Origin of the sequence: Psychrobacter phenylpyruvicus DSM 7000 = NBRC 102152, from assembly GCF_000685805.1 — a bacterium.
In the GTDB taxonomy this organism is placed as follows: Bacteria; Pseudomonadota; Gammaproteobacteria; order Pseudomonadales; family Moraxellaceae; genus Psychrobacter; species Psychrobacter phenylpyruvicus.
The window spans coordinates 115,343-173,013 of record NZ_JMKP01000001.1 but is presented as its reverse complement, the minus strand read 5'-3'; the positions used below and the strand labels follow the sequence as shown (position 1 = coordinate 173,013).

General features: G+C 43.5%; 43 protein-coding genes (2 of these 43 running past the window's edge). 20 read left to right on the top strand and 23 right to left on the bottom strand.

Translation table 11 applies throughout. The features are described from left to right. Window positions 1-876 carry the 5' portion of an apolipoprotein N-acyltransferase gene (gene lnt / locus G561_RS0100740; RefSeq protein WP_028857832.1) on the bottom strand. Its footprint begins 699 nt before the window's first position, so 876 of the gene's 1,575 nt are visible here — the first part of the coding sequence; it begins with the start codon at window positions 874-876; its stop codon lies beyond the left edge, outside the window. A 296-nt stretch (window positions 877-1,172) separates the two neighbouring features. On the opposite strand from lnt, the gene recG reads away from it, so the two are divergent. Both recG and G561_RS0100730 read left to right on the top strand, forming a co-directional pair. Beyond that, window positions 1,173-3,407, top strand: a complete 2,235-nt coding sequence (gene recG, locus G561_RS0100735) for an ATP-dependent DNA helicase RecG (protein WP_028857831.1) — start codon at window positions 1,173-1,175, stop codon at window positions 3,405-3,407. A gap of 82 nt (window positions 3,408-3,489) precedes the next feature. Next, window positions 3,490-5,223, top strand: coding sequence for a flavin-containing monooxygenase (locus G561_RS0100730; protein WP_028857830.1), 1,734 nt, complete (start codon window positions 3,490-3,492; stop codon window positions 5,221-5,223). A 109-nt stretch (window positions 5,224-5,332) separates the two neighbouring features. Here the strand turns inward: G561_RS0100730 and G561_RS15505 are convergent, their stop codons facing one another. Together G561_RS15505 and G561_RS0100720 are read right to left on the bottom strand one after the other, a co-directional pair. Beyond that, window positions 5,333-5,500, bottom strand: a complete 168-nt coding sequence (locus tag G561_RS15505) for a hypothetical protein (protein WP_167667687.1) — start codon at window positions 5,498-5,500, stop codon at window positions 5,333-5,335. A 524-nt stretch (window positions 5,501-6,024) separates the two neighbouring features. After that, window positions 6,025-6,963, bottom strand: coding sequence for a DJ-1/PfpI family protein (locus G561_RS0100720; protein ID WP_051584278.1), 939 nt, complete (start codon window positions 6,961-6,963; stop codon window positions 6,025-6,027). Between the two features lie 387 nt (window positions 6,964-7,350). Here G561_RS0100720 and G561_RS0100715 point away from each other — a divergent pair, with 387 nt between their 5' ends. Both G561_RS0100715 and G561_RS13685 read left to right on the top strand, forming a co-directional pair. Beyond that, a complete protein-coding gene (locus G561_RS0100715; RefSeq protein ID WP_028857828.1) occupies window positions 7,351-8,967 on the top strand; it encodes an alkaline phosphatase in 1,617 nt (538 codons plus the stop codon). A gap of 124 nt (window positions 8,968-9,091) precedes the next feature. Next, window positions 9,092-10,765: an alkaline phosphatase family protein gene (locus G561_RS13685; RefSeq protein ID WP_037031426.1), complete on the top strand. Its 1,674-nt coding sequence runs from the start codon at window positions 9,092-9,094 to the stop codon at window positions 10,763-10,765. Between the two features lie 193 nt (window positions 10,766-10,958). Here G561_RS13685 and G561_RS0100705 read toward each other — a convergent pair whose 3' ends face one another. After that, window positions 10,959-11,492 carry a DUF2058 domain-containing protein gene (locus G561_RS0100705; RefSeq protein ID WP_028857827.1) on the bottom strand — a complete coding sequence of 178 codons (534 nt, stop codon included), beginning with the start codon at window positions 11,490-11,492 and terminating at the stop codon, window positions 10,959-10,961. A 142-nt stretch (window positions 11,493-11,634) separates the two neighbouring features. After that, window positions 11,635-12,720: a PTS sugar transporter subunit IIC gene (locus G561_RS0100700; RefSeq protein ID WP_028857826.1), complete on the bottom strand. Its 1,086-nt coding sequence runs from the start codon at window positions 12,718-12,720 to the stop codon at window positions 11,635-11,637. An 82-nt stretch (window positions 12,721-12,802) separates the two neighbouring features. Here G561_RS0100700 and G561_RS0100695 point away from each other — a divergent pair, with 82 nt between their 5' ends. Then, window positions 12,803-13,393, top strand: coding sequence for an O-acetyl-ADP-ribose deacetylase (locus G561_RS0100695; RefSeq protein ID WP_081794328.1), 591 nt, complete (start codon window positions 12,803-12,805; stop codon window positions 13,391-13,393). 3 nt (window positions 13,394-13,396) lie between these two features. On the opposite strand, the gene G561_RS0100690 is transcribed toward G561_RS0100695, so the two are convergent. After that, a complete protein-coding gene (locus tag G561_RS0100690; RefSeq protein WP_028857824.1) occupies window positions 13,397-14,125 on the bottom strand; it encodes a glycosyltransferase in 729 nt (242 codons plus the stop codon). Between the two features lie 133 nt (window positions 14,126-14,258). Further along, window positions 14,259-15,683, bottom strand: a complete 1,425-nt coding sequence (locus tag G561_RS0100685) for an FAD-binding oxidoreductase (RefSeq protein WP_051584277.1) — start codon at window positions 15,681-15,683, stop codon at window positions 14,259-14,261. 466 nt (window positions 15,684-16,149) lie between these two features. Between G561_RS0100685 and G561_RS0100680 the strand changes: the two genes are divergently transcribed. Together G561_RS0100680 and G561_RS0100675 are read left to right on the top strand one after the other, a co-directional pair. Next, the gene (locus G561_RS0100680; RefSeq protein WP_028857822.1) at window positions 16,150-17,298 is read left to right on the top strand and encodes an OmpW/AlkL family protein; all 1,149 of its coding nucleotides are present in this window, start codon (window positions 16,150-16,152) and stop codon (window positions 17,296-17,298) included. A gap of 144 nt (window positions 17,299-17,442) precedes the next feature. Beyond that, window positions 17,443-18,168, top strand: a complete 726-nt coding sequence (locus tag G561_RS0100675) for an MOSC domain-containing protein (RefSeq protein WP_051584276.1) — start codon at window positions 17,443-17,445, stop codon at window positions 18,166-18,168. Window positions 18,169-18,421: 253 nt separating this feature from the next. On the opposite strand, the gene G561_RS0100670 is transcribed toward G561_RS0100675, so the two are convergent. After that, the gene (locus G561_RS0100670) at window positions 18,422-18,898 is read right to left on the bottom strand and encodes a hypothetical protein (RefSeq protein WP_028857820.1); all 477 of its coding nucleotides are present in this window, start codon (window positions 18,896-18,898) and stop codon (window positions 18,422-18,424) included. 548 nt (window positions 18,899-19,446) lie between these two features. Here G561_RS0100670 and G561_RS0100665 point away from each other — a divergent pair. From G561_RS0100665 to G561_RS0100635, 7 genes are all read left to right on the top strand, one after another. Next, a complete protein-coding gene (locus G561_RS0100665; protein ID WP_028857819.1) occupies window positions 19,447-20,808 on the top strand; it encodes an efflux RND transporter periplasmic adaptor subunit in 1,362 nt (453 codons plus the stop codon). A gap of 182 nt (window positions 20,809-20,990) precedes the next feature. Next, a complete protein-coding gene (locus G561_RS0100660; RefSeq protein WP_028857818.1) occupies window positions 20,991-24,077 on the top strand; it encodes an efflux RND transporter permease subunit in 3,087 nt (1,028 codons plus the stop codon). A 54-nt stretch (window positions 24,078-24,131) separates the two neighbouring features. Then, complete coding sequence (locus G561_RS0100655; protein ID WP_028857817.1) at window positions 24,132-25,853, top strand: formate--tetrahydrofolate ligase; 1,722 nt, start codon at window positions 24,132-24,134, stop codon at window positions 25,851-25,853. Between the two features lie 905 nt (window positions 25,854-26,758). Next, window positions 26,759-28,225 carry a cytochrome c gene (locus G561_RS0100650; RefSeq protein ID WP_028857816.1) on the top strand — a complete coding sequence of 489 codons (1,467 nt, stop codon included), beginning with the start codon at window positions 26,759-26,761 and terminating at the stop codon, window positions 28,223-28,225. 235 nt (window positions 28,226-28,460) lie between these two features. Continuing rightward, the gene (locus G561_RS0100645) at window positions 28,461-30,059 is read left to right on the top strand and encodes a flavin monoamine oxidase family protein (RefSeq protein WP_028857815.1); all 1,599 of its coding nucleotides are present in this window, start codon (window positions 28,461-28,463) and stop codon (window positions 30,057-30,059) included. Window positions 30,060-30,104: 45 nt separating this feature from the next. Further along, the gene (locus tag G561_RS0100640; protein ID WP_028857814.1) at window positions 30,105-30,752 is read left to right on the top strand and encodes a cytochrome c; all 648 of its coding nucleotides are present in this window, start codon (window positions 30,105-30,107) and stop codon (window positions 30,750-30,752) included. 292 nt (window positions 30,753-31,044) lie between these two features. Continuing rightward, window positions 31,045-31,614, top strand: coding sequence for a hypothetical protein (locus tag G561_RS0100635; protein WP_028857813.1), 570 nt, complete (start codon window positions 31,045-31,047; stop codon window positions 31,612-31,614). A 2-nt stretch (window positions 31,615-31,616) separates the two neighbouring features. Here the strand turns inward: G561_RS0100635 and G561_RS0100630 are convergent, their stop codons facing one another. After that, window positions 31,617-33,200, bottom strand: a complete 1,584-nt coding sequence (locus G561_RS0100630; RefSeq protein ID WP_028857812.1) for a YifB family Mg chelatase-like AAA ATPase — start codon at window positions 33,198-33,200, stop codon at window positions 31,617-31,619. 298 nt (window positions 33,201-33,498) lie between these two features. Here G561_RS0100630 and G561_RS0100625 point away from each other — a divergent pair, with 298 nt between their 5' ends. Together G561_RS0100625 and hemN are read left to right on the top strand one after the other, a co-directional pair. Next, window positions 33,499-34,413: a DMT family transporter gene (locus G561_RS0100625; RefSeq protein ID WP_028857811.1), complete on the top strand. Its 915-nt coding sequence runs from the start codon at window positions 33,499-33,501 to the stop codon at window positions 34,411-34,413. 265 nt (window positions 34,414-34,678) lie between these two features. After that, window positions 34,679-36,247 carry an oxygen-independent coproporphyrinogen III oxidase gene (gene hemN, locus G561_RS0100620; protein WP_028857810.1) on the top strand — a complete coding sequence of 523 codons (1,569 nt, stop codon included), beginning with the start codon at window positions 34,679-34,681 and terminating at the stop codon, window positions 36,245-36,247. A gap of 79 nt (window positions 36,248-36,326) precedes the next feature. On the opposite strand, the gene G561_RS0100615 is transcribed toward hemN, so the two are convergent. From G561_RS0100615 to G561_RS0100580, 8 genes are all read right to left on the bottom strand, one after another. Continuing rightward, on the bottom strand, window positions 36,327-37,988 hold the full coding sequence (locus G561_RS0100615) for an alpha-keto acid decarboxylase family protein (RefSeq protein WP_028857809.1): 1,662 nt from the start codon (window positions 37,986-37,988) through the stop codon (window positions 36,327-36,329). A 185-nt stretch (window positions 37,989-38,173) separates the two neighbouring features. Next, window positions 38,174-39,571 carry an esterase-like activity of phytase family protein gene (locus G561_RS0100610; protein ID WP_051584275.1) on the bottom strand — a complete coding sequence of 466 codons (1,398 nt, stop codon included), beginning with the start codon at window positions 39,569-39,571 and terminating at the stop codon, window positions 38,174-38,176. Window positions 39,572-39,836: 265 nt separating this feature from the next. Next, the gene (locus tag G561_RS0100605; protein WP_028857807.1) at window positions 39,837-40,697 is read right to left on the bottom strand and encodes an SPFH domain-containing protein; all 861 of its coding nucleotides are present in this window, start codon (window positions 40,695-40,697) and stop codon (window positions 39,837-39,839) included. Between the two features lie 94 nt (window positions 40,698-40,791). Then, a complete protein-coding gene (locus tag G561_RS0100600; RefSeq protein WP_028857806.1) occupies window positions 40,792-41,268 on the bottom strand; it encodes an NfeD family protein in 477 nt (158 codons plus the stop codon). 178 nt (window positions 41,269-41,446) lie between these two features. Continuing rightward, entirely contained in the window at window positions 41,447-42,034 is a 588-nt protein-coding gene (locus G561_RS0100595; RefSeq protein ID WP_028857805.1) for a porin family protein, read from the bottom strand. 289 nt (window positions 42,035-42,323) lie between these two features. Further along, window positions 42,324-42,875, bottom strand: a complete 552-nt coding sequence (locus G561_RS0100590) for an outer membrane beta-barrel protein (protein ID WP_028857804.1) — start codon at window positions 42,873-42,875, stop codon at window positions 42,324-42,326. Between the two features lie 342 nt (window positions 42,876-43,217). Then, complete coding sequence (locus G561_RS0100585; RefSeq protein WP_028857803.1) at window positions 43,218-43,793, bottom strand: porin family protein; 576 nt, start codon at window positions 43,791-43,793, stop codon at window positions 43,218-43,220. Window positions 43,794-44,089: 296 nt separating this feature from the next. Continuing rightward, the gene (locus G561_RS0100580) at window positions 44,090-44,650 is read right to left on the bottom strand and encodes a porin family protein (RefSeq protein ID WP_028857802.1); all 561 of its coding nucleotides are present in this window, start codon (window positions 44,648-44,650) and stop codon (window positions 44,090-44,092) included. 368 nt (window positions 44,651-45,018) lie between these two features. Between G561_RS0100580 and G561_RS0100575 the strand changes: the two genes are divergently transcribed. Next, window positions 45,019-46,239, top strand: coding sequence for an 8-amino-7-oxononanoate synthase (locus G561_RS0100575; RefSeq protein ID WP_028857801.1), 1,221 nt, complete (start codon window positions 45,019-45,021; stop codon window positions 46,237-46,239). Window positions 46,240-46,356: 117 nt separating this feature from the next. On the opposite strand, the gene dnaK is transcribed toward G561_RS0100575, so the two are convergent. Further along, window positions 46,357-48,288, bottom strand: a complete 1,932-nt coding sequence (gene dnaK / locus G561_RS0100570; RefSeq protein WP_028857800.1) for a molecular chaperone DnaK — start codon at window positions 48,286-48,288, stop codon at window positions 46,357-46,359. Window positions 48,289-48,542: 254 nt separating this feature from the next. Beyond that, window positions 48,543-49,169 carry a nucleotide exchange factor GrpE gene (grpE, locus tag G561_RS0100565; RefSeq protein ID WP_028857799.1) on the bottom strand — a complete coding sequence of 209 codons (627 nt, stop codon included), beginning with the start codon at window positions 49,167-49,169 and terminating at the stop codon, window positions 48,543-48,545. A 427-nt stretch (window positions 49,170-49,596) separates the two neighbouring features. Here grpE and G561_RS0100560 point away from each other — a divergent pair, with 427 nt between their 5' ends. Continuing rightward, window positions 49,597-50,886 (top strand): RND family efflux transporter, encoded by a 1,290-nt coding sequence (locus G561_RS0100560; RefSeq protein ID WP_028857798.1) that lies wholly within the window; start codon window positions 49,597-49,599, stop codon window positions 50,884-50,886. 72 nt (window positions 50,887-50,958) lie between these two features. After that, complete coding sequence (locus G561_RS0100555; RefSeq protein WP_028857797.1) at window positions 50,959-51,432, top strand: hypothetical protein; 474 nt, start codon at window positions 50,959-50,961, stop codon at window positions 51,430-51,432. 113 nt (window positions 51,433-51,545) lie between these two features. Here G561_RS0100555 and G561_RS0100550 read toward each other — a convergent pair whose 3' ends face one another. The 3 genes from G561_RS0100550 to dprA all read right to left on the bottom strand — a co-directional run bounded on the left by G561_RS0100550 (window position 51,546) and on the right by dprA (window position 54,590). Then, window positions 51,546-52,490: a TIGR01777 family oxidoreductase gene (locus tag G561_RS0100550; protein WP_028857796.1), complete on the bottom strand. Its 945-nt coding sequence runs from the start codon at window positions 52,488-52,490 to the stop codon at window positions 51,546-51,548. Between the two features lie 100 nt (window positions 52,491-52,590). Continuing rightward, entirely contained in the window at window positions 52,591-53,265 is a 675-nt protein-coding gene (locus G561_RS0100545) for an L-threonylcarbamoyladenylate synthase (RefSeq protein WP_028857795.1), read from the bottom strand. Between the two features lie 77 nt (window positions 53,266-53,342). Next, window positions 53,343-54,590 carry a DNA-processing protein DprA gene (dprA, locus tag G561_RS0100540; protein ID WP_051584274.1) on the bottom strand — a complete coding sequence of 416 codons (1,248 nt, stop codon included), beginning with the start codon at window positions 54,588-54,590 and terminating at the stop codon, window positions 53,343-53,345. A gap of 411 nt (window positions 54,591-55,001) precedes the next feature. Here dprA and G561_RS0100535 point away from each other — a divergent pair, with 411 nt between their 5' ends. Continuing rightward, complete coding sequence (locus G561_RS0100535; protein ID WP_028857793.1) at window positions 55,002-56,144, top strand: cytochrome-c peroxidase; 1,143 nt, start codon at window positions 55,002-55,004, stop codon at window positions 56,142-56,144. Window positions 56,145-56,332: 188 nt separating this feature from the next. Here G561_RS0100535 and thrC read toward each other — a convergent pair whose 3' ends face one another. Further along, window positions 56,333-57,671, bottom strand: the 3' portion of a protein-coding gene (gene thrC, locus G561_RS0100530) for a threonine synthase (RefSeq protein ID WP_028857792.1). It continues 77 nt past the right edge of the window; only the last 1,339 of its 1,416 coding nucleotides appear in the window; the start codon falls outside the window, past its right edge — the gene reads right to left on this strand; its stop codon occupies window positions 56,333-56,335.

Sequence of the window (57,671 nt, the reverse complement as noted above, 5' to 3'; positions counted from 1 at the left end):
CCAAGCTTCCGTTTGGAACATAGGGATAGAAGACTCAGGCCAAATGACCATATCCTGGTCCCATTCAGTACTACTTAGGGTGGCATAAATCTCAAGCGTTTTGTAACGGTATTCGGTCAACCACTTAAGGTCTTGCGGAATATTACCTTGTATTAAGGATACTTTTAGATTTTCGCTATTGGCTTTGGGCTGAGTCCACGCCGGATTGGTTAACCACAGGCCAATACTCACTGCGATAAACAGCGCTGTCACTACCAAGTAACCGGCCCGCTTGCGAAACACTTCTACCAAACTTGCCGATAATAAAACCGCCACAAAAGACACTGCAAACACCCCAGCCACTGGCGCTAAGGAGGATAGCCAGTATTGCTCAGTGAAAGCATAACCAACAAAAAGCCAAGGGAAACCGGTAAACAGCCAAGTCTTCAACCACTCTTGAAGCACCCATAAGGCTGCAAATGCCAACGGCTGCTTGCCCACAAAACGGTTGAAGATTAAAGCTAGAAAACCATGGAATAGTCCCATGCCCAGCCCCATAACCGCAATGGCCAAAAGCGCCAAAGGTGCCGGGATGTCTCCATACTGATGGATTGAGGTATACAGCCAAAAAGCACCCACGCACCAAAGCCCCATGCCATAAGCTTCACCGATAATAAAAGCCCGCTTGTTGCTCATCGGCGCCAACAGCAGCGCATATAGCAGAGCTGGAGAAATCAGCGCAATAATCCAATAGCCATAGGGTGCTAGCGACAGCATAAACATAGCCCCAGCCAACCACGCCACAATCACCGCAGTGCCAATCGGCAACTGTGAGGTAGTCTGCTGATCATAAGGCTGATTTAATCTGTCTTGCACATGTTGGGTTGAGGCTCGCATGACGGCTCCGGTAACTGGTATCTTTTGGGGAATAAACGGCTAGATTGGAAGGTTTAGTTATCTAAAATAGGCCTGATAAAAACAGAGCTTATCAAAACCACTATTTATAAAGCCAATAATATGCGTATGATAACAGTCTGGGCCCAAAAAATCTTAGGCCAAATACAGGATATATAATAAGCTCTGATTATCCGGTAAAACAGCCTCTTTAATTTGTTATTAAAGGGACTTACTACTACCCATTTACTATAATAAATATAAATCGCTCTTAAATTCAGCCAATCAAGAGACTCGCTATGCCAACCTCCTTAAACCCCTCTTCTCAGGCCTCTACTAATGCCACTCAAACTGCTGTGGATTTGCCGGTCCATGTGCTGGCAGGTGTCGGTAGCAAGATTGAAGGACAGCTTGAGCAGTTAGGTATTCAGCGATTGTTTGATTTACTGCTACATCTGCCGCGAGATTACGAGGACCGTAGCCGGCTAGTGAACATCAATGACCTACAAGATGGTCAATCTGCCCTTATTGAAGGGGAAGTAACCTACGTGGACAACAAACGTAGCGGCATGACTGTGGTGGTCGAAGATGCGACCGGCGCTCTGCAACTGCGTTTTTTTAAAGTCTACGCTGGACTGGCACAGACCATGACTTTGGGCGCACGTTTAAGACTATTTGGTGAGGTAAAATTTAGCCGGTACGGCGTTCAAATGGCTCATCCTGAATATAATGTGGTGGCTCCTGGTGCGCCTGTGGTCAATACCGGACTGCAGCCTATTTATCCTACGGTGAAGGGCTTACATCAGAATAAATTACGTACTTTACTGAAGTTGGCATTACAAACCGTGCATCAACAAGGTCTGCCCTTATCTGTATTTAATAGCTCGGACTGGGAAGCGGTCAATCATCTACCGGCTCCATTACCGAAAAACAGTTATGGATTACCCGTAGCTACCACCAACCCACCGGCCAATGCTGGTGGCACCGGCGCTCCAAGCTGGCAGTCTCTCACTTTATTTGAAGCGTTAACCCTGATCCATACTCCGCCGATGCATACTGATATCAAACTGCAAGCGGCTCAATTAGAGCAATTAAAACAGCGGGAACATCCCGCGTGCCAGCGCCTGATTGTCGAAGAGCTAACCGCGCATCAGCTAAGTATGCTGTATCGCCGTAAGCAATTGCACCAGCACAAAGCGCCAAAGTGCGACAGTGACAGCCCCTTGGCGCAAAAGCTACTAGATAATCTACCTTTTAGCTTAACCGGCGCACAAGACAGGGTGGTAAAAGAGATTACCAGCGACATGGCCACCTCAATACCCATGCTGCGCTTGGTACAAGGCGATGTGGGTGCGGGTAAAACTCTAGTGGCAGCACTGGCAGCTTGTTATGCCTTGGACAGTGGCTGGCAGGTAGCAGTGATGGCCCCAACTGAAATCCTAGCTGAGCAGCATTTGATTAACTTTAAAGCTTGGTTTGAGCCATTAGATATCGGTGTCGGCTGGCTGGCTGGTAAGCAAACTGCCAAACAGCGCCGTGAAGCCTTAGCACAAGTAGCAGAAAACGAAGTGCAAATCGTGGTCGGTACTCACGCCCTGTTCCAAGAGTCTGTGGTATTTGCCAAATTAGGCTTAGCAATTATTGACGAGCAACACCGCTTTGGCGTTGAGCAGCGCATGGCATTGACTGACAAAGGCGTTGCCGATAGTACCCCGCACCAATTAATTATGACCGCCACTCCCATCCCGCGTACGCTCGCGATGAGTGCTTATGGCGACATGGATACCTCAATTATCGATGAGTTACCACCAGGGCGCACTCCGATTACCACGGTGACCATTGACCGGGCTCGCCGTGATCAGGTCATTGAGCGCATTGCTGTCAACTGTAAAGAAGGCAAGCAAGCTTACTGGGTCTGCCCTCTAGTCGATGATTCGAACACATTAAATGCTCAGGCCGCTGAAGCCACTTATGCTGATTTAAGCGAGCGCTTAGATATCCGTATTGGCATGGTGCATGGCAAGATGAAAGGCGCAGAAAAACAAGCGGTCATGGCCGCATTCAAAAACGGTGATTTGGACTTATTGGTGGCCACCACCGTCATTGAGGTCGGAGTGGATGTGCCCAATGCTTCGTTGATGGTGATTGAAAATGCGGAGCGTTTGGGATTATCACAGCTACACCAGCTTCGGGGCCGTGTCGGTCGTGGCTCGACCAAAAGCTTCTGCGTGTTGTTGTATCAAACCCCATTATCTGAGACAGGCATTGAGCGCCTTAATGTACTGCGGGACAGCAACGACGGCTTTGTGATTGCCCAAAAGGATTTACAACTGCGTGGCCCAGGGGAATTATTGGGCAAACGTCAGACGGGTAATGTCGGCTACTATGTGTCAGATTTAAGCCGTGATGAGAATTTGCTGATGATTGCTAGCCATCTTGCCAAACGCTTGATTAACGATGACTCTCGTAAGACAGAGGTGACCCAGCTTATTCACCGCTGGATGCCAGAGGCGAGCAAATATACCAATGTGTAACAATCAATCAATCAATCAAACAATCAAACAATCAAACAATCAAACAATCAAATAACCATAAACCTTAGTTCAAGGAAGAACCATGCGCATACTCCGTAAACGAAAAACAACGACTACCCCTTCAGACTCCGACCTCTCTAGCCATTCAAAGCAATCAGCTGGAGCACCAAGCATAGCGCTGAAATATAGATTGAAGGATAAACTACCGCAACTACCCGCCCTACCCAACTTACCCAGAAGAGCTACGGCCACAGTGCGACGACTGACACCCAGCCTACCTTTTGGTAAAAAAGAGCCACAACTTGAAGTACTGATTATTGGCGCTGGTATCTCTGGTATAGACATGGCCACCCATCTAAGCGGTGATAAGCTGCTGTCAAAGTGGCTAAAAAAAGGTCGTGTGGCCTTGGTTGAAAAACGATCAGCCATCGGCGGCACTTGGGATTTATTCAAATACCCTGGCATACGCTCCGACTCAGACATGACCACTTTTGGCTTTGCGCATCGTCCTTGGGTGGGAAAAAAGACCTTGGCTGACGCCGCCTCCATTAAAGCTTATATCGAAGACGCCGCAGCAGAAGCTGCCATTGAGCCATTAATTGAATTTAATACCGAAGTTACCAAGATTGAATGGTCCAGCTCAGACAAATACTGGACCGCCACTTTAAAAGAGGTTAGCACTGGTAATACTCGCACCGTCACTAGTCGCTTTGTGGTTGGTGCGACTGGATACTATGATTTCGAGCAAGGCTATCAACCTGAATTTAATGGTCAGCAGCAATTCAAAGGCCAGCTGATTCATCCTCAGCAGTGGCGGGATGATATTGATTACGACAATAAGCGCGTGGTAGTGATTGGTAGCGGTGCAACCGCAGTGACATTGGTTCCTGCTCTAGTACAGCCGCTAAGCTCTAGCCCCGAGCACAAAACCCAAAGTGCAGCCCATGTCACCATGCTACAACGCTCGCCCACCTATATCGGCAGTATTCCCAGTGAAGATGACAGCTTACAAACACTAAAAAAGCGCTTTCACCTAAGTACGCAGACCGCTTATGACCTAGTGCGTTGGAGAAACATTCTTCTTCAGCAAGGCCTATATCGCTTTTCAAAAATAGCGCCCAGCGTGATGAAAAAAAGCTTGGTGACACGGGTCAAAAATGAGCTTAAGGGCAGTGATGTGCCTATCGAGCATTTTAAGCCCCACTATAATCCTTGGGATGAAAGACTTTGTGCTGTGCCTGATGGTGACTTATTTAAAGCGTTAAAGACAGGCAAGGCCGATATCGTTACCGATACCATAAAAGGTCTTACGCCCACTGGCATTGCACTCACATCAGGTCGGCATTTGGAAGCAGATATCATCGTTACTGCCACCGGCTTAAAGCTACAAATGTTGGGCGGGGCACAAGTGATAGTTGATGGAGAGGTGATTAGCGTAGAGCAGCGTATGACCTATAAGGCGGTGATGGTAGAAGACGTTCCCAATTTAGCGGTACTTTTTGGTTATACCAACGCTTCGTGGACCCTAAAGATTGATCTGGCTTGTGATTATATCGTGCGATTACTGCGCTATATGCAGCAAAATGGGCACAGTACTGTACTACCCAGTTCTATTGCCAGCGATGGAGACCAAGCCATCAAACAAGCAGATACCGTTATGGGCTCATTAACCGCAGGCTATATACGCCGTGCTCAAGATGTATTGCCCAAACAAGGAGACCGCTTTCCTTGGTATGTTACTAACAACTATCTTAGTGACATTGTGATGCTAAAGCACCAACGTATCGCCGATAAATGGCTACGCTTTGGGCGTTAAAAAGCTGCCTACCTTTATTTATAATAAAAAAATTATAACAAATAAATCTATAACGAAAAAAGAGGACAGCTTTCGCCATCCTCTTTTTTTGATAAGCCATTAACTGCGCTTATTTCTTTTTAGCTTTCTTTTCTTTTTTGTCTTTCTTAGCTTTTTCTTTCTTTTTTTGGTCTTTTAGCTTGTCCAGCTCTTTGACCTTTTTATCTACTTTCTTTTTAGCTTTTTTGATGTCTTTCTTCAGCTCTTGTTTTAACTCTTTAATATCAGACTTAGCCATGATTGACTCCTTTTTTGGTTTTTATAGAAAACTTATTGTTGAAAATCTTGTTCCTTGACACTTCAGGGTATTAATTTAGACTTTAATATACCCAAAGCTATTATTTATCTAAGTATCTGACTCAATCTAGCTAACAGGGCTTGAATGCCTGATAGAATGCAGATTAAGCACTAATGAACCTACTAAATAATGACTTAAGATAATAGTATCAAATTGGTTTTTTAAAACAAGCATCTACTGTATTTGGAATGTAATATTAAATTGCACTACTTAATTATTGTTACTGTTCTAAATATTTATTACCCATTAGCGACTATTAAGCCTTTATCCTATCAAGGAGGAGATAGTGACCAGCAAAGAGGAGATAGTGACCAGTAATTACCTAACCGATACTATTATGCTGAAATATCAATGCATAACCGTTAAATGGCTGAGGTTCGGTCGTTAATAGCTCCAAAACTCAGGCTTAATACAATGAAAAATTATCGTTGAAACTACATTGAAACTAATAAAACTAGCAGAAACTACTGAAACATTTTCAATAACTCTTGAGCAGCTAACTTGCCAAAATCATTAGCAGCTAGGGGACCGTCACCAGAGATAAGTTTTCTGTCTTGATGGGTATGACCTACTGCCAGTTTATTATTGATAGTCATTCCTAGCGCTTCTAATTTTTCACCGAAATACCATGGCATATCACCAGGTAGATAGCCCATTTTTGGCATTTGCTTATCCATTACATCGGGGAATGCGACGATCTCATAGCCGTTAAAGATAAACTCATTGTCGGAATTAGACGCCGTATCAGAACTTGCATCGCTATCTAGATTGGCAGCTAGTAAAGCTGAAGGACCGTGACAAATTGCTAAGGTATACAAGTCTCTATCATAGCCCCAACGTAATAACTCCCCTAAGTTTTTGTCTTCTGGCAAGCCCAACATCGCCCCATGGCCGCCGGGTATAAAGATAGCGACATAGTCATTACTGTCTGCCATTTTGTCCTGAACAAACTCTGCCAAACTATTTGGGTTTTGCAATTTATCCTTAAACGACTGATAGATCTGTTGCACCTGGTCGTCTTCTGTTGGCATCGCCCACTCTTCTATGGCCACTGGTTTGCCAGTTGGGGTAAATACATCCACATCGAAACCAGCCTTGTTGAAGTGCAGTATTGGCACCATCATTTCGACGGGGTGGTTGCCAGTCTTAAATTTTTTACCATTTTCCATGGTCATTAATTGTTGTTCGGTACACACCATAAGTATCTTTTGCTTACCCTGATAAGGATTGTCGTACTTGGTATTGTCATAATTAGTTTTTTTGGGGGCGGCCACCTTCAATGCTGATTCGGCAGGTATATAAATCCCCTCTTCGATTTCTTGAGCTTCGAAGCCTAAACTTTCTTTTAGGCTACCTAGGGTTTGCTTAATATTTAGATTTTCTAGCGTTTCCTTAATATTCATTTTACTTTTCCCTTTTTTGCTTTTGTTAATAGTTTTTTCTTCATAGGTTTTATTTACAAAGCTTTTTAATATGAATCAGTTACTTATTTCATATAGTAACTTCACTGTTAGTAGCTTCACTTTAACAACTTCACTTTAGATTGACAGTTGTAGAAGTAAACTATTTTTGGGTATTTAGTAAGCTTTGTAGAGTCTGCGTATCGATTAATCTTATCAACTGATTTGTCCCATTTATTACATTCCCAACGATACCAGCCAATTAATTCATCTTATTTCTGATATTTTTCTAAAAGTAACCGCTTTGTAATACCAAACTGGTAAAAATAAATAACTATAAAAACAGTCCGAATAACAATCGCTTACTGATGGCTTACTTAGGATAATAATATGACTACTAAAAAAACCCGCCCAACACACAACCGTGTTTTTAAAATCGCTTTAAACGCAGTAGTAGCCGCCACTTTGGCCGGTCTGTGTAGTACTTCGATGGCAAAAGTATTGCCAGACTATCAAACCAATGACCCTTGGTTTACTGATGCAAAAGCCAGCGTTGCCCAGAAAGCCTCTGCTAGCAAGGACCTAGGTCAAGCCAAAAATGTCATCTTATTTGTTGGCGATGGAATGGGCATCTCAACCCTAACCGCTGCCCGTATTTTGGACGGTCAACAAAAAGGGATGCTCGGCGAAGAGAACTATTTAAGCTTCGAGCGTTATCCCAATACTGCTTTAATCAAAACTTACAATACCAACCAACAAACCCCAGACTCTGCAGGGACAATGACCGCAATGGTCTCTGGGGTAAAAACCCGAGCCGGAGTGTTGAACATAGCCCCAGATGCGTTACGTGCGAACTGTGCCAGTTCAAAAGACCGTGAATTAACCACATTATTTGAATACGCAGAAGCTCAAGGCCTATCAACAGGGGTGGTTACCACTGCACGCCTAACCCATGCCACGCCTGCAGCCACTTATGCCAAGACCTCTGAGCGTAACTGGGAAAGTGATGACAAACTTACTGACGAAGCCAAAATGAATGGCTGTAAAGACATTGCTACCCAATTCGTTGAGTTTGGGACCAAGCCGGGTCAAGGCGATGGTATTGATGTCGCCTTTGGTGGAGGACGTCGTCATTTCATCAGTAAAGATACTGTCGATAGCGAAGGTAAAAAAGGAAAACGCACCGATGGTAAAAATCTTGTAGATATCTGGAAAACCCGAACCGGTGGGGTCTATATAGAAGATAAAAAGGGCTTTGATGCTCTGGCTAATGATACTGATAAGGTCCTAGGCTTATTTAATTCATCGCATATGCAATATGAGTCTGACCGTGGTAATGACAAATCAGGGGAGCCTTCCTTAATCGAGATGACTGCCAAAGCGATACAACTGTTAGAAAATCGAAGTGCCAAAACCGGTAAGGGCTATGTGCTGGTTGTCGAGTCTGGCCGTATCGATCATGCGCACCATGCAGGCAACGCTTATAACGCCTTAGAAGATACTATTGAATACTCTGAAGCGATTGATAAAGCCCAAAAAATGGCGGGTGATGACACCTTAATTATGGTCACCGCCGATCACAGTCATGTATTTACTATTGCCGGCTACCCCAAACGTGGTAATCCTATCTTGGGTAAAGTCTCTGGAACGGATGAGCACGGTTTACCAAAGTCTGAGCCTGAACTGGCCTTAGATAACAAGCCTTATACCACTCTAAGCTATGGCAATGGTCTAGGCTATCGTGACCTAGGTCAGGAAACCGATGCAGACGCTGCTTATGATGCGGGTCCTGAAGCTGGTCGCCGAGATTTGACTAATATTGATACCACTCAACCTGGGTATCATCAAGAAGCTTTAGTGCCACTGGATTCAGAATCACATGCTGGTGAGGATGTCTCGTTACATGCGACTGGCCCAGGCTCTGCCTATGTTCAGGGGGTTATGGAACAAAACGCGGTGTTCCATGTGATTAATAAGGCACTAGGTCTTGGGGTTGTGGCCAAATAGCCATGACCAGGCTCTTAAAGTGCTCTTTATTAAGACAAGCTGATAACAATAGAAGCAGATCACTATATATTTAGAAAAAAATATTTAGATAAAAAATAAGTCGCCCACCGACCGGAGAAATTTTATGTTGCATCGCCCTAATTCTAATAATAAAACCACTTCTGCCAAAACGCTATTAACCGCCAGCGTAACTCTGTTTTTGGCTACCCTTACCGGCTGTAGCACTATGGCTACTGATACCTCAGCTCCTACAGCGACTGTTGAAGCTCCGCTGGATGCAGACAGCAAAGCTTGGTTTAATGCTGGCGCCGTAAAAGTGGCCCAAAACGAAGCAGAAGTTAAAAAATTCGTTGCAGATGCTCGCCAGCAAGCGGCCAACGAGCAAGGCAAAGCTAAAAATATCATTCTGTTTGTCGGCGATGGTATGGGGATATCAACCGTAACTGCTGCTCGCATTTTAGACGGTCAAAATAAAGGACAGTCAGGGGAAGAGAACTTACTGTCCTTTGAAAAAATGCCGTATGCCGGTTTGGTTAAAACCTACAATACCAACCAGCAGACCCCTGACTCAGCAGGCACCGCAACTGCGATGTTAACTGGAGTCAAAACCAAAGCCGGGGTACTTGGGGTTAGCGATCGTGCCAATCGTGCTACGTGTGCCGGTGACAAAGGCGAACAAAATGCCAAGCTAGTGACTGCTCTAGAGCTAGCCTCAATGGCGGGCAAAGCTACCGGTATTGTAACCACAGCCCGTCTGACTCACGCTACCCCTGCCGCTGCCTACGCCAAATCTTCTGAGCGTGACTGGGAAAGCGATGACAAGCTGTCTGACGAAGCCAAACGTAATGGCTGTAAAGATATCGCTACTCAATTCGTTGAGTCCCCTTATATCGATGTGGCCTTCGGAGGCGGTCGTCGTCATTTTATCGCTAAGACTACGACCGATCTTGAAGGTAAGTCTGGTAAACGTTTGGATCAAAAAGATCTGACAAAGTTATGGCAACAAAAAACCGGCGGTGTGGTGGTGCAAAACCAAGCCCAGTTTGAAGCTCTACCTAACAATAGCAAAAAAGTATTAGGCTTATTCAACTCCTCCCACATGCAATATGAAGCCGATCGCAAAAATGATAAAGCCGGCGAACCGTCTTTAACAGAAATGACGATAAAGGCCATTGATTTATTAAGCCAAGATGAAGACGGCTACTTCATGCTGGTTGAGTCTGGACGGATAGACCACGGCCACCATGCCGGCAGTGCTTATAACGCTTTGACCGACACCATCGAGTTCTCCAAAGCAGTAGAAGCTGCTATGCAAAAAACCTCACCAGAAGACACGCTAATCATTGTTACCGCAGATCATAGCCATGTCCTAACTTTGGCAGGTTACCCGACTCGAGGCAATCCGATATTAGGTAAAGTGGTTGGCAATGATGACCATGGTGAACCAAAATCTACACCAGATTTAGCAGCAGATAATAAACCATACACTACCCTAAGTTATGCCAATGGATTAGGATTTCACGATTTAGGCGACGAAACTGATGCCGACGCAGTGTATGATCTTGAAGCCAATAGCGGCCGCGATAAGCATAGCTTAGCCAATGTCGATACCACCGCCTCAGGATTCCACCAAGAAGCCTTAGTGCCATTGGATTCAGAAACTCATGCTGCCGAAGACGTACCTATCTATGCCCGTGGTCCTGGAGCCCGCCTGGTTTCTAGTACCAGTGAGCAAAATGAGATCTTCCATATTATGGATTATGCCGCTAACTTGGTTAACCTTGCCGAATCTAAATAGTTTCAGCTTTAGGATTAAATGACACAGAACAAAATTTAATCACAAAAAAGAGGCTCAAATTGAGCCTCTTTTTTGTGTTTATAAACGAGGTTTATAAATATGGGTTATAAATTATGCCTATAAAAAAGGATTATATACCGCAAAAGCTGAGTGCTTAGCACTGAGTTTTTACTACCAAATCAAAATCCTGTTACTACCACATTAAGTCATCAGGTATAACATAAGCCGCATACGGATCATCTTCAGCAGGTTCATCCTCCGCCTTATCATTGGACTCGACAATAAAGCCTTCTAGCTTCTCATTAATACGATCTGCTAACGGTCTTGGCAATAGCGCATAGCCTTCTTCCAATCGAGCAATACTGACGTGACCGGCAACGATTTGATCAAACAGCTTCTGAGTGATGTTGATTTTCTTAATTTTAGAATCATCGACGAAGCGGTACTCGATATCACCTTGGGTATCGGTGATTTGATGCTGATTAATCATCTGCACGATATTGGCTCTCAAAGTTTTTTCTTCTAGAGCCTGCTGTCTTTGTTGGTTCAGTTCTTGGTCTCTTTTAAGCTTCTCAGCCTGAGCCTCAGCCACAGATTTTTTAATTTCTGCATCGGGAGCATTGCCAGTACGTTTGGCGTGCTGCGCTTGTTTGGTTAGCTTTTTCGCTTTTTTTGTATCGACCAACCCTGCTTTTAATAACTGCTCTTGAAGCGCATTTTTTGCCACAGTCTTCTTTGCCATAAAAAGTCACCTAAATCGTAAAAACCAAATAAATAAATGAATAAAAAAAATAAAAATAATCAGCGCATAGTAGCAAGTTTCAGTAGCACTAACCAATAACTAATAGCCAATAAACATGCAGCATTCATTAGGGCAGTTTCATATCACCGTCTTTAATCCAGCCCGCACGGCGCATTAACCAAGCGACCACACCCGCAATAATCGCCGGTAATACAAACATCAATAGCCCAATGGCCAACCAAATTTGGCTAGAGCTTAGTACCCCTGCTGAGGCCTCTAATACCCCAAATACTCCCACAAATCCAGCGGTTCCCATACCAGCACCACTGGCAGTACTCATCAGGCCAAAGCCAACTGTGGCAATAGGCCCTACAATGGCACTGGCAATCACTACCGGCAATAAAATAATAGGTTTTTTAAAGATATTGGGGATTTGTAGCATACTGGTGCCGAGCCCTTGAGCAATGACCCCACTCATGCCATTATCTTTATAGCTGGCTACTGCAAAGCCAATCATATGCGCCGCACAGCCAACCACTGCAGCACCCCCTGCCAATCCATTAAGCCCAATAGCGATACAAATGGCGGCACTTGAGGTGGGCATGGTCAATAACAAGCCGACCACCACAGAGATGACTATCCCCATCATAAAGGGCTGCAATTGAGTGGCAATCTGAATGCCAGTACCGATACTGTTGACCAAGCTGACCACCGGTGGATTTAGCCAAGCACATACGGCCAAAGCCACCAAGCCTACTGCCCAAGGTACCAAAATAATATCCAGTTTGGTCTTGCCCTGAATCCAAGTTCCGGCACGATAGGCAAATACAGTGGCCAAATAGGCGCCAATAGGGTTGCCGGGTACTGCCAAAAATGTCGGCGGCGCCCCAGTTTGTGCTGTGAATAAGTGCCCTGCCATTAATGCTTCAGAGTGAGCGCCCATCATGCCCGCCACCAAACAGGCAAAAACCACTAAGGTTGGGGCTTTGAGATAGTAGGCAATGCCAACGCCAATCCCTGCTCCCATTAATATTGAGGCCAGTTTTCCCAAATCCATCAGCAGTGGCATGTCTAACGCTAAGCCTACTTGGGAGAATATTAGTCCTGCAATCAGGGTGACAAATAAACCCAAGGCCATGCCAGTGAAGGCGTCAATAAAGTACTTGTTAAAAAAATCACGCACAGGGGTAGCGGTAGTGGCAGACTGAGGCATAACCATATCCTACATAAAAGGCAATCGATAAAAACAATCGATTAAAATTATAATAATTATCAGAGTAATAAAGGAGATCTACATGTCTAGTTTAAAGCACCCCTTAATACAAAAACAGCTACAAATAACCGATGCTGAAGGTAAGCCCCATAACGTCACGTTAAAAGTAATAGAAGCCGACATCACTCAACTTGAAGTTGACGCTATTGTTAATGCTGCCAATTCCACCTTACTGGGCGGCGGCGGTGTCGACGGGGCCATTCACCGAGCGGCAGGACCAGAGCTGGTTAACTATTGTCGCACCTTACAAGGGTGTCCAACTGGAAAGGCCAAGATAAGCCCTGGTTTTAATCTTCCGGCAAAGTACGTTATTCATACGGTGGGTCCAGTGTGGCACGGAGGAGATAGAGGGGAAGCTGAGCTATTGGCCAATTGCTACCATAATTGTATAGAACTGGCTCATCAGCATAATGTAACTAGCATCGCCTTCCCGGCGATTAGCACCGGTGTCTATGGCTACCCTATTAGTGACGCTACTGATATTGCCATTGATAGTGTGCTACACAGCCTAACTAAGGTTGCACAGACAGGTGGAGTCATCGAAGAGGTTGTTTTCTGCTGTTTTTCAGCTTCTGATGCTGCTATCTATCAGCAAAAGCTGAAAGCGGTTTAAAGCTTATTTCGACTTATAATGGCCAAAGTCGTAGCGTATTTTTTGATTGCGAATTTCACCGATTAATAACCGGTGCAGATTGGCATATAGATACTTGCTTCCCGTTTTTAATATGCCATCTTGTTTTAGTCGTCTTGGGTCAAAGGTAAATCCAAGTGGCAACATCCGAAACTTAGTGTGGCGACTGGCTCGATTAACGTAATCACAGTCTTCACACAAAGTAACACTCATATCAAAGCCATTAATCGTGTTGTGAATGGACTTGGTGGAGAATAGGCAAGCACCAATCGCCGTAGGAAACACATACTGGGTTAACCCTATGCCCATATTAAACAATTTATAGCCTAGGATATAACGTTTGGGCAGCCCTTTTGGGGACAAATAAACCCCAGCTACCTCAAGTTGCTTAGTAGCAAGGTATTGCAGTGCTTGTTGTAAAAAATCTGGGGGTAAGCGCACATCAGCATCCAAAAACAAGAGACGCTGATGCTGGGCCAAGCTAGCGCCTGTATTGCGGCCCAAACACACCCCTCTTTGCTGCATGGGTTCGACGTGTAGGCTGGGCAGAAGATGGGCATAGCTGCGTGCGATTGCACAAGTCTCATCTTCACTGTTTGAATCGACGACGATGAGCTCAAAGTCTTGATGCGTTTGTTGCACCAAATCATCAAGTAGGCCACCTATACGCTCGGCTTCATTTAAGGTAATAACAACAATACTAAGTGAGGACACGGGGCCATCCTATATTGCACAAGATAAGTACGCTAAGAATTATGCCAACCAAACATTGGCATAACTCATGCTACGACTTAAATATGTCAATATCATTATGCTAGCTTCGATTCCCACTCAGCTCTTTAAGCGCTTAGGCCCCTAATTTGGCAGGCCAAATCTTACCAGGATTTAAGATGTTGTTCGGGTCTAAAGCTTGCTTAATGGCTTGCATCAGCAGTACTGCTTCGCCATGCTCATGTTGCATGTATTTTTGTTTACCCTGACCAATACCATGCTCCCCGGTACAAGTACCGTCCATATCAATGGCACGTTTTGCTAGACGACCGACCAAGTCCTCTGCGGTTTGCACCTCCTCAGGGTTATTGGTATCTACTAGCAATAATACGTGGAAGTTACCATCGCCCACATGACCGACAATGGGACCTATCATGCCGGAAGCTTCAATGTCTTTGGCGGTTTCGCTGACACATTCGGCCAGTCTTGAGATCGGCACACAAGCATCGGTAGATAATGCTTTGGCTTCAGGACGTAGCGCGCAGCTGGCCGGATAAGCATTGTGTCTGGCGTGCCATAACTTCTTGCGCTCCTCTTCGTTACTGTCCCAAGCAAAATCTGAGCCGCCGCACTCTTCAACGATATCACTAAAGATTTGGGCTTGCTCTTCTACCCCTGCTTCACTGCCATGAAATTCAACAAACAAAGTGGGCATCTCTTTTAAATTAAGGTTGGAATATTGGTTACACGCTTTGACCTGCAAGGTATCTAGCAGTTCAATACGAGCTATGGGCAGACACATCTGAATGGTCATCATCGTGGCTTCACACGCTGCCTCAACCGTTGGGAAATGACAGATACCACTGCCCACACATTCTGTAATACCAAATAATTTTAGAGTAATTTCGGTGACAATACCCAAAGTGCCCTCTGAGCCAATCATTAACCGAGTTAAATCATAGCCTGCTGCTGATTTTTTGGCACGGGTACCGGTTTTGATAATCTTACCTTCTGCGGTGACCACCTCCAATGCCAATACCACATCTTTCATGGTGCCATAGCGCACCGCATTGGTGCCCGAAGCACGAGTCGCCACCATACCGCCGATAGTCGCGTTAGCACCTGGGTCAATTGGGAAAAACAATCCGGTATCACGCAAGTAGTGGTTGAGCTGCTCACGAGTAACCCCAGGCTGTACCGTTACCGTTAGGTCTTCATTATTGACCTGAAGCACCTCATTCATCTCACTCATATCGATACATAAGCCACCATAAGGCGCATTCAGTTGCCCTTCTAAGGAGGAGCCAATACCAAAGGCAATCACTGGCATTTGATACTCGTTACAGATAGCAACTGCTTTGGCAACGTCTTGCTTGTCATGAGCCACAAGCACTGCATCGGCAGGCTGGTTTTCTAACCAAGTCATGGTGTGGGCGTGCTGCTGACGAGTGGTTAAATTTTTACTCAATTGATTACCAAATAAGGCTTCCAGCTTTTTCAGAGCTTCAGCGTAATCTTTTTTTTCGAAGTTTTTTAAACCTACGTTGGAGTTTTCACTCATGCAATTCACCTATATGTTTTTAGTGGTTTATGTCATCGGTTGATGGAAGTTATAAGCTATTGTCACATAAAATCTTATTAATTATCGTCTGCCTACTTTCAACTTACAACCCGTAGTTGCTGCTATGCTTAAATCTATAAGACATTTATTTTATAAGAAGTTTTGCCCGCTATTTTGGATTTGTAGATTGACTATGTGCTTTAAGTTTTCTAGAATGAAGTTGTTATTGAAACATTTATTAATAAGTTAACACTTTGTTATAAACAATTGTTTCAAGTAATAAAGGATATCTACAAGGACGTTAGGCGTAGTGGCTTGACAGTTACGTCATTGTTTTCAAAGCTTCTACTTATAATTTCCTTTATAACATAGACGGTCCTTTCCTAAATATACTTACCCCTAAGTATCCTATTAGTCTGTTTGGTTATCACTAATATTGTAATCTTCTTTTATACAAGGATGTATCATGAAAAAGACCCTTTCCATTGCCTGCGCTGTGGCGGTTCCAATGTTGTTCAGTCAGTCTGCCACCGCTGCCTTTGATTACTTTAAGACTCGAGATGATGGTTTTAAGCGCTACTCTATCTCGGCTGGTTGGCTACATGCTGAGCCACAAGGTAAAGCTACCCCTGTCAAAAATACCACAGCAATCCGTGATGGCAAAATATCTGAAAATGGTAGTGTTACCGTCGGTGCTGTAAAAGGTGTGATAGATCCCGCTCAAGGTGAGGCTAGAGTTCAAGAAATTAAAAATGGTCTAGACGCTGCAGGCCTTCTCGGAGGTGAAGGAGATGACACTGATTTATCGAATATAGGAGGCTTAGGTTTAAATTTTTCAGGTAAAACAACCATTAATGGCTTACAAAACTTTGCCACTCCAGGTACCGGGCTTGAGTCAGATACCGTTGATACTATAGGCATGCTATTTACTTATTATGTCGATGATCACTGGGGTGTAGAATTAAAAGCCGGTATTCCGCCTAAGGTTGATATCTTAGGCAAAGGCGAAGTCATTGCTCCATTCCAAGGTACAGTCAGCCCCTCAGGTGCAGCAGAAACATTAGTGGGTAATTTCGATATTAAAGATGACATTCAAATCACAGATATGACCCGTGGTGGCGGAGTGGCTTCTACAGCACGTGCTTGGCTACCGGCTGCCTTAGTGCAATATCAATTTGGTAAACCTGGAGTGAATAAATTCCGTCCTTATGTGGGCGCTGGTGTGATGTACGCCTATTTTGATGATATTAAACTTAATAAAGGCATTGGCCAAGACTTACAAATCGCAGCTGGTCGATTGGAGCTAATTAACAACGACAAAGCTGGTGCTGCGTTAGGTTCTAAAGAAGATATCCGTAAAAACAAAGATGCTGGTGTGGCTGACATGCGCGTTAAAGTTGAGGCAGACAGTGCTTGGGCGCCTATTATTAACGTTGGTGCCACTTATGACTTCGATGAAAACTGGTTTGCGGTAGGTTCAATTAGCTATGCCAAGCTAGACAGTGACACCACCATTACTGTGAGAAATAAGGAAGGCGATCAGCTAATCGAAGCCAAATCTAATATCGATATCGATCCTTATATTACTTATCTGGGTGTGGGTTACCGCTTCTAATAAACCGGCCATATTTTAGATTGTTAAAAAAACGCACTTTAAACAGTGCGTTTTTTTATGCGCTTTGATTAAATACTCAAAGTAAGCAGTCAACATTTTGCTATAGTAAAAAGACAACAACTTACTGAAAGTGAAGTATTTATTATGACCCAGTCCTTCTCAACATCACAGTTAAGCCATTCCCCTGATCTCCCCCTGCATATCGCTACCCTAGAGTGTGTACGTACCGGTAAGGCGATGCCCTTTACCCGTGAGCAGCTCAGCGCTATTAATAAAACGCCGATTACAGCCCCTGTAGCTGTCAACTACCTAGGGCTGGTCACTGATGAACAGGCTGACAGGCGCCATCATGGCGGGCATTTAAAGGCAGTACATCAAATGAGCAGCGCCACTTACCATAAGCTTAATAGCGAGTTTAATCTCAAGCTAGATATAGGCTTATTGGGCGAGAACTTAACCACTACTGCTATTGATGGCTACGCGGAGATGACGGAAGCCACTGTCTGTATTGGCGATATTTATCAGTTCGGAGAAGCCGAGGAATGTGTTCAACTAAGAGTGGTTCAACCCAGAAGACCTTGTTACAAAATCAACGATCAAATTGGGCCTACTGCCAGTAACAGAAACATTGCTTCATGGATTACTAGCCAAGGTATTTCAGGGTGGTACTATCAAGTGGTAAAAGACGGAATTATACAAAATGGACTGCCTGTCTATCTTGTGCATCGCCCCTATCCGTTTGCTAATCTGCAGCAGCTCTGGGCACTGGCCAATTACAAGCAAAAAATTAGCCAGCAGATTATAGAGCCTTGGTTGGCCATTGAGTGCTTGGAGGACAGTTGGAAAAAAGTATTAGCGAAAAAAATTTAAGGGCTTTGTTAGAGTTAACTTTAGGACAATTTTTTTTGGCTACTCTTAGGAGCAGTTGTTACCTAAGACTAAGACAGCTATTACAATAGCTGTATAGAAAGGAGGGCATAAAAAAAGAGAGGATAAATAATCCTCTCTTTTAATTCCCTTGGATGAGATAACCCTTTAATTATTGGGTTAATTATTGGGTTAATTATTGGGTTAATTATTGGGTTAATTATTGGGTTAATTATTGGGTTAATTATTGGGTTAATTATTGGGTTCTAACGCGGCGGTTCTCTTGCACCTCAACTTGACCCGGCTGAGTGGCTTGTAACTCACCTCGCTTATCTTTCACTTTTTGCTGTAGCGTTATAGGAGTAGCTTCGATATTACCTCCAGCTTCTCCAACTAAAGTAGGGGTAGTATCAATATTAGCGGGCGCTGGTTGCGCAGCAGCTTCTGCTACTTGTGCCATGTCTTCAGCAGACGCTTCAGCGGTGGCCTGTTCATCTATTGCTACTTGTCCTGGCTGTGTCGCCAATAACTCACCATCTTCGTCTTCAACCTGTTGTTGTAAAGTGCTCTCAGCTTCAGCTTGTTCAATATTAGCCTGCGCATTAGGAGCATCTTTAGGTTGTGGAGCCGCTGAAGCGGTACCAGAAATAGCCAATGCACCAGCCACTAAAGTTGAAAATATAAGACGGTTTGTTGTACGTTTTGAAAGATCTTGCTTATCATTAATTTGCATTATTATTCTCCAAAAATCATTATAAACTGCTAGAGTCAGTCAGCTAATTGAGTCCTTACTCTTTTGCCTTTCACTCTTTCGCATTTCCGTGATATACGTGATATAACTGAAATATGTTATATAAAGTTATTTTCTATAATCAAAGTAACACTCTTTAAGTCTTAACTAACCCTAGTATAGAGAGCAAAAAAAATATTTTAATAATGGATTTGTAAAGTTCTTCTTGTAAGTTGTATATCCTCACCCTAGTTCTTTGCATAACTGTTGTTAATAAGTTTCATAGTTTAAAAATTTAAGCCTATTACATAAACCCATATAAATCATAGCTTATAGATAACACACACAACTTATTAGCTAAAATTAATTTTCATTTCCCCAAGTAAAACCTAGCTAACTAAACTCTAGCCAAACCTCCTGTTAATTAAGATAACATTCACAATGACAGTAAAAAATTTAGTACGATATCACTCTAAACAAAAAGTGTGTATTTAACGTATAATTTAAATTATTTTTTTATTTATCCAAACCAATGTGTTTGCGAGACTGATATGACTAATAACTCTGATCCTAATAACAAGCAACCTAGTGAGATTCCAAGCGCCGCTACTACTAACACAAGCGATGCTAAAGATACCTCGCCTAATCCGGAAACCTCTACAACCGATACAGGGCCTGCTTATACGCCCTATAGTGCAGAAGCGGTTAAGTCGAAGCCGAATTGGCTTTGGGTATTACCTCTAATTTTGGTTGCGTTGGCCATTGGCTTGTTCGCAGGCCGTATGTGGGGTAAAAAACAAACTGAAGGCAATGATCTTGAGGCTGAAAGATCGGTTTCTGCGCAAATGGGAACCGCTACAGGAGTTACTGAGATTGAAACTGGGATGAACCAAAAGCCGGTGCTAACTGTAGAGACGGTTACCCCCTCTCAATCTGATGTGACTAAGGATTTAAGCGCAGATGGCACCATTAGTCCCGAGACTACTTCGACAGTAAGCGGTAAAGTTAGCGGGGTTGCCATTGATAAAGTCTTGGTTAAAGAAGGTGATCAAGTCAAAAAAGGGCAAGTGTTGGCTATATTTGATACTGATGCAATGCAGCAGCGACTGATTCAAGCCAAAGCGGAATTGGCAGAGGCCGAATCTAGCTATGAATTGGCCAAGCGCGATGCTGATCGAGTTCTTCCTTTGTTAAATATCAATGCCATAAGCCAACAAGAGGCCGATCGCTACGTCGCTACTGCCAACCAAGCTGCCGCCTCGGTAGCGGCTGCAAGGGCTCGATTAAACAATCAAAACCTTGATATGCAAAACGCCAAGGTAACCGCCCCTGTCAGTGGGGTTATTAGTGAAAAATCGGCTAACGTGGGCAGTGTGCCTGGTCCGGAGCCTCTCTTCACCATCATTGAGGAAGGTAAGCTTGAGTGGCAAGCACAGGTAGATCCCAATAAAGTTGGGGAAATAAATGTGGGCACCCCCGTTGAAGTTAGCTTACCAAACAATAAGAGCGTTATGGGTAAAGTTAGTCGTATTTCACCTACCGCAGAAGATGGCAGCCGTCAGATTACTATTTATGCCTCTTTAGCTAGACACCCTAATGCCAGAGCGGGTATGTATCAACGTGGTACCTTCAAGTTGGGTAGCGATGCTAAATCTACCATTCCAGTCAGTGCAGTGGTTACTCAAGATGGTTACGATTATGTGATGCAAGTTAAAGCGGTGAAAGATGAAAATCGTAAAACTATTTATCGCGTGAGCCGAGTCAAAGTCAAGCTTGGCGAGCGTCAAGGAGACCGCGTGGTGCTACTAGAGCCGCTTCAGGGAGAAGCCAATATAGTACGCCAAGGTGGTAGCTTCTTAAGTGACGGTGACGTTGTGACCGTTGCCAACCCTGAATCGGCTAAAGCTGAATAAGTATTGTTATAGTTATAGTTTAACTGAGCTTAGGAAGGTGAGATCTGGCAGGTTATCTGTTAAAAAATTAAAGCTTGTTTGTTAATGGCTTGTTTGTTAATGGATAGCCCAGCGCTCTCGCCTACTCTTGCTTCGCCGCTCCTTTCTTATTTTGAAATATTTCTCCAAGCAGGATGCCCCCTATGAGCCTTAATGTCTCAGCATACTCCATTCGAAACCCTCTAGTTGCCATTCTTCTATTCATACTACTGACCCTTGGTGGTATCTATGGATTTATGCAAATGAAGGTTCAGCAGTTCCCTGATATTGATCTGCCCGCTGTGGTAGTCACTGTGACTTTGCCTGGCGCCGCCCCTAGCCAGCTAGAAAATGATGTGGCTAAAAAGATTGAAAACAAGATTTCCAGCATCGAGGGTGTGAAGCACATGAACACTACGCTCCAAACTGGGGCGGCTACGGTGACTACTGAATTCGTGTTAGAAAAGGACATTCAAGAAGCTGTAGACGATGTGCGCTCAGCAGTAGGGGAAGTCCAAGGGGACTTGCCCGCCGCCGCCAATGACCCTATCGTAACTAAGGTTACCACTGCTGGTCTGCCTGCTGTTACCTATACCGTAGCTGCCAATGGGGTTAGCCCTGAGGACTTATCTTGGTTTGTCGATGACACTATTAACAAGCGTCTGTCTGATATCAAAGGTGTGAGTACCGTAAGCCGCGTTGGAGGTCTGGAGCGTGAAATCAGTGTTGAGGTAGATCCCATAAGTCTTAATGCCCTACAACTACCCATTACTCAGCTGTCAGAACAAATCACCGGCATTCAGCAAGACAGCTCAGGCGGTGAGTCAGAGGTGGGCAGTAGCAAACAAAACATTCGTGTTTTGGGTGCGGTTAAGAGTGCTCGAGAGCTTAATGATTTACAAATTGCCTTACCCACAGGGGGAACTCATCGTCTGGGTGAGATAGCAACCATTACCGATGGCACAGCTGAGCCCAACTCTATTGCCAAATTAGACGGTGAAACCGTGGTTGCTTTTAATGTGACTCGTTCCCGTGGCGCCAGTGAAGTGGAAATCGTAAAACTGGTGGATGAAGAATTGGCTAAGCTACAACAAGATATGCCTAACTATACCATAACCAAAGTATTCGATCGGGCTACCCCAGTTGAAGAGGACTATAAAGCCTCGCTTAGAATGTTGATTGAGGGCGGGTTGTTAGCCGTGGTAGTGGTATTCCTGTTTTTACGTAACGTGCGTGCCACTATTGTCGCGGCAGTTGCTCTACCCTTATCGGTAATCCCTACCTTCTTAGGTATGTACCTGTTCGACTTTAGTTTAAACCTCATTAGTCTATTAGCACTGTCCTTAGTGGTGGGAGTATTGGTCGATGATGCCATTGTAGAGGTAGAAAACATCATACGTCACTTGCGCATGGGCAAGACCCCCTACCAGGCTGCAATGGAAGCGGCAGATGAGATTGGCTTGGCGGTAGTCGCCACAACCTTTACTTTAATTGCGGTGTTTTTGCCCACCGCCTTTATGAGCGGTATCGTTGGACAATTCTTCCGTCAGTTTGGTTGGACAGCAGCCATCTCTATTTTTGTATCACTAATGGTAGCCCGTTTAATCACCCCTATGATGGCCGCTTATGTGCTACGTCCTGAAAAGGAGCGTGTCGAAAAGACTGGTCGTATCATGAAGGCTTATTTAAAAACAGTCGGATGGACCCTACGTCACCGCTGGATTACCTTAGGCACTACTTTACTACTGTTTGCAGCCTCGTTGACTTTAGTGAAGCTGCTACCGACCACTTTTATCCCAGAAAATGACATTGACCAGACTCGAGTCGGTATCGAACTCACCCCAGATGCCAGCTTACAAGATACCAGCCGTATTACTAAAATGGTTGAAGATCGAATATCTCAAATTGAAGGGGTGAAAAGTATCTTAAGTGTGGTGGGTGATCCTCAACAAGCCAGCTTAGACTCCTCCTCTAGCTCTGGTAGCGTCTCTAATGCTGCTAGTGTGGATATTGTGCTTGAGCCGCGCGGAACACGTCCTAGTAAAATAGAGATTGAGCGCCAAATCACCGACGCTTTATCCACTGTCCCAAGTGCAAGATTTGATATCGGCTTATCTAGTGGCGGTGAATCTGGCTATAGTTTTGCGCTGACCAGTACCAATTCTGAGCTATTAGAGCAAATGGCGCAGCAGGTGATGAATGAGATTCGCTCTTTACCTGAAGCAGGTAGTGTTACCAGTAACCGTAGCTTGCCACGTCAAGAGCTGTCAATTGTTCCCAATCGCATTGCCATGGCCGATCAAGGTGCCACCACCCAAGGTGTCGCTGATACCTTACGTGTGGCTACTTTAGGTGATTATGAACAACGACTGTCTAAGCTTAACTTAGATACGCGTCAGGTGCCTATCGTGGTGCGCTTACCACAAGAAGCAAAAAACAATGTCAGCCAGCTGGCAGATTTATATGTTCCAACCTCAGGAACTACAGGCGCTCGAGTGGGTGAAGTTGCTGACCTATCATTTGGTACAGGGCCTTCTGAAATCCTACGTTTTGATAGAGAACGGGCCATTACCATCAACGTCCAAGTCGCAGGCGGTGAGTTAGGGGGCCTAGTAGAAGCAGTGAAATCAATTCCATCATTGCAAGAAGGCAATATCCCGGAAGGTATTTCAATCATCGACCAAGGTCAGGCTGAGAGTATGTCTGAATTGTTTGGTGGCTTCGTGATTGCCATCTCTGTCGGCATTATCTGTATCTTTGGCGTGCTTATTTTACTATTTGGTAAGGTGCTTCAGCCCTTCACCATTTTGATGGCGTTACCGTTATCTATTGGCGGTGCTTTTGTGGGTCTGGTGTTGACCAAAAGTAGCTTATCCATGCCCTCAATGATTGGCTTTATCATGCTGATGGGTATTGCCACCAAGAACTCTATTTTGTTGGTGGACTATGCCATTTTGGCCGAAAAAGAACACGGGTTGAATCGTTTTGACGCTCTTCTAGATTCTTGTCGTAAGCGGGCTCGACCTATTATCATGACCACCATAGCGATGGCTGCAGGCATGTTGCCTTTACTCTTTGGTCTAGGAGATGTCGACTCTACTTTTCGCCGTCCTATGGCAGCCGCGGTATTAGGGGGACTGTTCACCTCAACCTTCTTAAGTTTAATTGTCATTCCTATGGTTTATACTTTTATGGATGATATTTCTAATTGGTTTGCTAAATGGCTACGTCCGCATGGTAAAACCGAGTAATCACTAACCCTTTAACTAGTTTTTTTTATGTTACAAACGAACCGAGAGTTAACTATGAGCGTACCAAGCGACATTGAGATTGCCCAAAAAGCAACCCTGAAACCAATTGTAGAAATTGCTGAACAACTGGGTTTAGCCGCAGATAAGATTGAGCCTTATGGTCACTATAAAGCAAAAATCAATCCCAATGACGTATTTGCCAAACCACCAAAATCAAAAAACAGCAAATTGGTATTGGTCACGGCCATCAACCCTACCCCTGCTGGTGAAGGTAAAACTACCGTAACTATCGGTCTAACCGACGCTCTAAACCGAGTGCACAAACAAAACCAAGATGGAAAACGTACCATTGTTGCGCTACGTGAACCGTCAGTAGGTCCAGTATTTGGCATTAAAGGCGGTGCTGCGGGTGGCGGTTACGCTCAAGTATTGCCTATGGAAGACATTAATCTACACTTCACCGGCGACTTGCATGCCATAGGGGCGGCCAATAACTTATTGGCCGCTTTGATTGACAATCACATTTATCAAGGCAATGCTCTAAATATCGATCCAAAACAAATCCTTTGGCGCCGAGCAATGGACATGAATGACCGCCAACTGCGTAACATTGTGAGTGGTTTAGGCAATACCACAGATGGGGTCATGCGTGAAGGCGGATTCGATATTACTGTGGCATCAGAGGTGATGGCTATCTTTTGTCTGGCCACAGACCTGGCCGATTTAAAGCAGCGTTTGGGTGATATCTTAGTGGCTTATAGCAAAGACAAAAAGCCCATCTATGCCAAAGACTTAAATGCTCATGGCGCCATGACCGCCTTATTGAAAGAGGCCATAAAGCCTAATTTGGTTCAAACCATTGAAGGCAACCCTGCTATTTTACACGGAGGACCTTTTGCAAATATTGCTCATGGTTGTAACTCAGTCATTGCCACCCGCACTGCACTACATATGGCTGACTATACGTTAACTGAAGCTGGTTTCGGGGCTGACTTAGGCGCTGAGAAATTCTGTGATATTAAGTGCCGTCTTTCAGGTCTAACTCCCGATGCTGCTGTGGTCGTGGCCACCATTCGCGCCCTAAAATATAATGGCGGTGCTAGCAAAGACAGCTTGAAACAGGAAGATATAGCGGCCCTTGAGCAAGGCTTACCTAACCTAACCAAGCATATCGAGAACTTGCAAGAAATCTTTGGTTTATCTGTAATCGTAGCCATTAATCACTTTGAAAGCGATACTGATGCTGAAATTGAGATGGTACGCAAAGCGTGTAAGCGTCTGAAAGTTAAGGTTGCGCTAACTCAGGTATGGGAGAAAGGAGGCGCGGGGGGTGAGGATCTGGCCAAAGCTTTGATCGAGCTACTCGATGCAGCTGACAATAGTCCTAACAATAAACAAGATGAATTCAAGTTTGCTTACGATACTCAAATGAGGATTGAAGATAAAATCCGTACCGTGGCTCAGCGAGTATATGGGGCTAATGATATTGACATTAGCAGTACCGCCAAAGCAAAAATTCAGCGTTTGGAATCTCTACAGTTAGACAAACTACCGATTTGTATCGCTAAAACTCAATATTCTCTGAGTGACAACGCTTCTCTTCTAGGCCGCCCTACCGGCTTTAATGTTCAGGTACGTGATATTAGCCTCTCCAATGGTGCCGGCTTTATCGTGGTGATCTGCGGTCCTATTATGAGAATGCCTGGCCTACCTAAAACCCCTTCCGCTGAACGCATTGATGTCGATGAGGAGGGTAATATTGTCGGCTTGTTTTAATCAGCTATGCTCATTAACTTTAAACTGACCATAATTTTGAACAGAGCATAACTCTAAACTTAGCATTACTTTAAACAGAGCACTGAGCACTATGCCAGTGCTCTTTTTTTTGGGTCAAATCGACTGCTAGGGTAGTCAAATGACTTTATAAACAATATTTTTTTGCCCTAAATCCTGACTGTTGGGTATGTATGCCCTATAAAGTAAATTCGTTTATGAATTGTTAAACTACTGTTATTAAGTTTTACATCGCGGATAAACTTGAGTAAGGTTACAGACATCTAAGCGCTGAACAGCCCTAAATATAAGTATTTCAAGCATTTGAGTAAGCTAGTGAAAACTTGTCTTAGCTAAATGCAATTATAAGAAAACTGTAGTTATAAGAAAACTGTAGTTATAAGTAATAACTTATTGTATTGCCTTGTATTGCCTATCCGCTGTTCGGTCGATGCTTAATTATTTATGCTCAATCAGCAGCATTTAGCCAAGTTATTTAGAAGAGTCTTTTAAGCGAAGAATCTTCACATAGAAAAGATTGGGTGAGCTTGTGATTGGGTGAGTTTGTTAAGTTAAGCCTTAATATTGATCTTAATAATGCGCTTAACTTACTATCGCCATTATTATGTTGATTCTAATTTTATTGAATCTTACATCAGCTTTTACAGCTTAAAATTAAAATTAAGTGACTTAGATTTATTTATTAGACCTCTGAATCAGTGCCTAATAATACGTTTACAGGGATTTTCGAGAATTAAGGGATTAAAGAGTCGCTACTCTGCTACATTTGTATCTCCTCTTGCTCATATCTCTTTAAACCCATTCGCTTACTTAGCTATTTCTTGCGCTGTATTGTTGTTTTATCCAACCATTACGCCAGCTTATCTTGCTAGCCAAATGAGGAAGTTATGAAGCCTATATCTGCTTTATCATCATTATATAAATCGACCCTTCAAAACCCAGTGGCCCTATCATTCACCAGTAAAGCAGTGACCGCCTCGTTATTGGGTCTGTCTCTCAGCTCAGCCAGTGCTACTCCTGTTGCCATGCCTTCCCATAACAAGGCCAATAGTGAGTTGGTAAATCGTGGCGCTTATATTGCCAGACAGGCAGACTGCATGGGGTGTCATAGAGAGGATTACTCAGGTGGTATCGCTGTAGAGGCCCCAATGGGTACCATTTATGGCACCAACATTACTCCTTCAGTACGCTATGGCATCGGCAACTATACCGAACAAGATTTTAAAAATGCTTTGATCAAAGGTAAGGCACCAAACCATAGGCTTTATCCTGCCATGCCCTACCCTGACTATAAGGGCATGACAGAGGAAGACATCTCTGCACTGTTTGCTTATTTTCAAACCGTGCCAGCCATTGATGAACCCCCAACTTACAAAACTGAACTGCCGTTTCCCTTCAATATTCGCAGCTTAATGCTAGGTTGGAACTTAGTTAATATGCCCACCTGGAAAACTGCTGAAAACTTAGACAAAAACCAGCAATATGGTCAGTATCTGGTCGACAACCTAGCCCACTGTGGCACCTGTCACACCCCGCGTAATGTGACCATGGGTTATGACATGAAAAACTACCTGTCAGGGGCAATGATAGGTCCTTGGCATGCCCCAAACATTACCCCTGATGAGGCCAGTGGTATTGGCAGCTGGAGCGAAGAAGAGATTGTGACCTATCTTCGAAATGGCGGCGTGCATCAAAAAGCTTTAGCCGCTGGGCCAATGAGCGAAGTGGTCATGAACAGTACTCGCTACTTAAATGATAAAGATTTAAAGGCCATCGCCAGTTACCTAAAAGCGGTGCCAGCCGTTACCACAGCCGACACAGTTCAGCCATTGAATGTGGCTGCCTTACCTAAGAAGCATAGCGATGACATTGCCATCAACCTACTTGATCAGATGGACATCCTAAAAGAGGCCAAAGCCAAAGCTTCCTCTAAGTCTGAATCTTTGTACCTTGCTGAATGTGCAAGCTGTCACGGTATCAATGGCTACGGCCAGCCTGACGCAGGTTACGCCCCAATTGTGGGTTTAACCAGCTTGAGACGCGACAACCCAGCCCCGGTTATTAGCGTGGTGGCCAATGGCATTCACCAAGTGGTAAACACTCGCCCGCAAATGCCTGGCTTTAAAGATGACTTAACTGCTGAAGAAATGGCAGAGATCGTTAACTACGTTCGTACAACTTTTGGTGGTTTACCAGAGAGCAAGGTGACTGCAGATGATGTGGCCAAACAGATAAAGGCAGGACCCCAAACCCCTTTTATCGTTAAAAATGCAGGGTGGCTAGCCGCCTTAGGTATCATTGCAGGCCTAATTGTATTGGCGCTACTAATTCGTTGGTTCATTCGCCGTCGTTAATCAAACACTTTGATTGTTAACCTAGGTGACTGTCAATAAGGTGACGGGCAACAAATTGACAGGCAACAAGGTGACGGGCAACAATGCGCACTTTTTAGCCATATAACAAACTAATGATAGGCAACATTAAGCGCCGCTGAACAGACATGACACTAATAAAAAACTTACTATAAATCGCTTGGCATACCACTCAATTCATGGTGCACCAAGCGGATAAAGTAACAAGGATAAGATGATGATTGATACCCTTAAATCACCAACACGCCGGCAGCTACTAACTATGATTGGTAAGACCGCTGGTGGCGCAGCCATGTACCAAGCGATGACCACATTAGGCTTCGCTTCAGAGTCCTCTTTCAATGGCCAGATGGAGCTTACAGGCGCCCCAGATGGCGCAAGTATTATTGTCCTAGGCGCAGGCTTAGCCGGACTGGCTGCCGCTTATGAGTTAAGAAAAGCGGGCTATAAAGTAACGGTTTTAGAGTATCAAAACCGAGGCGGTGGTCGCAGTCTGCATCTAAAAGGCGGTGACAAGTTTACTGAGCTTGGCGGAGGAGTCGTGACCTGTGACTTCGAAGAAGGCAACTACTTTAATCCAGGCCCTTGGCGTATTCCTAGCCACCACTATGCTGTACTTCACTACTGCAAAAAATTCGGTGTGGCATTAGAGCCTTTCATCCAGACCAACAACAGAGCCTATCTACACCGCACCAATCACTTCGGCGGTGTGCCACAGCGTCTAGGCGATGTGCAGCACGATATCCGTGGTCATGTGTCGGAACTGCTGTCTAAAGCGGTTAATACGGGTGGCTTAGACCGAGAAGTGACTCGTGAAGACAAAGAGATGCTCCTTGAGAACCTAAAAGGCTGGGGCGCGCTTAGCAACGACTACACATACAAGCGCAGTCTCACTACCAGTAAGTATCGCGGTTACTCTGTCTATCCTGGTGGCGGCCTTATGCCCAATGAACAGGCCTCTACCCCTCTGCCTTTAGATGACTTATTGAAGTCTGGAGTATGGCAAGACATCTATGCGCAGCACACCACTTATAGCCATAGCCCGACTATGTTCCAGCCTGTGGGCGGTATGGGTAAGATTGGTGATGCCTTCACTCGTGAATGTCAGGACTTAATTAAGCTAAATGCGAAAGTAACTGAAATTCGTCAAGATGATAGCGGCGTTACAGTCTCCTATGTGGACAGTAATAACGAATCAGGCCCAACTCAGACAGCTCGTGCTGATTACTGTATTTGTACCATTCCATTGTCGGTATTGACCCAAATACCAATTAACGTCTCTAAGCCAATGGCGGATGCTATGGCGGCTGTCCCTTATGAGACCTCCTTTAAAGTGGGTCTAGAATTTAAACGCCGCTTCTGGGAAGAAGATGAATGGATTTATGGAGGGGTGACTTATACCGATATGCCAATCCAGCAGATATCTTACCCCTCACAAGATATGTTCAAGCAAGGTAGCGGAGTACTTTTAGGCGGCTATGGCTATGGCCCAACCTCTTATAAGTTCAACACCCTTACTCCAGAAGAGCGTATCGAAGTGGCTCTGGCTTACGGTAAACACATTCACCCTCAGTATCTAAAAGAGTTCCGCTCTGGTACTTCGATGGTGTGGCACCGTATGCCTTGGACTCTAGGTTGTTATGGTGTATGGACCCAAGAAACCCGAGATCAGCACTATAAGACACTGTGTAGCATTGATAATCGTATTGTTCTGGCAGGTGAGCATTGCTCACATATTCCTGCTTGGCAAGAAGGCTCAATTTTGTCTGGATTGGATTCAGCAAAACGCCTACACCAACATGCACTATCAGTGTAATACGCAACGATTGTCTGACATGGTATAAAGCATAAAGAGGCTAATATGAAATATTTTAAAGCTCCCTCCTTGACCCCGCTGAGCATGGTACTTATTGGGTCAACTTTAGGGCTACTAACTGGGTGCTCATCTCAATCTGATGATACGGTAACCTTGGCTCAAACTTCTGATACCTTCACCGGTGCACCGGTGCAACAGGAAGTTGACCCTTATGCCAGCCGTAATAATGGGGCGTGGGGCGGAGTCTATATGACCGAATCCGAACTTAACGATAACAATCGACATATTGTCGATATTGATGCCGTACCGCCATTTGATCAAGACCCTAGTTTAGAGAAGTGGAACGAGAAGTTTGGCTACGAGAACGCTTACGTTTCTACCGATGGCAAAAAACTGTATCACGACTCCTGTGCTGGTTGTCACATGCATGAAGGCGAGGGTGCATATGGCGCAGGCTATTACCCCCCTCTAGCCAACAACAGCAAAATGCAGTCTAAATACTATATTATTGACATCTTAATCAATGGTTTACGGGGTATGCCCTCATTTAGACATATGATGAATGATGAGCAGATTGCTGCGGTTACTGAGTACGTAGTGAAGGACCTGAACGGCTTCGATGAAGAAGTGACGGCAGAGGATGTGGCACAGCTACGCCCAACTACGCCGCCTGCTGTAGACCCAGCTTTATAAGCTTTTTACTAATCAAACAGATGGCTTAGTGCTTTATAAGCTGATTTTCCTGATACGTTATTGATTTAACTTCATTTGCTTGCTTTTAACCCAGTTAAGAGCAAGCTTTTTTTAATTAAAAATTTAGGGTTAACTGGATTTGCTTTAGTTCTGCAGTATAAAAACTTTACAGCAATTCTTCCTTTTATTTTTATAATTAAACAGAATCAGAACGATACCCCCTTGCGTTTAAGGTACGTTAATAGTCCTCAATGGTTTAACTTTTAATACGCTGATAATAGGCTGAGTTTTAATGAAAAGTAGAATTTATAATGGCTTAAAATTAAGTGCTGGCTTAGCCGCGGTCCTTATGGTTATGGGCTGTCAAACTACCTCCGTCACTGATAATACAAAATCGGTGACTGACTCCGATACAAGCGCTGTAGAAAAAGTAACTGTTAATAAAGATAAGACTAGCCCCCTGCCTACTGCTGCTTCCTCCCCTTTATTGCTTTATTATTTTACCCCTACACTTTTGATGCAGCGCATATATCCTGTGGTTACAGGCCGCTATGTGGTGCAAGATAACTGCTTGAGGTTTGAGCAGGTTTATAATAATAAAACCCGTCTTCTGACCCCGTTGTTTGATCCTACTTACAAGGTCTCTTTGCTACAAGATGAGCAAGCTCTTATCTTAGATGGCACACGGGTTAAATTTGGAGAGACCATAAAGACCGGCGGTTCGGTTAAAGAAGAGTATCTATTTTATCACTTACAATTTGATAACCCACAAAGCGGGGTATCTGAGTCTGTGCGTAACCCAGAAGATCACTCCTGTCTTACAGAGCCGGGCATCTTTATGAGAAGCGAGCTTATCGATTGACTCTAGCCACCCCGATAACTGAGCGCCTCACTTAGATGAGGCGTTTTTATATCTGTACTGTTTGCCAAATCTGCTATGGTTCGTGCCACTCGCAATAGACGGTGATAACCACGCGCAGATAAATTCAGTTTGCTTTGTGCCATCGCTAACAGCTGTTTTTCACTGTCACCCAACGTAATATGCTCGTCCATTTCGCTTGGGGTTAACTCACAATTGGGTTTGTTTTGCCGCTCCTGTTGACGTTTATAAGCACGAGTTACTCGTGTTCGAACCGTCTGTGAGGCCTCACCTGGCTGACTATTCTGAAGGTCACTAATCGGTAAAGCGGGTACACTAACCTGCAAATCTATTCTATCTAGTAGAGGACCAGAAATTTTATCCTGATAACGCTGAATTTGTTCGGGTCGGCAATGGCAACGATTGGAGGGGTCTCCATGATAACCACAAGGGCAAGGATTCATCGCAGCCACCAATTGAAAGTTAGCGGGGAATGTGGCCTGTTGATTGGCACGGCTGATGGTAATTTGCTTTGATTCTAACGGTTGACGTAATACCTCAAGCACCTTACGGTCAAACTCTGGCATCTCATCCAAAAATAACACTCCTTTATTGGCCAGCGTAATCTCACCAGGTTTAGGGCGTGAACCTCCTCCTACCAAAGCCACCGCAGAAATCGTGTGGTGAATTTCTCTAAAAGGTCTACTGCCATACTGATACTCGGTATTGGCGACCGAATAAGTACTGGCCACCTCTAAAGCCTCTTCATCATTTAAGTCAGGCAATATGGTTGGTAGCCGTGCTGCCATCAAAGTCTTGCCGGAGCCTGGTGGACCAGTAAATAATAATGAATGACCACCCGCTGCAGCGATCTCCAGCGCCCGTCTGGCATGATGCTGTCCCTTAACATCAGCTAAGTCTACCTTGTAACTGGCATTTACCACAGGCAATTTTGACACCACCGCCTTTAGCAACCCTTTAGGCATCTCGGTTAAGCTTGTCGCTTTACCCTGGCTGCTTACTCTATTTTCTACTTGTAAATGCTCACAAACCTCGATGAGGTTATTGGCAGCATACACCTCTATTCCTTTCACTCGGCTAGACTCTATACCATTGCCTGCCGGTACCATAAGTTTACGGGTTTTATGGATAGCCTTAGAGGAATTATTACCCTGTTTTTTACGCTGATTGCTATCGGTTTTTATGGCTCTGGCTACCGCTAGCCCGCCTGCAATAGAGCGCAGGTCGCCATTTAATGCCAACTCTCCGATAAACTCATAATCCTCTAACCATTGCGGCTCTACCTGACCGCTGGCCGCCAAAATACCCATGGCGATTGGCAAATCTAAACGAGCCCCTTCTTTAGGTAAGTCAGCAGGAGCCAAATTAATAGTTAACCGCCGATTGGGAAATTGAAAATTAGAATTAATTAAGGCAGAGCGAACCCTATCTTTGCTCTCTCGAACCGCCGCTTCAGGCAACCCCACGATGGTTAACGCCGGAAGTCCCTGTGATAAATGGACTTCTACCATAACTTTGGGAGCATGCAGACCGACAACCGAGCGGGTATGTACTTGGGCAAAAGACATCATCGACCTTAATATAAAATTTAATTATTAGAAATATTTCATTGATAATAAATTATTTGTTAAGGGTTAGCAAAGTTAACTGCTAATTTAATCCCTATTTATTATTCAATTAACCAGATAAGCATAGGCCTTAATAAATAGATTCTAAAAATAAGCCTTCAGTACCAACCATATTTAATGCACCTAGCACAATAACAAAACAAGCCGCGTAATAATGCTAAAATTGACCCTCTTCTTAAGGTAAAGTTAGCTTTTTAACTAACCCATTGTTAAAGCCAAAGTAAAAAGGAAGGCATGAGTGGATAAACAGACGGTAGTAGCTTTAACTTGCCTGATAGCTGGTGGAGCATTATTGGGGGTCTCCACCAACATAGCAAAATATGCTGGTACAGTAGGATTAACCCCCTTGGCTTTTGTATTTTGGTCCATTACAGGGGCAGCAATGCTGCTATTGGTAATGGCCATCTTTCGCCGCCAACTGCCCCCTATAAATAAGTCGAGTATCGAATACTATTTAGTCGCCGCCTTGGTCAGCGTGGCCGGCTCGAACTTGATCTTTTTCTCAGCCATACCCCAAGTTGGGGCCAGCTTTGTGGCTTTAGTGATTACCCTTCCCCCCTTATTAACTTATGTCGGCGCTCTACTGCTTAAAATGGAGCGCTTTGATCCACTACGGGCTTTGGGAGTACTATCTGCATTGGCGGGAGCTGGGGTATTGGCAGCCAATAAATTGACCGCTCCTGGTGCCAGTGCTTTTTGGATTTTGCTTGCCCTTTGTGGCCCAGTATTATTGGCGATAGGTAATCTTTACCGCACTCTACGTTGGCCTACCGGCGCCTCACCAAGCGCTTTAGCCCCTGGTATGCTAGTAGCGGCTTCCCTGCAATTGGGAATGCTTAGCTTATTACCTGATTTTTCATTGGCCCTACCTGATAAAGACTCCTTCAATTTATCAGTATCGATAGCCATCATTGGGCTACAAGCCTTCATTTTTGCTGCTCAGTTTCAACTGTTGTTTGTGCTACAAAAGGCAGGCGGACCGGTGTTGCTCAGTCTGCTGGGCTCAACCGCTGCTGTGTTTGCGGTGCCTATTGCCATATTTTTGCAAGCTGAGCCTCCGCCAGAAGGGCTGGCTTTGGGGGCTTTATTAATCGCTATCGGGGTGGCACTGGTCACTTGGGGCGGGATAAGAAAACCGGTCATTAACCAATAAATAACTGACTGTATGGCGATTAAAATCTTATCAGGGCCGATGGCCTTACTATTGTTTCGATCTGAACTATCTTTTCGATCTGTACTACCCTTTCGAGCTGTACTATCTTTTCGATCTGTACTATCTTTTCGAGCTGTACTACCCTTTCGAGCTATAGTAAAACCCATCGTTTCAGGTTATCTTTCTATAATTTGTTATAATTGATTCACTATATAATTTCTATCTCATCGCTTCTGTTTATCGGCTCTCCGATAAGGCCAATCTTATGACTAATTCTGCAATTTTTACAGACCAAGCCAATCAACCCCCATCTACTGAGCGTCCGGATTTCTCTCCTGCCAATCCTTATGCCAAAAAACAGTTTGATGCAGCGACTTCTGATATGCCGCAGTTAGAATACGATGAGGCTTTGGTTCATAAATATAATCGTTCAGGACCACGCTACACCTCGTACCCTACCGCCCTTGAGTTCAAACCGATTGAAGCTGGGGCCGAATTAGATATTTTGACCAGTCGTGATCCCAACACTCCGCTATCGCTTTACTTCCATATCCCTTTTTGTCGTCATCTTTGCTATTACTGTGCCTGTAATAAGATTATTACTAAGAAAAACAGTGATGCCGGCGACTATTTAGAGTACCTAAAAGCAGAAGTAAGACAAAAAAGAGCGCTGTTGGAGCGCCCTGCTTCTGGCGGTAAACCTTACGTCAAGCAATTACATCTCGGCGGTGGCACCCCAACTTTCTTTAGTGATGAAGAGCTTACCGAGCTTTGGGAGTTTTTGCAGACTCAATTTGAGTTTGCTCCTACCTCACAAGACAAAACCACTGCTGAGCACCCAGAAGTGGGCGATTATTCGGTTGAAATCGATCCTAGAGAAATCCGGGACACTACATTGACCGTTCTACGTAACCTAGGCTTTAACCGAGTGAGCTTTGGGGTACAAGACTTAGATTATGAAGTACAAATTGCCGTCAACCGAGTGCAGTCTGAAGAGCTAATTCGCGGTGTGATGCAAGAAACACGTCGATTGGGCTTTAAATCTACCAATATTGACTTAATCTACGGACTTCCCCATCAGACTCCACAAACGTTTGCGAAGACAGTAGAGACTATTATTGATATCTCGCCCGATAGATTGTCCATCTTTAACTATGCTCACTTGCCCAATCGCTTTAAGTCGCAGCGTCAGATTAAGGAAGAGGACTTACCGACACCTGCCCAAAAGCTTGAGATGTTCAGCGATACCATCGCCGCTTTAAATGAGGCCGGCTACCAATATATTGGTATTGACCACTTTGCCAAACCTGATGACAGTATGGCCGTGGCTCAACGTGAAGGCATCCTACATCGCAACTTCCAAGGCTATACCATCTTAGGTGACTGTGATTTATTGGGCTTTGGCGTGTCTTCTATCAGTCAAGTTAACAGCACGCTTTATGCCAATAAAGGCAACACTGCCACTCATATTCTACAAAACCATACCGATCTGAAAGAGTATGAAGCCATGGTAGATGCTGGCAAATTACCTGCCGTGCGACATATTAAAAGCAACATCGAAGATCGACTACGTGGCTATATCATCTCAAACCTACTGTGCCATGATTACATCGACTTCAAAGACTTAAATCAAAAGTTTGGCATCGATGCCATTACTTACTTTATCGATGAAATTCAGCAGCTTGGTGAAATGCAACAAGATCGACTGATTGATATGGATGCCGCGGGTATTCGTATCCTACCTAAAGGTCGCCTGCTTGCCCGCAACGTAGCCATGGTGTTTGATACTTATTTGGCCAGCAAAGAAAAAGGCCGTTTTTCAAAAGTAATTTAACGCTTTAAATCTTGGTAATTAACTCAAAAAACCGACCCCAGTTGCAGTGGAGTCGGTTTTTTTGTGGTAATACAGGGAGTTATCGTAAAGAGGCCGCTACCTCTTCTAGTAATGGTGGTATGTCCATCACCTCGGTAACCACCTCAATAAACACCATTTTATCTTGAGTATTACTTGCCAGCTCTAGGGCGGACTTAAGCTCAGCAGGTGTGGTCGCTTTCACAATCGCACAGTTGTCCTCATTGGCACCAAATGCCTTCGGCATAATCTGCCAGTCACTATACGGGATATCGTTATAAAGCTGCTTTTCACCATGAATGGCGCGCTCTACAGTGTATCCCGAGTTGTTAATGAGGATGATCACAGGGTTTAGTCGCTCGCGTATCATTACCCCCAATTCTTGAATGGTCAGTAGCGCTGACCCATCCCCTATCAACAACACTGATCGCTTATTTGGAGAGGCTAGACCGGCGCCCAAACTGGCGGGCAGGGTATAGCCGATTGAGCCCCACAAAGGCTGACCATAAAAGGTTATGCCCTCTGGTAAGCGAACCTCACTCATACCAAAGTATGCGGTACCTTGCTCAGCGAAGACGATATTTTTGTCCTCTAGAGCACTGGCAATGATGTGCCATAAATCTTTTTGTAGTAACGGCTCATCTTCTGCCCCTGGCTGTTTGTGCAGATCAACTTTACCTATTAATGGCTTAGGCTTAATCTCAATACCTGAGGTCAATACTTCATGCAAAGCTTGAATGGCATCCTTCATAGCAATGGGAGCAAAAACCTTGTCGGCAACAGTGCTACGCTCTTGATGAATATCGACTACACGTGAGGTGTCAATTTTTTGAGTAAAGCCAGCGGTAGTGGTATCGGTATAGTTCACTCCAAGCTTAATTAAACACTCTGCGTTTTCTATCGCATCTTTTACTACTCGCTGCGAGGGCTCACCCACATAAACCCCCGCCCAACGCTCACTATTTTCATCTAACAAAGACTTGCCCCAAGATAAGGTAGCATATGGGATTTGGGTATCCGCTACTAAAGCCCTAACTTGGGTTTGCAGTCCTAATCGATGCACCATTAAGTCCGCAATTAAAGTGGTGGCTTTACCCTCAATGTACTGACTTAATTCTTTTTTGAAATCACTTAAAGCTATCTGGCTAGTGATGTCTTCTTCGCTGTCTTTTAATTTAGTAGTAGGCGGATAGATGGGCAGTTTTGCCACATCGGGAGACAATAGTAAGTAGCCTGGGCGCTGTTTTGTTAGCACCATGCGAATCACTCTATCAATCTCTGATGCCGCGTTTTTCGCTGTGATCTCTGCTCGGGCCACACTAACCGGCTCTACCATTTTAATAAAATGGTTAAATTCGCCATCACCTAAGCTATGGTGCAAGCGACGCTTGCCGTCTCTTAACTTGGTGTCTGGTGCTCCTACAATGTGTAATACAGGAGCGTATTCTGCAAATGAGCCTGCAGTGGCATTAATTGCTGATAATTCACCCACTCCAAAGGTCGTAACCATCGCCGCAAACCGTCGTTCACGAGCGTAACCATCAGCAGCATAGCCTGCATTTAACTCATTGCTATTACCTACCCAGCGCAGCTTATCGGAGGCAATAATATTGTCCAAAAAAGATAAGTTATAATCACCTGGCACCCCAAAAATCTCACTGGCACCGGCTTCTGCCACCCGATCAAATAGATAATCGGCTATGGTATAGGTATGTTCTGACATGATCGTCTCCTATTTATATTGTTATTATTAACATGATTGTCAGCTTCTGACTTTATCTACTCCTCTAACCTATCAATAAGCAGCCAGTTGTAAAATGCAAAATCTGTTATAAATAGGCGTGAAAATGTAAGCCAATCTCAATTTAAATCGGAGCTACAAACTTCCGTCAGAGTCGATACCACCCTTTATAGCTTGGGCTGAACCACATAAAGTCGATTGGCATCGATAAGGGTCTTATCCGCATCCAAATACTTATGCTCCACCCCTTTATCAGAATCATTCATCGCAAAATCATCATCGTTCAATAACCCAATAGAGCCATCTTGACGTAACCAAATGCCTTCAAGTTTATCGTGTGGGTAATCAATAGCTTGTAGGATATCGACCGCCAAAGTTTTTTGGGCCGGATGAATACCCAGCTCAGCTAAACTGTCCCAGTGACGCTCATCTTGTGCAATCCACTGCTCCAATGTTTTTCCATCAATTAATAGGCCTAACTCACTGTTATAACTGATTCGATTGCCCTCTGAGTGCTGTAATAAAGCCTCAAGATTATTGATATCCGTGGCTTGCGAGATATCAAGCTTGTAGATAAGTTTTTTGGCGGTCGGCTGTTGTAAAGGAAATTGACGATCATGCTCTGCAACATAGAATTCATGCTCACTTAACGCAGCGATGGCAGAATTAACATGCTCCTTCGCATCCAAGCGACACAGGTATTGTCTAATTACCCCGTTATTCAGATTAATCATTACCATGCGAGTCAAAGTTGAAAGTCGACCTGACTTATCTGGATTGTCCATAGAGGATTCCATTACCCCAACCAAGGTGCTTTGATCTGGGGTAATGGTCAAAGCTTCCATACCACGGTTGGCACGTCTTTTGGCAAATTCCTGGGGCAATAATAACCGCTTACCGTCGATAACTAGGTTATTACGATTGTCTTCTGCAAAAGGATTAATCCGTCCAATCTCTACCCCTTGAGCATCGTAATGAACCAAGTGGGGACCATACTCATCGCTAATCCAAAAACTACCATCCTTTAGGGCAGCCAACCCTTCTGGATCTAATCCATTAAGATCGGTTTTCACCGGATTGGTTTCGGGATCATAAGGCTGGTCAGGATTGACCGTCATCGGCTCGCCTGAGACATCGTATGGAATCTCGTTGGTCCCGCCAAAAGCCTTTGGATTGGGCAAGCCGCTCACTGGCTGTCCGGCTTTGTCTTTTAATACAATCTCTTTAACCTTAAGAATCTGACCGTCTGCCTCAATCTCAAAAAGCCCTATTTTGGGGCTATAATTGGGAACTAAAAATTGCTTCCCCTCCCCCAAACTGCCTTTAAAATCTGAATTTGGACCTCGGTCGGTTAGGGCATAGAACTGATTGGGATTGCTTGGGTGAGCCGCAGCATCCGAACCAAAACCACCGCCCCGAATCTGCAACTTAGTATCGGGATAAGCAGCGTTTTGATATTGTTCATTTAGGATGTCATAAGGCAGAGCAGCCCCTTGGACAATAGGATGTAACTGATGACTGGCTTTGTCTTGATTTTTTATATTATTATCAACAGGATTTTGCATACTTATTCCTAGTGCTATTTATTATAACTTCCGATTTATTCACTCTATCTGTGACAGTGTCTAACTTGCCCTGTACAGTTATTGATACCTCTATTCTGGGCTAAATCACAGCTTAAAAAAATAGCCCCTTAGTAACCAACCTTACAAAGAAGGGGCACTAAGGGGCTATAAGTAACTAAAAGGTTAAGTTAGTAAGTTTTTGCTAGCTTATGATATTTGCCCACGCTAAGGGTGCAAGAAAAACAAAGCAGTTAAAGAGGATAAATTAAGGCTTAGTTTTACTGCCCATTAATCCTTTTACTGTTCCTAAAATATCCGCGGGTAATACCACCGTCTTGGCATTGTCAGACTCTGCCAACTCTTGCATGGCTTTAATATATTGCTCACCTAACAAGTAAACCACCGGCATCTCCTCTTCGCCCATGGCTTGAGTAATTAGGCGGATAGACTCTTCAGAGCCTTTTGCTAATACGACTTGCGCCTCAGCATCACGGCGAGAGGCCTCTAAACGGCCGTCAGCCTCTAAGATAGCTGCCTGTTTTTGACCATCAGCACGGGTTACGGTTGCACGGCGTTGACGTTCAGCCGCTGCCTGTTCTTCCATCGCAGTCTGCATGGTATCTGAGGGGTTAATATCTTGAATTTCAACGGTTTTTAGGGTAATTCCCCAGTCTGCAATATCTTCTGAAATGGCCTGCTTAAGTAACGCTTTAATGTGATCACGGCTCGATAATGCACTGTCCAAATCCATCTCACCGATGATAGAACGTAATGAAGTCTGTACTAAGTTACGAATACCATGCTCGTAATCTTCAATACCATACACGGCTTTTTCAGGCTGCACGATACTGATATAAGCCACAGCGTTGGCAATAATCACCACGTTATCGCGAGTGATGACTTCTTGAGAGGGAATGTCTAACACGATGTCTTTGGTAGTAAGTTTATAAGCCACATCGTCCACATAGGGAATAATGAGATTCAGACCAGGCTCTAAGGTTTGATGGTATTTCCCTAAGCGCTGCACAATCCATTTATAACCTTGAGGCACTATTCTGACGCCTTTAAAGACGGTGAACACTACCAGCGCCACCAACACTAGCATTACTATACTAAAATTTCCCATTTCTTAACTCCCTGTGTTCATCACCCCCTACTTTTTATTGCAACATTAGTGGGCAATTTACTTAATTTTTTGTTTATGGATTAGTTTTTATTAATTATCTATGATTAATATGAGCCATAGTCTGGGCTGGCACCACGATTAATTCATTGCCAATCACGTCCACGACCACCACCCTTTGCCCCGCCTCTACCACCTCACCTCGAGTGCGACACTTCCATTCGGTAGCCCCAACAATGGGGACACTAAAACGTACAGTGCCTACTCTATCGAGCGTCGGTGCAACGGTTATCATTCCTTTTTCGCCTATAATGATACTGCCGCCCAATCCCGCTTTGGTGCGATCAACAGATAAAGGCTGCACAAATTTAAACCATATAACCGCCATAGCTATGGAAAGTATTAACCACAGGATGATTTGAAAAACTTGGGGTAAGGGAAATAGCCAGCTCAATAACGCAATGATTACTGCAGCGATACCAAACCACAGGGTCGCAAAGGTGGTCAAAAACATCTCTGAAATAATCAGTAGCCCTCCGAAAACTAGCCAATGCCATGGCTCAAATATAAACATAACTTCATCCTTAATAGTTTTTTTATTGTTATTTATCTTAGCACTTTTCAGTAGCAGAAGTAGAGTTATAACCTGTACCACAGTTATTATGTATTTTTTATACACAAAAAAACGACCGCCGAAGCGGTCGTTTTCTTAGGGTTATCTTAGTTAGACTAAGATTTAAACTTGGGTTCAATTAGAACTTAAAGTTAGCACCTAGAGTGATACCATTAGAGTCTACATCTTCTCCATTAAAGTCGATGGTTGGATACCACTCGTAAGCGACTTCAATGGCAGCATTTGAAGCAATGTTATAGCCTAAACCTAACCCACCCGCTATACCAGTATCTGAGTCACTGTATTTTTCATTATCTTCTGGATATGCAGTATCTTTATAATCAACTTCGATCTCGTTTTTAGCAACCCCTAAACGACCTTTTGCATATAAACCACCTGTATTAGGGAATGCATACTCATAAGTAGCATATAATCCATAAACTTGACCGTTATATTCCCAACTTTCAGTATCTTCCTTATCTACATCTGCATCATTAGTAGTTAAGTACTCAGCTTCAATACCAAAGTTTGGGGTAAACTTTGCGCCACCATAAATACCATATGAAATCGCTTTTTTATCAGTATCTTCAGCATCATATTGACCAATTTTAGCACCAATGTATGGCTGCGCAGTCATGTTACTACCGTAGTTAACAGCAGCTTGAGCACTAACTGTCATTACTGAGCCTGCAAGTACAGCAAGTAAAGTTTTTTGTAAGTTTTTCACAACTCTCTCCAAAGACAATCTAAGTAATATTATTAATTAAATCTAAAAACTATATTAAATTTAATTTTTATAGACAAACATAGAGTAACACTATTAAGTTAAAAGTAACAATATATTTCTTAGTAAATATTAATAATATAGACTGAATTCTGGAAAGTATATATTTGAAAAAAACTATCAATAAAGGTAATAATTTGACAATCATATCTATTAAGCAAAAAAACGACCGCCGAAGCGGTCGTTTTCTTAGGGTTATCTTAGTTAGACTAAGATTTAAACTTGGGTTCAATTAGAACTTAAAGTTAGCACCTAGAGTGATACCATTAGCATCTAGCTTATCACCAAATCTATCTTCAACTTCTGGGTACCACTCATAAGCCAATTCTACTGCTGCGTTAGGAGCAAGGTTTAGACCTAGACCTAGACCACCCGCGATTGAAGTTTTAGATTTGCTATAATCTGCTACGTTTACCGCTTTTGAATCATATTCTACTTTGTTCTTAGCCACACCTAGACGGCCTTTAGCATACATATTTGAGCCTGGGAAGGTGTAGTCATAAGTACCGTATAGACCATAAACGTCTGCACTATACTCATTAGCAGGGTTAAAGTCTTCATCACTAGTGGTCATATATTCAGCTTCAACACCAAAGTTTGGTGCGAATTTAGCACCACCATAGATACCATATGAAGTAGCATCATCTTTAGCTTTGTCTAAGTCATACTGACCCACTTTGATACCAACATAAGGCTGTGCTGCGTTATATACTGCAGCTTGTGCGCCTACAGTTACTAATGAACCAGCAGCTAAAGCTAAAAGAGCTTTTTGTAAAGTTTTCATTATTGTTCTCCTATTAAAATAAGTAAGCTCAAAGGAAAGTTGGTTAATAACCTATTAAACCCTCCCTTGTTATCCATGTATTAATAGTAACAAAATATTTCAAGATATGTGTAGTGGTATTATAGTCAAGTTGTTATCTTTTGCAATGTTATATTTCCATTAGAAACAAACAGTTAGCGGTCTTACTAAAACTTTTTGAAAATGAGATTTGTTGCAAAAAAATAGACTGATTGAGTCTCGCTAATAATCAATACAAAAAACGACCGCCGAAGCGATCGTTTTTATGACAACATTTAGAGGGTCACTTATTTAGACGGTTACTTTTAAATTCTATTTAATAAATTAGAATTTAAAGTTGGCACCTAGGGTGATACCGGTTGCATCTAGATCACCTTTTTCACCAACGTTTTCAACTTTTGGATACCAGTCATAAGCCAATTCTACTGCAGCGTTTGGTGCAAGGTTATAACCTAGACCTAGACCACCGGCAATACCAGTTTCTGAGTAGCTACCATTGTTTCTTTTACCAGGGTTTTTAGAACTTAGGTCTACTTCGTTTTTAGCAATACCTAAACGACCCTTAGCATACATTTGTGAACCTGGGAACGTATAATCATAGGTACCATATACACCATACACATCTGCACTGTATTCAGCTTTGTCTAAAGCACCAGTAGTAAAGTCTTCATCACTAGTAGTCATGTATTCAGCTTCGATACCAAAGTTTGGTGTGAATTTAGCACCACCATAAATACCATATGAAGTCGCTTCGTCTTTAGCACCGTCTAGATCATATTGACCAATTTTTGCACCAATGTATGGTTGAGCAGTCATGCCATAGTTAACAGCAGCTTGGGCACCAACAGTAACCATTGAACCAGCAGCTAAAGCAAGAAGAGTTTTTTGTAATAGTTTCATTGTTATTCTCCTATTCATTTGAAGGTAATAACAAAGAAGAGGATATAAATATAAATCCCTTCCTCGTTATCCATGCTTTAATAGTAACAAAATATTTCATTTAATATGTGGGTTTTTGATAGGTCACATGTTACTTTTTGCAATTAATTATTATTAATAGAAACAATAAATTAGCGTTTACTGTGTTTTAACGACCAAATTTAATGACTTTGAGTCGTGCATAAAAAAACGACCGCCGAAGCGATCGTTTTTTATAGTCTTATCAGAGGTTAAGTCTGATTTTAACTTAAAAGATCTTAGAACTTAAAGTGAGCGCCTAGTGATACGCCAGAAGCATCATAGTCTTTGTTAGAGATCTCAACTGTAGGATACCAGTTGTACATAGCTTCAATTGAAGCATTTGGTGCTACATTGAAACCTAGACCTAGACCACCAGCTACACCGGTATCAGAGCCTGACGTTTTATAGTTAATATTTTTACCTTCAACATCAACTTCGTTCTTAGCCACACCTAAACGACCTTTACCGTATAGACCGCCAGTATTAGGGAAAGCATAATCGGCAGTTGCGTATAGACCATAGGTATCGGCAGAGTATTCGGTTGTATTAGTGAAGTCTTCATCACTAGTAGTTAAGTATTCAGCTTCAACACCGAAGTTTGGAGTGAATTTAGCACCACCGTATACACCGTACGAAGTACCTTTGTCTTTAGCGCCATCTAGATCGTATTGACCCACCTTAGCACCGAAGTAAGGCTGAGCGGCCATAGTGTTGCCATAGTTAACGGCAGCTTGTGCGCCTGCAGTCATTAAAGTACCAGCCGCTACTGCAAGTAGAGTTTTTTGTAAAATTTTCATTGTTGTTCTCCTATTAATAAATGAGTAACGATGCAAGCTTTTAATAAGAAAATAAGTAAAAACAGGGTTGTTGCTAAATTTTCTTAAATCACCTTGCTTGTTATCGATGTACCCATAGTAGTTAATATTGTTCTAATACTCTGTCGGTGTTTAATAGGCCGGAAGTTATTTTTTACCCTCCTTTTTTATGCATATAGTTACAAACGCCTATTTTTGAAAACATTTGTTACATATAGCCTTTTTAGCAATAAAAGCGATATATTACTAACTCTCATTAGCACTCTAAATCTTTATTACAGGAAGGTTTTGGCTGTATTTGGTGTAAAAAAGCTATTTTTATTAAATAAAAGCTTCAAGGATAGATGTTTATGACCGGACCCACCCGCTTAAGTGTTGCTCAGCAACTAGACACCCTAAAATTAAAAGAGCAATATCGACAATTGCCCCCTGTTGACCATCAAGATCAATGGATTATCTGCAATGAGCAGCGCTTACTTAATATTTCCAGTAATGATTATTTGGGACTGGGCAATGACACCCAGCTGCAATCGCAGTTTTTGGACTATTTACAACAGATGCCCGACTCTGAATTGCCCAAAATGGGATCTACCTCTTCTCGATTATTAACCGGCAACCACAGCCAACTGCCCTTATTAGAAGCCGAGTTATTAGATTGGTATCGTCAGGCTTTATCAGCTGAGCAGCGCCCAACGTCTAATAAAGCTGTGTTGGTAGTGAACAGTGGCTATCATGCCAATATCGGTATTTTGCCAGCACTGGCCAAGCTGCCTCTTAACACCCTCATTTTGACCGACACCTTAATTCATGCCAGCCTTATAGATGGGGTGCGTCTTATCGGTAACAAACATCCGCACTGTAGGTATCAACGTTATCGCCACAATGATATGCAGCACTTGGCCGCTTTAATTGAGCAAGCCGGCGATGAGATTGAACGCATTATTGTGGTCACCGAAAGCATCTTTAGTATGGATGGGGATCGCGCTGACTTGCAGGCGTTGGTGAAGCTTAAAGCTGCTGACCCACGTATTGAGCTTTATGTCGATGAGGCTCATGCCGTTGGGGTACTAGGACATAATGGACTGGGACTTGCCGAGGAGACTCAAACTTTAGAAGATATAGACTATATAGTAGGTACTTTTGGTAAGGCATTCGCTTCAATGGGAGCTTATGTAATTTGTGATGCCTCCATTCGAGAGTGGCTGATTAATCAAATGCGCTCTTTTATTTTCAGCACTGCCCTGCCGCCAATTACCCATTGTTGGACTCGCTTTGTGTTAGCCAAGATGCCGTCATTGTCTAACTTACGCTCCCATCTGGCACAGATATCGCACCGAGTATCTCAGGCAGTCCACCCAGATTCAGAAGTGAGCTATCAGTCGCCTATTATTCCTTATATCTTAGGTGATAATGCCAGCGCGGTACAAAAAGCTAAAGCACTACAACAAGCCGGGTTTTATGCTCTACCTATTCGTCCGCCTACTGTACCCGTGGGTACGGCAAGGATTCGACTGGTCATGAATGCCAAGCTTAGCGATGAGGACTGTGAGCGTCTTATTGAGCAGTTATAAGACCCCCTCTTTGAACTAATTAAACTAACTTTCGCTTTTTAGAATAAAAAAAGACCGTGCTCTAGAGCACGGTCTTTTTGGTAATACTTAAACCAATAGCTTAGCTATAACGGTTTATTACTTCTTGTCGTCTTCATTCACTTCTGTGAACTCAGCGTCTACCACATCATCATCAGCGGCGTTGTCTGCTTGTGCGCCTTCTGCTTGAGTTGGATCTACACCTTCCGCACCTTGACCAGCTGCGTAAATTTTCTGGCTAATTGGTAAGAATGCATTGTCTAGTGCTTCAAGCTTGGCTTTGATGTCATCATGATCATCTTCTTTAGCCGCTAACTCTAACTCGCTGATGGCAGTTTCAACTGAAGTTTTCTCTTCTTCAGTCACTTTGTCTTCAGCATCTTTTAGAGCTTTTTGGATAGCATGGATACGACCATCTGCTTCGTTACGTACTTGAGCTAGAGCTGCGAACTTCTCGTCTTCTGCAGCGTTTGCTTCAGCGTCACGTACCATTTGCTCGATCTCTTCATCCGACAAGCCAGAGTCTGCTTTAATCTGGATGCTTTGCTCTTTACCAGTACCTTTGTCTTTGGCTGAAATATTCATGATACCGTCAGCGTTAATGTCAAAGGTTACTTCAATTTGCGGCATACCACGTGGTGCTGGTGGAATCTCAGTTAAGTTGAACTCACCCAATAGTTTGTTTTGGGCAGCCACTTTACGCTCACCTTGGAACACTTTAATGGTTACTGCAGGTTGGTTGTCTTCAGCAGTTGAGAACACTTGTGATTTCTTGGTAGGAATCATAGTGTTTTTCTCAATAATACCCGTCATAACACCACCCATAGTTTCGATACCTAGGGTTAGTGGGGTTACGTCAAGTAGTAGTACGTCAGTTTTGTCACCTGACAATACCGCACCTTGAATCGCTGCACCAACAGCTACTGCTTCATCAGGGTTCACATCTTTACGTGGCTCTTTACCGAAGAACTCTTCCACAGTTTTTTGTACTAGTGGCATACGAGTCTGACCACCTACCAAGATAACGTCATCGATGTCGCTAGCTTTTAGGCCCGCATCCTCTAGAGCTACTTTACAAGGATCGATAGTGCGTTTTACTAGATCTTCAGTTAACGCTTCTAATTTCGAGCGGCTGATAGTCACTACTAAGTGCTTAGGACCTGTAGCATCAGCTGTGATGTAAGGTAAGTTTACTTCAGTGCTTTGAGCGCTTGATAACTCAATCTTAGCTTTTTCAGCAGCTTCTTTTAGACGCTGCATCGCTAGTGGATCACCTTTTAGGTTGAAGTCTTGTTCTTTTTTGAACTCTTCAACTAAGAAGTCGATTAACGCTAAGTCAAAGTCTTCACCACCAAGGAATGTGTCACCGTTAGTAGATAGAACTTCGAATTGCTGTTCGCCATCAACGTCTGCAATTTCAATGATTGATACGTCAAAAGTACCACCACCTAAGTCATATACAGCAACAGTACTATCGCCTTTTTTCTTATCCATACCGTAAGCTAATGCAGCAGCGGTTGGTTCGTTAATAATACGCTTAACGTTTAAGCCGGCGATTTTACCAGCATCTTTAGTAGCTTGACGCTGAGAGTCGTTGAAGTAAGCTGGTACAGTTACTACTGCGTCTGTTACTTTTTCGCCTAAGTAGTCTTCTGCTGTTTTTTTCATTTTTTGTAGGATTTCAGCAGAGATTTGTGGTGGCGCCATTTTTTTGTCATTTACTTCTACCCAAGCATCACCGTTGTCTGCTTTAACGATTTTGTAAGGCACCATACCGATGTCTTTTTGTACTACTTTGTCATCAAAGCGGCGACCGATAAGACGCTTAATAGCATATAAAGTGTTGTTTGGGTTGGTTACTGCCTGACGTTTTGCAGACTGACCTACTAGGATTTCGCCATCTTTATAAGCGATAATTGAAGGGGTTGTACGTGTACCTTCAGCGTTTTCGATGACTTTAACCTTGTCACCTTCCATCACTGCAACACAAGAGTTGGTTGTACCTAAATCAATACCAATTGTCTTAGCCATAATATAAAACTCCAAATCATTTCTTGTTTGTGTTTATTTCAATGTTAGCATTTGGCTTACTGTCTATTATTAAAGCTTTCACTAAGTAAGCCTTGCTTCTTGTATCTATATATCGGTTTAGTGCTACTATTTTTCAAGCCAAGATCAAGCAAAATTAATAACTTTTTGTCTTTTTTTGTGTCTTTGGCCTTATTAATATAGGGTTTAACTAAAATTTCAGAGCGATTGCCCAGAAGTTACTGTGGTATTTTTAGTTACTGACCTACTTTTACCATGGCTGGACGCAATAAACGGCCATTTAAGGTATATCCTTTTTGTAGCACTTCACCCACAGTATCTGCAGGGGCTTCAGGATCAATACCTACCGCCTCATGTAATTCAGGGTTGAAAGTTTCTTGCTGCGGATCAACCACTTCAACGCCATGCTTATTTAGCACGGTTAAGAATGATTTGTGGGTTAGCTTCACCCCTTCTAAGATAGCATCATCAGCATCATCGTCTGCTTGGACACTAACAATGGCACGCTCTAGGTTATCTACCACTTCTAAAAGCTCTTTGGCAAATTTTTGTAGCGCAAATTTACGGCTCTTTTCGGTTTCTTGTTCCATACGCTTTTGGGCGTTATAAGCATCTGCATTAGCGCGCGCTTGACCTTCTTTGGCCGCTTTTACTTCGCCTTCTAATTGCGCAATACGCTCTTCATAAACACTTACATCAATATTATTCGCTATGGTCTCATCGCCATTTACTTCTGGATTAAACTCATTCATAGTTTGTTCTAGAACGGTTTCTGAACGATCAATATTGTCATGAGCCACATTTGAACCCTCAGCATCACGCTCAAGATTTGGGGCTGCCTTATTCTCTTCATTATTACTCATGGTATCTCCTTAGTAGCTTAGGTAGCTTGATATAAAGCTTTATGTTTTTGAGTTATAAAAGCCTTATTTAAGCTGTGAATTTTATAAATTATTTGATTGCTTGTATTGGTTAATACTTGTATCAGTTAAATAAGTGGCTTACTTTAAGTGACCTTTAAGTGACTGACTTATAAGTAATGCCTTATTTTGTATTTTCTTAAGTGACTTTTTTTATATATTCTTAGTGGTTGATAAAGGTTATAGGCCTAAATTTCAACCCCTAAGCACAAACTTAAAACAATCCACTAACAACTTTATGGGGTTGATGCCTTAAAATGCACTATATACTTGTTTTTTTATCGTTATTTTTTATTACTTTTACTCGCTTTTTAGCTCAGTAGCTATTTTTAGACCGCGCCCACTACTTGACCACTATAGGACCTCTTTCATGCCATCGCCCTTGATTCATAACGCCAACAATAAATCTTTGCCTTATAACCGCTATTTAAAAGCAATGATTTTTGCTATGGCAACTTCTGTGGCCGTAGTCGGATGTGACTCAAACTCTGACTCTAATCCTGAGGCACTGGTCCAAGTATTTGAAAATGAGGTGAAAGTTGATAACTCACTGGTACAAACTAGCACGCCTGAACGCTATCAGCCTAGCTATAATTTGGAGGGGGCGTTAATTCCCGTTGACAACGTGGACGTGACCACCCCATATCCCGTCCTATCTGCTTCTATTGAAGTTAAAGAAGGGGATAAGGTCGAACAAGGTCAGGTTTTGGCAAAAGTTGAAAGTAAAGTCAGCGAAAGTAAGTTGCCTTTTATTAGCAACAAATTCCTAGAGGTGTATGTCGATGGGGTGCAAATTAATGGCAGCAAAAACACGCCTTCCTCAACCTCAGACACCTCTTCTACTTCAAAACAAGAAGAGAAACTAGTACCCGTAACCTTGGTTTTAAAATCACCCATTAGCGGCAGCATCACCAAAATCTTCGATCCCTCTCAAACCAATGAGGACGGCTCTGTAGCCAAGGATGATCAAGACAACAATGCTCAGAATAGTGCTCAAGGCAATAAGGACCGTAATGAAGCTAAAAAGAGTCAAAGTGTAGAAAATAAAGGCATAGAGAGTAAAGACGAAAATAATGAAAGTGACGAATCCCGCAAGCCTAACTCGGATCAAGATAACCCGTCCTCTCCGGTGATAACCGTGGCCAACCCAAAGAAGTTACAACTCATAGGTAAGCTACCGCTATCGACTCAGTCACAGCTTTCAGTTGGCAAGCCAGTTTATTTTACTGTTCATGACTTACAAAAAGAGTTTACCGGTCAAATCAGTAATATCTCCCCAGATCCTGAATCGGATACTTTGATGGTCCATGCCCCCTTAGTAGCGGGTGAGAACAGCAAGGCTTTATTAAAACCGGGGATGCAAGCGTCGATGAGTATTGAGTACGGTCAAATTGAGCTTGGGGTTCGCTTGCCTAGAAGTGCCATTCATGAAGCCAAACTTGATGGATTAACCAAAAAACGCCCTCGCCCAAACAGCCCTATCAAAGGCTATGTTTGGGTAGTGGATCAAGCACAGAAACTGGTATATACGCCCATAGAGGTGGTGCAATACTTTGCCGACTCTGATCAATTCTTGGTTAGCGGCATTAGTAATGAAAGCTTGGTATGCCTCGCTGACTTACCTAGAAACTCAGATGGCAAAACCCTTTCAGTACACTAACAGGCTATGGAGTACAGCTTTGCACAATAAACTATTGAGGAGTACATCACTAATAATGGGCTGGAGCATTAAATGAAGAACCATTGGTTGTTTTGGGGATTTTGGGTATTAGTCAATGCCTTAGCTAGCTTTATTTGGGGCAGCATGCTATTGAGGCCGATCCCGTCAGCTTTTGCCGGTATGCTACTAGGTATTGCAATATTTATTTTGATATATGGCTCGCTCGATGCTTACTTGCTTAAGCGGGGCTACACCCAATTGCACAATGCTCTGCGCCGCAGTGTGTTCATTAAAGCAGGTCTGCAGTTCATGAATCTGTTTTTAATATTTGGATGGCCGATTGCCCCCGAGCTGTGGGCAGGTATTATTTCAGTTGGCATCACCAATGATCACTTGGGCATCAGCCAGAATCTTTATCCTTTCTTATTTGCCTTACTTAATACGATTTTTACTGGCGCTATTTTATCGCTATTAGTGGCTGTGCTTACTGCAGTTATTTTTGCCATTCGTGTCGAGCTAAGAAAAAACAATCTAACTCGTAACTGACTGCTCATTTACCTAACCGCCAATCCAATTAAAAACTACGCTTCGTGTTTCACGTGGAACGATAACAATCCATATCCATAGCCTGTTCCACGTGAAACTTTAGATATTCTTACTTAGCTTTGCTGTTGTAACGCTTGTTGTATGGTCTCATGCTGAAACTCAAAACCTAAATCCAATAAAGCAGTCGGCAAGACTTTTTGTCCGTCCATCAGCAGGGTTGCCATCTCTCCAAACATTAGCTTTAACAACCACTCGGGTAAAGTCATCAGGGTAGGTCTATTTAACCAGTCACCTAACTGTTTAGTAAACTGTTTGTTAGTAACTGGCGTTGGCGTGGTGAAGTTATATATTTTCACATTATCCGCCGCCTTAGGAGCTTGATTTAATTGTTCCTCAATAACGAGAATGGCTGCACGTACCCAGTCTTGCAAGCTGATCCAGCTCATTATTTGCTCGCCGCTGCCCAACTGACCTCCCACACCCATTTTAAAAGGGGGTAGCAACTTGGCTATCATTCCGCCTTTAGGATGAATCACAATACCAGTACGCACTAAGGCAACAGGAACGCCAAACTGGGTAGCAAGACAGGCTTGCTCCTCCCAACTGGCACAAATCTGATGCGCAAAGTCATCCACAAAGCCACTGGTCTCATCCAGTACTTTATTCCCTTGAGCCCCATACCAGCCAACTGCTGATCCGCTCAACAATAACTTAGGCTTATTTTCAATACGGCCAATGTAGTCCAGTAAAGCTTGGGTAGGTTTCAGCCGACTTTGTAGCAGTAACTCTTTGCGCTCATCACTCCAGCGCTTGTCTGCTATCCCCGCTCCCGCCAGATTAATAATCACCTCAAAAGTTGATTCGGTGGTTTTTAGCTGCTCATAGCTCATCAAGCTAACGAAGTTAGGATGCGGCTGACTGATGTCTCGAGTCAGCCAGGTTATATTGGCGCTAGTATTTTGAGTGCTCGATCTGCTTGAGGTGATTAGGTCACCTTGTAAATATCGGCTTAACGCCTGACCAATAAAGCCGGAACCGCCACTAATTAGAATATTCATATCTCATCCTTGTGTTATTAAATAAACGGCAATGGAATTCTGTGACTGAGGTAAAGTTGTGGTACTGTTTGATTCAAGCTGGATGGTCTAGCAAATAAAATTAGCGAATCACCTGCCCGCTTAACGCATCACTGATTTGGCTCGGCAAAACATATCCCAAAGTATCCCCTTGTAGATAAGCTATATCTTGCCCAAAATAAGCATACGCCTGCTCAAAACTCTTGGCGGGCGTCTCTCCCGATGGGTTACAACTGGTTGAGACAATGAGCCCATAGGGGTTGCTACTGCTCACCATTTGCTCACACAACTGAGCAATTAACGGATGCGCGATGACCCGAACCGCAATCGAGTCATGTTTGCCGGTAATCCAATAAGGCACTTCAGCTTGAAGCGGACTATCGGGCTTACTTTGGTCCTTAAATTGAGCTTGTTTTAGCGGCAACAACCAAGTGTGTGCTTGTCTGCTATTGGCGCCAATCTCATCACTTGTTTGCTGTAACCAGCTGGCTATGACTTGCTGCTGACGCTGTTGTGGCAACGGCTGTAATAATGGCCTAATGCGCTCAATACTGTCAGTTACTACTATCATCCCCTTCTCACTTGGCCTGTTTTTTATGGCCAATATCTGCTCAACGGCAACTTGGTTGTAGGCATCACAGCCGATTCCCCAAACACTCTCGGTAGGATAAGCCAGAAGCTGACCTTGCTTTAACCAGTTTGCAGCTTGCTCAGGACTTGTGGTAGTAGCGCCATTTGGCTTGATATTACAGTTCATAATTTAGGACTTCGTTGACATAATAGACAGCCTATAAGCCATCTATTTAATAACAATAATAAAAATAGGCAGGGCGTTTAAAGACGCTGATAATGACCGCCGACTTCACAAATAGCACCCTCTAATTCAAGCTCCATCAGCTGACTCAATAAGGTGGCGGTATCTAATTTAGTTTTGGCAATTAATGCATCTAAATCCTGCAACTCAAATTGGATATGCACCCACAAAGGCTGCAGGTGCTCAGAAATAGTAACAGACTTCTGCGGTTTTAGAATAGGATTTGCGTTATTGTTAGGTGTAATGGCGCTACTAGAGAATGCAGAGCTTGAACTTAAGTGTTGGTGATTACCGCTTGCATCGTCTTTACTATCTGCTATCAGCACGGGTTCAAGCAGCTGATGGCTTAAATCACTTATGATTTGATCCGGATGATACACCAGTGAGGCCCCCTCACGAATCAGATGATGGCAACCTTGAGCATTAATATTATCGATATCACTGGGCAGCGCAAACACTTGCTTGCCTTGCTCTGAGGTCAGCCGAGCGGTAATCAGTGAGCCACTTTGTAGCGCCGCTTCGGTTACTACAGTGCCCAAACTGAGCCCCGCCACAACTCTATTGCGCCTAGGAAAAGTATGCTTGTGAGGCAACGTCCCAGGAAAAAGCTCACTGATAATACAGCCACCCTCCAGGATCATCCGCTCAAACAAGGCCCGATGTTGTTTGGGATAGCACACATCAATACCGGTACCCATCACACCCACACTACGCCCCGCATATTCAGAAGGCTGAGACAACGCCCCCAAATGCGCTTGAGCATCCACACCTTGGGCCAATCCACTACAAATAATAAATCCGGACTTCGCCAGATACTGTGCCATATCAAAGGTAAAACGCTGCGCCTTTTGGGTCGGCTTACGGCTACCCACTATGGCAATCTGAGCTTGATTCAAGCGCTGCTTATTGCCCCGATAAAACAACAAGGGCGGCGGATCAAACAAGCCTAAAAGCTGCCGTGGATAGTCTACATCTTGTTGAAACAATATCTGAAACTCACCAGCCGCCATGCGCTGCTCAAGCTGAGCGATAAACTGCGTGTCCTCAGCAGCACTGGCCTGCTTATGCCGCTCAAGATGTTTTTTATGAATACCCAAATCTTGCCACTGACTGCTGCTCGCTTGCAGTGCCAATTGTGCTGTCTCAAAGTGAGCTATTAGCTTATAAAAGGCTGATAACGAAGTGTTTACCCGTTGCCAGATAAGTAACACAGCTTGCTGCTCTGGCGTTAACTGTTGCCCATCCCTGGGTTTAGTTGCGATTGTCATTGACGGTAAACCCTTTTATATCGGCGGCTATTCTCAGTTTTAAATACTACAGGAATATCAGGGATACTAATAGCAAACATTGATTTTATTTAATTACTAACCAATACCGCCGCTGTTCGTGTCTAAACACATTATGGAATATCGATAATATAAGCCCTGACGTCTGCTAAAAGGGAAATTATTTTTTAGTTTTATTTGCCGTTCTCGCCTAGAACGACTGACGCTGTGGTCTATACATTCAATACCCATAATGATATTATGGGTTTAAAACAATTGTTACTTAACTAACTGATATTTTTACTAAAAATTAGTTTAAAGCGTTAGGCTACTTTTGATTTAACGTGCGACAAGATTTCCCTAAATCAACCCAACTTCTTATTATCACAATATGAATTAATAGGTAGGTAACCTATGGCAAATGCAAATCAAAACAACCCCAGAAAAGAGCTAACTTATGCCTTGTTTGGGGTTGTGCTTTTTTTGGTTTTGGTATTGATCATCGCAATATCTGGGTATATCCGTCCAGCGGGACCCACAGCAGTGGCTGCCAATGATGACGATGTGAGCAGCGATGTAGAGCAAGCTCAGCAAACACCTGAAGCGATAGTCAGCGTCCGTGATGAGCCCATTGAGCCAATCACAGTGGAAGCGGTGACTGAGCCTAAAAAAGTAGAACTGGGTAAAATGCTATGGTTTGATACACGTCTATCGAAGTCAGGCACTCTTTCTTGTAACAGCTGTCACGACTTGGCAAAAGGGGGGACCGATAACATTCCAACCTCTGTGGGTTACAACTGGGCAGAGGGACCCATCAACTCGCCTACCGTATTGAATAGCCGTTACTCGTTGGCTCAATTCTGGGATGGTCGCGCCAAAGACTTAATGGAGCAAGCTGGTGGCCCTATCGAAAACCCAATAGAAATGGCTTCTAGCCATGAGTTTGTGGTACAAGTACTGAACTCAATTCCAGAATATAAAGCCCTATTCCAAGAAGCATTTGGCACTCAAGGTGACATCAATATTGAACAAGTGACCAGCGCCATTGCTCTGTTTGAAGATACCTTAGTTACTCCAAACTCACGCTTTGATAAATGGCTTGGCGGTGATGATAAGGCGCTATCCGCACAAGAGCTAAACGGCTATAAGCTATTTAAGGACAGTGGCTGTATTGCTTGTCACAATGGGGCAGCCGTTGGTGGTGGCTCCTTCCAGAAGTTTGGGGTATTTGATAAATATACCACTCAGAACTTAGCTGAAGGTCGCTATGCGGTTACTGGAAAAGAAGAAGACAAAGGTTTATTTAAAGTACCCACCTTACGTAATATTGAGCTAACCTATCCGTACTTCCATGATGGTCAGGTGAACTCACTAGCCGAAGCGGTGAATATTATGGGTAGAATTCAGTTAAATCGTGAGTTTACCCCAGAAGAAACTGCAGATATCGTAGCTTTCTTAAAAACCTTAACCGGTGATCAGCCAAATATTAAGCTGCCTATTCTGCCCCCTTCTAATGAGAACACCCCTAAGCCTGAGCCTTTTTCAAAGCAAAGCTAGGTCAAACAAACTAACAGCTTAATTTGAGACAATAATAGAAAAAAACCAGAGTATTAATACTCTGGTTTTTTTATCAGTCCGGTTTTTATTAAGCTGCTGTTTATTAATAAACTGGTTATTAATAAGCTAGTAGTTAACACTCAAGTTATTAACGGACAAACTATCAACAAAAAGGAGAAAAAGCTACCTTATAGCGGAGAAACCACCGCTTTGATCTCATTGGCGACCAAGCTGGCATCATTATCCAGCACAGTCACATGTTGCTCTAATGACTCTAAGCCCTTGGTGTGCTCAGGACGCTCAATTTCAATCTCGCCCACAGCCTCAAAGATAGTCTCTGAGAACTTAACAGGTAACGCAGTCTCGGCACAGATGATTACCTCACCGTCTTTTTGTAGCTCTTGCGCCACCTTCACCCCGTCAGCCGTATGAGGATCAATCAAGTCATTATAGTTCTCGTACACCGCTTTGATGGTATTTAATCTATCTTGGTGCGTTGATTTACCAGCCGCGAAGCCATAACGGTTGTTCACCGCGTCTAATGCATCTGATAAGTCAAAGCCTTTACCCGTCTTCACCCCATCAAACAGCTCATTGACCCGCTTGCTGTCTTTATCTAGCAATAAATATACAAAGCGCTCAAAGTTTGACGCTTTTGAGATATCCATCGACGGACTAGAAGTCACATAAGTTTTATCAGCTGGACGCGGGGTATAAACGCCTTGGTTAAAGAAGTCATTTAACACATCATTTTCGTTAGTGGCGACGATTAAACGCTCAATTGGCAGACCCATTTCACGAGCAATGTGCCCAGCACAGATATTACCAAAGTTACCTGATGGCACACAGAAGCTCACTTTTTCATCATTGCTTTGGGTAGCTGCAAAGTAACCTTTAAAGTAATACACAATTTGCGCTAGGATACGACCCCAGTTGATTGAGTTAACCGTACCTAAGCTATATTTGGCTTTAAAATCAGCGTCTTGCTGTAGTGCCTTAACGATATCCTGACAATCATCAAACATACCTTTAATGGCGATATTGTGAATATTGGCATCGGTTAAGCTGTACATTTGAGCACGTTGAAATTCACTCATTTTGCCATGTGGCGACATCATAAACACTTCGATATTGTCTTTGCCACGAAGTGCATATTCGGCAGCACTCCCGGTATCCCCACTGGTAGCGCCAATAATAGTTAAGCGTTTATTTTTCTTCTTTAATACATACTCAAAAGCATTGCCCAAAAACTGCATCGCCACGTCTTTAAACGCCAGCGTTGGGCCATTTGATAAGCCTAAAATATACAAATCATCTTTTAATTGGCGTACGGGTACAATCTCATCGCTACCAAACACTTCTTTGGTATAAGTACGATTGATAATATCTTGTAAGTCCGCTTCCTCAATATCGGTGGCAAACAGGCGCATAATTTCAAAAGCCAACTGTGGATAGCTCAGTTTACGCCATTCATCTAAAGTTGTACTGTCAATTTTTGGATAGCTCTCTGGCAGCATCAAACCACCA

Coding starts and splice junctions, on each gene's coding strand:
- G561_RS0100585 (WP_028857803.1), bottom strand. CDS start 43,793: ATGAAACTATTACAAAAAACTCTTCTTGCTTTAGCTGCTGGTTCAATG.
- grpE (WP_028857799.1), bottom strand. CDS start 49,169: ATGAGTAATAATGAAGAGAATAAGGCAGCCCCAAATCTTGAGCGTGAT.
- G561_RS0100655 (WP_028857817.1), top strand. CDS start 24,132: ATGAGCGTACCAAGCGACATTGAGATTGCCCAAAAAGCAACCCTGAAA.
- G561_RS0100680 (WP_028857822.1), top strand. CDS start 16,150: ATGAAAAAGACCCTTTCCATTGCCTGCGCTGTGGCGGTTCCAATGTTG.
- G561_RS0100630 (WP_028857812.1), bottom strand. CDS start 33,200: ATGTCTTTTGCCCAAGTACATACCCGCTCGGTTGTCGGTCTGCATGCT.
- G561_RS0100580 (WP_028857802.1), bottom strand. CDS start 44,650: ATGAAAATTTTACAAAAAACTCTACTTGCAGTAGCGGCTGGTACTTTA.
- G561_RS0100545 (WP_028857795.1), bottom strand. CDS start 53,265: ATGAACTGTAATATCAAGCCAAATGGCGCTACTACCACAAGTCCTGAG.
- dnaK (WP_028857800.1), bottom strand. CDS start 48,288: ATGGCTAAGACAATTGGTATTGATTTAGGTACAACCAACTCTTGTGTT.
- G561_RS13685 (WP_037031426.1), top strand. CDS start 9,092: ATGTTGCATCGCCCTAATTCTAATAATAAAACCACTTCTGCCAAAACG.
- G561_RS0100720 (WP_051584278.1), bottom strand. CDS start 6,963: ATGAATATTAAGGAAACGCTAGAAAATCTAAATATTAAGCAAACCCTA.
- dprA (WP_051584274.1), bottom strand. CDS start 54,590: ATGACAATCGCAACTAAACCCAGGGATGGGCAACAGTTAACGCCAGAG.
- G561_RS0100605 (WP_028857807.1), bottom strand. CDS start 40,697: ATGGGAAATTTTAGTATAGTAATGCTAGTGTTGGTGGCGCTGGTAGTG.
- G561_RS0100635 (WP_028857813.1), top strand. CDS start 31,045: ATGAAAAGTAGAATTTATAATGGCTTAAAATTAAGTGCTGGCTTAGCC.
- G561_RS0100645 (WP_028857815.1), top strand. CDS start 28,461: ATGATTGATACCCTTAAATCACCAACACGCCGGCAGCTACTAACTATG.
- G561_RS0100675 (WP_051584276.1), top strand. CDS start 17,443: ATGACCCAGTCCTTCTCAACATCACAGTTAAGCCATTCCCCTGATCTC.
- G561_RS0100650 (WP_028857816.1), top strand. CDS start 26,759: ATGAAGCCTATATCTGCTTTATCATCATTATATAAATCGACCCTTCAA.
- G561_RS0100610 (WP_051584275.1), bottom strand. CDS start 39,571: ATGCAAAATCCTGTTGATAATAATATAAAAAATCAAGACAAAGCCAGT.
- recG (WP_028857831.1), top strand. CDS start 1,173: ATGCCAACCTCCTTAAACCCCTCTTCTCAGGCCTCTACTAATGCCACT.
- G561_RS0100555 (WP_028857797.1), top strand. CDS start 50,959: ATGAAGAACCATTGGTTGTTTTGGGGATTTTGGGTATTAGTCAATGCC.
- hemN (WP_028857810.1), top strand. CDS start 34,679: ATGACTAATTCTGCAATTTTTACAGACCAAGCCAATCAACCCCCATCT.
- G561_RS0100600 (WP_028857806.1), bottom strand. CDS start 41,268: ATGTTTATATTTGAGCCATGGCATTGGCTAGTTTTCGGAGGGCTACTG.
- G561_RS0100670 (WP_028857820.1), bottom strand. CDS start 18,898: ATGCAAATTAATGATAAGCAAGATCTTTCAAAACGTACAACAAACCGT.
- G561_RS0100590 (WP_028857804.1), bottom strand. CDS start 42,875: ATGAAAACTTTACAAAAAGCTCTTTTAGCTTTAGCTGCTGGTTCATTA.
- G561_RS15505 (WP_167667687.1), bottom strand. CDS start 5,500: ATGGCTAAGTCTGATATTAAAGAGTTAAAACAAGAGCTGAAGAAAGAC.
- G561_RS0100660 (WP_028857818.1), top strand. CDS start 20,991: ATGAGCCTTAATGTCTCAGCATACTCCATTCGAAACCCTCTAGTTGCC.
- G561_RS0100685 (WP_051584277.1), bottom strand. CDS start 15,683: ATGAGTGAAAACTCCAACGTAGGTTTAAAAAACTTCGAAAAAAAAGAT.
- G561_RS0100700 (WP_028857826.1), bottom strand. CDS start 12,720: ATGCCTCAGTCTGCCACTACCGCTACCCCTGTGCGTGATTTTTTTAAC.
- G561_RS0100640 (WP_028857814.1), top strand. CDS start 30,105: ATGAAATATTTTAAAGCTCCCTCCTTGACCCCGCTGAGCATGGTACTT.
- G561_RS0100615 (WP_028857809.1), bottom strand. CDS start 37,988: ATGTCAGAACATACCTATACCATAGCCGATTATCTATTTGATCGGGTG.
- G561_RS0100550 (WP_028857796.1), bottom strand. CDS start 52,490: ATGAATATTCTAATTAGTGGCGGTTCCGGCTTTATTGGTCAGGCGTTA.
- G561_RS0100715 (WP_028857828.1), top strand. CDS start 7,351: ATGACTACTAAAAAAACCCGCCCAACACACAACCGTGTTTTTAAAATC.
- G561_RS0100665 (WP_028857819.1), top strand. CDS start 19,447: ATGACTAATAACTCTGATCCTAATAACAAGCAACCTAGTGAGATTCCA.
- G561_RS0100535 (WP_028857793.1), top strand. CDS start 55,002: ATGGCAAATGCAAATCAAAACAACCCCAGAAAAGAGCTAACTTATGCC.
- G561_RS0100560 (WP_028857798.1), top strand. CDS start 49,597: ATGCCATCGCCCTTGATTCATAACGCCAACAATAAATCTTTGCCTTAT.
- G561_RS0100730 (WP_028857830.1), top strand. CDS start 3,490: ATGCGCATACTCCGTAAACGAAAAACAACGACTACCCCTTCAGACTCC.
- G561_RS0100575 (WP_028857801.1), top strand. CDS start 45,019: ATGACCGGACCCACCCGCTTAAGTGTTGCTCAGCAACTAGACACCCTA.
- G561_RS0100695 (WP_081794328.1), top strand. CDS start 12,803: ATGTCTAGTTTAAAGCACCCCTTAATACAAAAACAGCTACAAATAACC.